Source organism: Erythrobacter sp. HKB08 (assembly GCF_004114695.1).
Lineage (GTDB): Bacteria > Pseudomonadota > Alphaproteobacteria > Sphingomonadales > Sphingomonadaceae > Parerythrobacter_A.
In genome coordinates, this window is record NZ_CP035310.1 from 1,483,779 (window position 1) to 1,538,638 (window position 54,860).

General features: G+C 64.6%; 57 protein-coding genes, 3 tRNA genes and 1 other RNA gene (2 of these 61 cut by a window edge). 37 read left to right on the forward strand and 24 right to left on the reverse strand.

The window, feature by feature from the left end:
- From EO245_RS07090 to EO245_RS07120, 7 genes are all read right to left on the reverse strand, one after another.
- Positions 1–37, reverse strand: partial view of an N-acetyltransferase gene (locus EO245_RS07090; protein WP_164931279.1) — the 5' end (the start) only. 548 nt of this gene lie to the left of the window's left edge; 37 of the gene's 585 nt are visible here — the first part of the coding sequence; it begins with the start codon at positions 35–37; its stop codon lies off the left edge, out of view.
- Positions 38–39: 2 nt separating this feature from the next.
- Positions 40–1,389, reverse strand: coding sequence for an acetyl-CoA carboxylase biotin carboxylase subunit (accC, locus tag EO245_RS07095; RefSeq protein WP_128892266.1), 1,350 nt, complete (start codon positions 1,387–1,389; stop codon positions 40–42).
- Positions 1,390–1,392: 3 nt separating this feature from the next.
- Positions 1,393–1,923, reverse strand: coding sequence for an acetyl-CoA carboxylase biotin carboxyl carrier protein (gene accB / locus EO245_RS07100; RefSeq protein WP_128892267.1), 531 nt, complete (start codon positions 1,921–1,923; stop codon positions 1,393–1,395).
- A 68-nt stretch (positions 1,924–1,991) separates the two neighbouring features.
- On the reverse strand, positions 1,992–2,444 hold the full coding sequence (gene aroQ / locus EO245_RS07105) for a type II 3-dehydroquinate dehydratase (RefSeq protein WP_370246024.1): 453 nt from the start codon (positions 2,442–2,444) through the stop codon (positions 1,992–1,994).
- A gap of 74 nt (positions 2,445–2,518) precedes the next feature.
- Positions 2,519–2,932 carry a holin family protein gene (locus EO245_RS07110; RefSeq protein WP_128892268.1) on the reverse strand — a complete coding sequence of 138 codons (414 nt, stop codon included), beginning with the start codon at positions 2,930–2,932 and terminating at the stop codon, positions 2,519–2,521.
- Between the two features lie 68 nt (positions 2,933–3,000).
- Complete coding sequence (locus EO245_RS07115; RefSeq protein WP_128892269.1) at positions 3,001–3,894, reverse strand: CoA ester lyase; 894 nt, start codon at positions 3,892–3,894, stop codon at positions 3,001–3,003.
- Between the two features lie 95 nt (positions 3,895–3,989).
- Positions 3,990–4,066 (reverse strand) — tRNA-Pro (locus tag EO245_RS07120).
- 229 nt (positions 4,067–4,295) lie between these two features.
- On the opposite strand from EO245_RS07120, the gene yajC reads away from it, so the two are divergent.
- The 3 genes from yajC to secF are packed head-to-tail and all read left to right on the forward strand — an operon-like array spanning position 4,296 to position 7,234.
- Complete coding sequence (yajC, locus tag EO245_RS07125) at positions 4,296–4,616, forward strand: preprotein translocase subunit YajC (RefSeq protein WP_128892270.1); 321 nt, start codon at positions 4,296–4,298, stop codon at positions 4,614–4,616.
- Between the two features lie 17 nt (positions 4,617–4,633).
- The gene (gene secD / locus EO245_RS07130) at positions 4,634–6,241 is read left to right on the forward strand and encodes a protein translocase subunit SecD (RefSeq protein WP_128892271.1); all 1,608 of its coding nucleotides are present in this window, start codon (positions 4,634–4,636) and stop codon (positions 6,239–6,241) included.
- Between the two features lie 15 nt (positions 6,242–6,256).
- Positions 6,257–7,234 carry a protein translocase subunit SecF gene (gene secF, locus EO245_RS07135; RefSeq protein ID WP_128892272.1) on the forward strand — a complete coding sequence of 326 codons (978 nt, stop codon included), beginning with the start codon at positions 6,257–6,259 and terminating at the stop codon, positions 7,232–7,234.
- A 6-nt stretch (positions 7,235–7,240) separates the two neighbouring features.
- Here the strand turns inward: secF and EO245_RS07140 are convergent, their stop codons facing one another.
- Together EO245_RS07140 and EO245_RS07145 are read right to left on the reverse strand one after the other, a co-directional pair.
- The gene (locus tag EO245_RS07140) at positions 7,241–8,425 is read right to left on the reverse strand and encodes a glycosyltransferase (RefSeq protein WP_128892273.1); all 1,185 of its coding nucleotides are present in this window, start codon (positions 8,423–8,425) and stop codon (positions 7,241–7,243) included.
- 10 nt (positions 8,426–8,435) lie between these two features.
- Positions 8,436–9,008 carry a helix-turn-helix domain-containing protein gene (locus EO245_RS07145; RefSeq protein WP_128892274.1) on the reverse strand — a complete coding sequence of 191 codons (573 nt, stop codon included), beginning with the start codon at positions 9,006–9,008 and terminating at the stop codon, positions 8,436–8,438.
- A gap of 98 nt (positions 9,009–9,106) precedes the next feature.
- Between EO245_RS07145 and EO245_RS07150 the strand changes: the two genes are divergently transcribed.
- Entirely contained in the window at positions 9,107–9,583 is a 477-nt protein-coding gene (locus EO245_RS07150; protein ID WP_128892275.1) for a DUF6456 domain-containing protein, read from the forward strand.
- On the opposite strand, the gene EO245_RS07155 is transcribed toward EO245_RS07150, so the two are convergent.
- Genes EO245_RS07155 through EO245_RS07165 form a run of 3 tightly spaced genes read right to left on the reverse strand, consistent with a single transcriptional unit; the run spans position 9,568 to position 13,573 of the window.
- Positions 9,568–10,137, reverse strand: coding sequence for a uracil-DNA glycosylase family protein (locus EO245_RS07155; protein WP_128892276.1), 570 nt, complete (start codon positions 10,135–10,137; stop codon positions 9,568–9,570). The two genes, EO245_RS07150 and EO245_RS07155, sit on opposite strands and share 16 nt — an antisense overlap.
- Entirely contained in the window at positions 10,134–11,945 is a 1,812-nt protein-coding gene (locus tag EO245_RS07160; RefSeq protein WP_128892277.1) for an ABC-F family ATP-binding cassette domain-containing protein, read from the reverse strand. The genes EO245_RS07155 and EO245_RS07160 overlap by 4 nt, the downstream gene beginning before the upstream one ends.
- 41 nt (positions 11,946–11,986) lie before the next feature.
- Entirely contained in the window at positions 11,987–13,573 is a 1,587-nt protein-coding gene (locus tag EO245_RS07165; protein ID WP_128892278.1) for an amidohydrolase family protein, read from the reverse strand.
- A 152-nt stretch (positions 13,574–13,725) separates the two neighbouring features.
- On the opposite strand from EO245_RS07165, the gene EO245_RS07170 reads away from it, so the two are divergent.
- The 5 genes from EO245_RS07170 (at position 13,726) to EO245_RS07190 (ending at position 17,944) form a co-directional block, all read left to right on the forward strand.
- Entirely contained in the window at positions 13,726–14,460 is a 735-nt protein-coding gene (locus EO245_RS07170) for an SIMPL domain-containing protein (RefSeq protein ID WP_128892279.1), read from the forward strand.
- A 70-nt stretch (positions 14,461–14,530) separates the two neighbouring features.
- Positions 14,531–14,842, forward strand: coding sequence for a PepSY domain-containing protein (locus tag EO245_RS07175; protein WP_128892280.1), 312 nt, complete (start codon positions 14,531–14,533; stop codon positions 14,840–14,842).
- 81 nt (positions 14,843–14,923) lie between these two features.
- The gene (locus tag EO245_RS07180; RefSeq protein WP_128892281.1) at positions 14,924–15,601 is read left to right on the forward strand and encodes a response regulator transcription factor; all 678 of its coding nucleotides are present in this window, start codon (positions 14,924–14,926) and stop codon (positions 15,599–15,601) included.
- Between the two features lie 16 nt (positions 15,602–15,617).
- Positions 15,618–17,078: a HAMP domain-containing sensor histidine kinase gene (locus tag EO245_RS07185; protein WP_128892282.1), complete on the forward strand. Its 1,461-nt coding sequence runs from the start codon at positions 15,618–15,620 to the stop codon at positions 17,076–17,078.
- Between the two features lie 77 nt (positions 17,079–17,155).
- On the forward strand, positions 17,156–17,944 hold the full coding sequence (locus EO245_RS07190) for a hypothetical protein (RefSeq protein ID WP_128892283.1): 789 nt from the start codon (positions 17,156–17,158) through the stop codon (positions 17,942–17,944).
- A 3-nt stretch (positions 17,945–17,947) separates the two neighbouring features.
- Here the strand turns inward: EO245_RS07190 and EO245_RS07195 are convergent, their stop codons facing one another.
- A complete protein-coding gene (locus tag EO245_RS07195) occupies positions 17,948–18,880 on the reverse strand; it encodes an alpha/beta hydrolase (protein WP_128892284.1) in 933 nt (310 codons plus the stop codon).
- A complete protein-coding gene (locus tag EO245_RS07200) occupies positions 18,858–19,154 on the reverse strand; it encodes a chorismate mutase (RefSeq protein WP_128892285.1) in 297 nt (98 codons plus the stop codon). Before EO245_RS07200 ends, EO245_RS07195 begins: the two co-directional genes overlap by 23 nt.
- A 77-nt stretch (positions 19,155–19,231) precedes the next feature.
- On the opposite strand from EO245_RS07200, the gene EO245_RS07205 reads away from it, so the two are divergent.
- Positions 19,232–20,242 (forward strand): polyprenyl synthetase family protein, encoded by a 1,011-nt coding sequence (locus tag EO245_RS07205; protein ID WP_128892286.1) that lies wholly within the window; start codon positions 19,232–19,234, stop codon positions 20,240–20,242.
- Positions 20,243–20,305: 63 nt separating this feature from the next.
- Here EO245_RS07205 and EO245_RS07210 read toward each other — a convergent pair whose 3' ends face one another.
- Positions 20,306–21,118: a hypothetical protein gene (locus EO245_RS07210; RefSeq protein ID WP_128892287.1), complete on the reverse strand. Its 813-nt coding sequence runs from the start codon at positions 21,116–21,118 to the stop codon at positions 20,306–20,308.
- A 205-nt stretch (positions 21,119–21,323) separates the two neighbouring features.
- On the opposite strand from EO245_RS07210, the gene hrpB reads away from it, so the two are divergent.
- Both hrpB and EO245_RS07220 read left to right on the forward strand, forming a co-directional pair.
- A complete protein-coding gene (gene hrpB / locus EO245_RS07215) occupies positions 21,324–23,750 on the forward strand; it encodes an ATP-dependent helicase HrpB (protein ID WP_128892288.1) in 2,427 nt (808 codons plus the stop codon).
- Positions 23,751–23,782: 32 nt separating this feature from the next.
- On the forward strand, positions 23,783–24,061 hold the full coding sequence (locus tag EO245_RS07220; protein ID WP_128892289.1) for an ETC complex I subunit: 279 nt from the start codon (positions 23,783–23,785) through the stop codon (positions 24,059–24,061).
- A 33-nt stretch (positions 24,062–24,094) separates the two neighbouring features.
- Here EO245_RS07220 and EO245_RS07225 read toward each other — a convergent pair whose 3' ends face one another.
- The gene (locus EO245_RS07225) at positions 24,095–24,550 is read right to left on the reverse strand and encodes a hypothetical protein (RefSeq protein ID WP_128892290.1); all 456 of its coding nucleotides are present in this window, start codon (positions 24,548–24,550) and stop codon (positions 24,095–24,097) included.
- 105 nt (positions 24,551–24,655) lie between these two features.
- Here EO245_RS07225 and ffs point away from each other — a divergent pair.
- The 4 genes from ffs (at position 24,656) to EO245_RS07245 (ending at position 27,804) form a co-directional block, all read left to right on the forward strand.
- Positions 24,656–24,750, forward strand: an RNA gene (gene ffs, locus EO245_RS07230) — signal recognition particle sRNA small type.
- Between the two features lie 67 nt (positions 24,751–24,817).
- The gene (locus EO245_RS07235; RefSeq protein WP_128892291.1) at positions 24,818–26,608 is read left to right on the forward strand and encodes a DNA polymerase III subunit gamma/tau; all 1,791 of its coding nucleotides are present in this window, start codon (positions 24,818–24,820) and stop codon (positions 26,606–26,608) included.
- 9 nt (positions 26,609–26,617) lie between these two features.
- On the forward strand, positions 26,618–26,959 hold the full coding sequence (locus tag EO245_RS07240) for a YbaB/EbfC family nucleoid-associated protein (protein ID WP_128892292.1): 342 nt from the start codon (positions 26,618–26,620) through the stop codon (positions 26,957–26,959).
- Positions 26,960–27,009: 50 nt separating this feature from the next.
- The gene (locus tag EO245_RS07245) at positions 27,010–27,804 is read left to right on the forward strand and encodes a class II aldolase/adducin family protein (RefSeq protein WP_128892293.1); all 795 of its coding nucleotides are present in this window, start codon (positions 27,010–27,012) and stop codon (positions 27,802–27,804) included.
- 3 nt (positions 27,805–27,807) lie between these two features.
- Here EO245_RS07245 and EO245_RS07250 read toward each other — a convergent pair whose 3' ends face one another.
- Positions 27,808–28,242 (reverse strand): hypothetical protein, encoded by a 435-nt coding sequence (locus tag EO245_RS07250; protein ID WP_128892294.1) that lies wholly within the window; start codon positions 28,240–28,242, stop codon positions 27,808–27,810.
- Positions 28,243–28,326: 84 nt separating this feature from the next.
- On the reverse strand, positions 28,327–28,905 hold the full coding sequence (locus tag EO245_RS07255) for a DnaJ domain-containing protein (RefSeq protein ID WP_164931280.1): 579 nt from the start codon (positions 28,903–28,905) through the stop codon (positions 28,327–28,329).
- A 212-nt stretch (positions 28,906–29,117) separates the two neighbouring features.
- Here EO245_RS07255 and lon point away from each other — a divergent pair, with 212 nt between their 5' ends.
- Both lon and EO245_RS07265 read left to right on the forward strand, forming a co-directional pair.
- Positions 29,118–31,505: an endopeptidase La gene (lon, locus tag EO245_RS07260; RefSeq protein ID WP_128892296.1), complete on the forward strand. Its 2,388-nt coding sequence runs from the start codon at positions 29,118–29,120 to the stop codon at positions 31,503–31,505.
- Positions 31,506–31,736: 231 nt separating this feature from the next.
- Positions 31,737–32,009, forward strand: a complete 273-nt coding sequence (locus tag EO245_RS07265) for an HU family DNA-binding protein (RefSeq protein WP_128892297.1) — start codon at positions 31,737–31,739, stop codon at positions 32,007–32,009.
- A gap of 123 nt (positions 32,010–32,132) precedes the next feature.
- On the opposite strand, the gene EO245_RS07270 is transcribed toward EO245_RS07265, so the two are convergent.
- Both EO245_RS07270 and rlmB read right to left on the reverse strand, forming a co-directional pair.
- Entirely contained in the window at positions 32,133–32,960 is an 828-nt protein-coding gene (locus EO245_RS07270) for a hypothetical protein (RefSeq protein WP_128892298.1), read from the reverse strand.
- 27 nt (positions 32,961–32,987) lie between these two features.
- On the reverse strand, positions 32,988–33,782 hold the full coding sequence (gene rlmB, locus EO245_RS07275) for a 23S rRNA (guanosine(2251)-2'-O)-methyltransferase RlmB (RefSeq protein ID WP_128892299.1): 795 nt from the start codon (positions 33,780–33,782) through the stop codon (positions 32,988–32,990).
- A gap of 153 nt (positions 33,783–33,935) precedes the next feature.
- On the opposite strand from rlmB, the gene EO245_RS07280 reads away from it, so the two are divergent.
- The 5 genes from EO245_RS07280 (at position 33,936) to EO245_RS07300 (ending at position 39,668) form a co-directional block, all read left to right on the forward strand.
- Positions 33,936–34,021: transfer RNA gene (locus EO245_RS07280), tRNA-Tyr, on the forward strand.
- Positions 34,022–34,235: 214 nt separating this feature from the next.
- The gene (locus EO245_RS07285; RefSeq protein WP_234026840.1) at positions 34,236–36,773 is read left to right on the forward strand and encodes a TonB-dependent receptor; all 2,538 of its coding nucleotides are present in this window, start codon (positions 34,236–34,238) and stop codon (positions 36,771–36,773) included.
- 94 nt (positions 36,774–36,867) lie between these two features.
- Entirely contained in the window at positions 36,868–38,001 is a 1,134-nt protein-coding gene (locus EO245_RS07290) for a beta-ketoacyl-ACP synthase III (protein ID WP_128892300.1), read from the forward strand.
- 93 nt (positions 38,002–38,094) lie between these two features.
- Positions 38,095–38,847, forward strand: a complete 753-nt coding sequence (locus tag EO245_RS07295) for a phosphatidylserine decarboxylase (protein WP_128892301.1) — start codon at positions 38,095–38,097, stop codon at positions 38,845–38,847.
- Positions 38,844–39,668, forward strand: a complete 825-nt coding sequence (locus EO245_RS07300; protein WP_128892302.1) for a phosphatidylcholine/phosphatidylserine synthase — start codon at positions 38,844–38,846, stop codon at positions 39,666–39,668. Before EO245_RS07295 ends, EO245_RS07300 begins: the two co-directional genes overlap by 4 nt.
- Here EO245_RS07300 and EO245_RS07305 read toward each other — a convergent pair.
- A complete protein-coding gene (locus tag EO245_RS07305; protein ID WP_128892303.1) occupies positions 39,625–39,873 on the reverse strand; it encodes a hypothetical protein in 249 nt (82 codons plus the stop codon). The two genes, EO245_RS07300 and EO245_RS07305, sit on opposite strands and share 44 nt — an antisense overlap.
- Before the next feature lie 324 nt (positions 39,874–40,197).
- Here EO245_RS07305 and rpsB point away from each other — a divergent pair, with 324 nt between their 5' ends.
- Together rpsB and tsf are read left to right on the forward strand one after the other, a co-directional pair.
- Complete coding sequence (gene rpsB / locus EO245_RS07310) at positions 40,198–40,941, forward strand: 30S ribosomal protein S2 (RefSeq protein ID WP_128892304.1); 744 nt, start codon at positions 40,198–40,200, stop codon at positions 40,939–40,941.
- A 99-nt stretch (positions 40,942–41,040) separates the two neighbouring features.
- On the forward strand, positions 41,041–41,967 hold the full coding sequence (gene tsf / locus EO245_RS07315) for a translation elongation factor Ts (protein ID WP_128892305.1): 927 nt from the start codon (positions 41,041–41,043) through the stop codon (positions 41,965–41,967).
- Between the two features lie 67 nt (positions 41,968–42,034).
- Here the strand turns inward: tsf and EO245_RS07320 are convergent, their stop codons facing one another.
- On the reverse strand, positions 42,035–43,102 hold the full coding sequence (locus EO245_RS07320; protein ID WP_128892306.1) for an MBL fold metallo-hydrolase: 1,068 nt from the start codon (positions 43,100–43,102) through the stop codon (positions 42,035–42,037).
- Between the two features lie 99 nt (positions 43,103–43,201).
- Between EO245_RS07320 and pyrH the strand changes: the two genes are divergently transcribed.
- The 10 genes from pyrH (at position 43,202) to rpmE (ending at position 52,541) form a co-directional block, all read left to right on the forward strand.
- Entirely contained in the window at positions 43,202–43,924 is a 723-nt protein-coding gene (gene pyrH / locus EO245_RS07325; protein WP_128892307.1) for a UMP kinase, read from the forward strand.
- 2 nt (positions 43,925–43,926) lie between these two features.
- On the forward strand, positions 43,927–44,484 hold the full coding sequence (gene frr, locus EO245_RS07330; RefSeq protein ID WP_128892308.1) for a ribosome recycling factor: 558 nt from the start codon (positions 43,927–43,929) through the stop codon (positions 44,482–44,484).
- A 25-nt stretch (positions 44,485–44,509) separates the two neighbouring features.
- Positions 44,510–45,193: a polyprenyl diphosphate synthase gene (gene uppS, locus EO245_RS07335; protein WP_128892309.1), complete on the forward strand. Its 684-nt coding sequence runs from the start codon at positions 44,510–44,512 to the stop codon at positions 45,191–45,193.
- Positions 45,180–45,917: a phosphatidate cytidylyltransferase gene (locus EO245_RS07340; protein WP_234026841.1), complete on the forward strand. Its 738-nt coding sequence runs from the start codon at positions 45,180–45,182 to the stop codon at positions 45,915–45,917. Before uppS ends, EO245_RS07340 begins: the two co-directional genes overlap by 14 nt.
- Positions 45,914–47,071: a 1-deoxy-D-xylulose-5-phosphate reductoisomerase gene (dxr, locus tag EO245_RS07345; protein ID WP_128892310.1), complete on the forward strand. Its 1,158-nt coding sequence runs from the start codon at positions 45,914–45,916 to the stop codon at positions 47,069–47,071. Before EO245_RS07340 ends, dxr begins: the two co-directional genes overlap by 4 nt.
- A 1-nt stretch (position 47,072) precedes the next feature.
- Entirely contained in the window at positions 47,073–48,191 is a 1,119-nt protein-coding gene (gene rseP / locus EO245_RS07350) for an RIP metalloprotease RseP (RefSeq protein WP_370246038.1), read from the forward strand.
- A gap of 155 nt (positions 48,192–48,346) precedes the next feature.
- Complete coding sequence (bamA, locus tag EO245_RS07355) at positions 48,347–51,034, forward strand: outer membrane protein assembly factor BamA (protein ID WP_128893503.1); 2,688 nt, start codon at positions 48,347–48,349, stop codon at positions 51,032–51,034.
- A complete protein-coding gene (locus EO245_RS07360; protein WP_128892311.1) occupies positions 51,034–51,720 on the forward strand; it encodes an OmpH family outer membrane protein in 687 nt (228 codons plus the stop codon). Before bamA ends, EO245_RS07360 begins: the two co-directional genes overlap by 1 nt.
- A 26-nt stretch (positions 51,721–51,746) precedes the next feature.
- The gene (gene fabZ, locus EO245_RS07365) at positions 51,747–52,214 is read left to right on the forward strand and encodes a 3-hydroxyacyl-ACP dehydratase FabZ (RefSeq protein WP_128892312.1); all 468 of its coding nucleotides are present in this window, start codon (positions 51,747–51,749) and stop codon (positions 52,212–52,214) included.
- 99 nt (positions 52,215–52,313) lie between these two features.
- The gene (rpmE, locus tag EO245_RS07370) at positions 52,314–52,541 is read left to right on the forward strand and encodes a 50S ribosomal protein L31 (RefSeq protein WP_128892313.1); all 228 of its coding nucleotides are present in this window, start codon (positions 52,314–52,316) and stop codon (positions 52,539–52,541) included.
- Positions 52,542–52,617: 76 nt separating this feature from the next.
- Here rpmE and EO245_RS07375 read toward each other — a convergent pair whose 3' ends face one another.
- Positions 52,618–52,935 (reverse strand): TraR/DksA family transcriptional regulator, encoded by a 318-nt coding sequence (locus EO245_RS07375; protein WP_128892314.1) that lies wholly within the window; start codon positions 52,933–52,935, stop codon positions 52,618–52,620.
- A gap of 2 nt (positions 52,936–52,937) precedes the next feature.
- A complete protein-coding gene (locus tag EO245_RS07380; RefSeq protein WP_128892315.1) occupies positions 52,938–53,570 on the reverse strand; it encodes a 2OG-Fe(II) oxygenase in 633 nt (210 codons plus the stop codon).
- Positions 53,571–53,776: 206 nt separating this feature from the next.
- Between EO245_RS07380 and EO245_RS07385 the strand changes: the two genes are divergently transcribed.
- A tRNA-His gene (locus EO245_RS07385) sits at positions 53,777–53,853 on the forward strand.
- Between the two features lie 45 nt (positions 53,854–53,898).
- Positions 53,899–54,860 carry the 5' portion of a Glu/Leu/Phe/Val dehydrogenase dimerization domain-containing protein gene (locus tag EO245_RS07390; RefSeq protein ID WP_128892316.1) on the forward strand. Its footprint extends 103 nt past the window's final position, so 962 of the gene's 1,065 nt are visible here — the first part of the coding sequence; the start codon lies at positions 53,899–53,901; its stop codon lies beyond the right edge, outside the window.

Here is a 54,860-nt window from a genome sequence, read left to right on the forward strand (position 1 = left end):
GGGATTCGTCGACAGCGATGATCCCGGTTTCGCTCATCGTCAGGCCTCGCGTTCCTTGAGCCACTCCTCGAGCCATTTGATCGAGTAGTCGCCGTTGAGCACGTCGTTCTGGCGGATCAGTTCCTGGTGGAGCGGGATCGACGTCTTGACGCCTTCGACCACCATTTCCTCGAGCGCGCGGCGCAGGCGCATGATGCAGCCTTCGCGGTTGCGTCCGTAGACGATCAGCTTGGCGATCATGCTGTCGTAATAGGGCGGGATCGAATAGCCGGCATAGAGCCCGCTATCGACGCGCACATGCATGCCGCCCGCCGCGTGATAGGCGGTGACCTTGCCGGGCGAAGGGGCGAAGGTGAACGGGTCTTCCGCATTGATGCGGCACTCGATCGCATGGCCGGTGAAGGCGATCGCTTCCTGCGACACCGACAGCGGCTTGCCGTCGGCAATGCGGATCTGTTCGCGCACGAGGTCGACGCCGGTGATCATCTCGGTCACCGGGTGCTCGACCTGCAGGCGGGTGTTCATTTCGATGAAGTAGAACTCGCCGTCTTCCCACAGGAATTCGATCGTACCCGCGCCGCGATAGCCCATCTTGCGCATCGCGTCGGCGCAGACCTCACCCATACGGTGACGTTCTTCAGCCGAAAGAACCGGGCTGGGCGCTTCTTCGAGAACCTTCTGGTGGCGACGCTGGAGCGAGCAATCGCGCTCGCCGAGGTGGATGGCGTTGCCGTTACCGTCACCGAAAACCTGGAATTCGATGTGGCGCGGGTTGCCGAGATACTTCTCGAGATAGACCGTCGCGTCGCCGAAAGCCGCCTTCGCCTCGCTGCCGGCCTGCTGCATCAGGCTGGCAAGCTTGTCGGGGCTGTCGCACACTTTCATGCCGCGACCGCCGCCGCCGCTGGCCGCCTTGATGATTACCGGATAGCCGATTTCCTCGGCGATCTTGGCCGCCTCTTCCGGATCGCTGATCGCCCCGTCGGAGCCAGGGACGAGCGGCAGGCCGAGTTCGCCCGCCGTCTTCTTGGCCATCACCTTGTCGCCCATCGTCACGATGTGCTCGGGCTTGGGGCCGATCCACTTGATGTCGTGCGCTTCCACGATTTCCGCGAACTTGGCGTTCTCGGAAAGGAAGCCGTAGCCCGGGTGGATCGCATCGCAATGCGCGATCTCGGCCGCCGAGATGATCGCGGCGTGGTTGAGATAGCTGTCGGTTGCAGGCGGCGGGCCGATGCAAACCGCGTGGTCGGCAAGGCGGACGTGCATCGCGTCGGCATCGGCGGTCGAATGGACCGCGACCGTCTCGATACCCATTTCGTGCGCCGCGCGGTGGATGCGCAGCGCGATTTCGCCGCGATTGGCGATCAATATGCGTGAAATACCCATCGCTTAACCGATGACGACGAGCGGCTGGTCGAATTCGACCGGCTGGGCGTTCTCGACGAGGATCGCCTTGATCGTGCCGGACTTGTCGGCGGTGATCGGGTTCATGACCTTCATCGCTTCGACGATCAGGAGGGTGTCGCCTTCCTTCACGCTGTCGCCGACCTTCACGAAGTCCGCCGCGCCCGGTTCCGGGGCGAGATAGACGGTGCCGACCATCGGCGACTTGATCGCATTGCCGTGATCCTCGGCTGCCGGGGCTTCCGGAGCGGCGGGTGCCGGAGCGGGCGCCGGGGCGGGAGCGGGTGCTGCGCCAGCCTGGAGAGCGCCGAAAGCGGCGATCTGTGCGGGCGTAATGCTGCCGCCCATTCCGCCGGCGCTGCCGAAGTCGCGCGAGACCTTGATCTTGCGATCGCCGTCTTCGACCTCGATCTCCGTCAGCCCGGTTTCACCGAGCATTTCCGCCAGTTCGCGGACCAGTTTGGTATCGACGTTCATGCCGGAATTGCGCGATCCGGCGGCTTTCTTTTCGGCCATAATGCCCCTCAAAATTTAGTTGCGGCTGTGACTATTCGCGCGAATTGTGGCTGGCAAGGGGCGATTGGTCAGATTTCGCCACTTGCGACCGCTTCGAGCGCAATCAGGTAGCTCTTTGCCCCGTGCCCCTCGACCGTCTTCGCTGCAGCCATGCCGATATAGGAGGTGTGGCGGAACGCCTCGCGCGTTTTGGGGTCCGACAGGTGGACTTCGATCACGGGCGTGCGGATCGCCTTGATAGCATCAAGCAGTGCGATGGAGGTGTGGGTATAGGCCGCGGCGTTGAGCAGCACGGCGCGCGCGCCCTCGGCCTGTGCCTCGTGCAGCCAGTCGACGAGGTGGCCTTCATGGTTCGACTGGCGGACTTCGACTTCCAGCCCGAGTTCGCGGGCGCGGTCTTCGAGCATACCGGCAATATCGTCGAGCGTCTCGGAGCCGTAGATCTCCGGCTCACGCGTGCCGAGGAGATTCAGGTTCGGTCCGTTGAGGACATAGACGGTATTGGTGATCGGAACGCTCATTCCAGCGGCTTAGCGGGCAGCGCGCCGCCCGCAAAGCCTGTTGGAAAGTTACACTTGTTACGCAGTCCGCGCCCCTAACGCTCGACGCCCTTGATCTTCCCCCACTGGCGCGCGGCCGTGTAGCCGAGATAGCCGGTGCCGAAGAGAGCATAGAGGGGTTCGGGCAGGCCGTTGAGATAGGCGTTCATGCCGGTCGCGATTGCGCTCGCGGTTGCGGGGTTGAACGCCGCCAGCACGCCCATGGGGAGGGCGAACAGCAACAGCGTATAGATGACGTAGAGAAACGAGGGGCGGGCGCGGCTGGTCCAGGGGGCGGCGGAATTGGCTTCCGCGACGATGGCCGAGAGCCGGGCTTCGATCTGTTCTAGCTCGTGCGTGCCTTCGAGGCGCAGCAATTCAAGCTTGGCCTTTGCGCGGGCTTCCTTGTCGGGAATAATCTTGTCGATGATCGAGGCGATCGGTCCGATGAGCGATTCGAGTAGTGCCATTGGGGACTCCTTCAAAAAGGGAGTGCGGCACTAACCAAATAGGTTCGTGTAGGAAAATATTCTCGCCACTAACTCCGAACGCTGGCGAGGAGCGCTTCGGCAAGCGCCAGATGGGGCCGGTCGAGCATCGCGCCGTCCAGCCCGACGGTCCCGGCACCCGGATTGGCCTCGAAGGCTGCGACGACCGCCCGCGCATGGGCGATTTCTTCCTCGCTCGGGGTGAAGGCTTCGTTGATCACCGGCACCTGAGCGGGGTGGATAGCGAGCATCCCGCCGAAGCCCTGGCTGCGCACCATCCTGGCGCGCTCCCGCAAACCGTCGAGGTCGCGGAAGTCGGCCTGGATCGTCTCGATCGCCATCACGCCCGCGGCATGCGCGCCAAGCAGGCACAGGCTGCGGGCGAGCTCGAACACCGGCATGTATTGGCCATTGGGGGCGAACTGCACGCGTGCGCCGATCGCGCTCGACAAATCCTCTGCGCCCCAGCTCATCCCGACGAGGCGCGGTGCATTCTCATATGTGCCCGCGGTAAAAACGGCCTTGGGCGTTTCGGTGACCAGCGCGGCCACCTTGGTCGCGCCATGCTCGATGCCGTGGGCGGCCTCCAGCTTGGTCAGCAGCTCGTCGAGCGTCTCGACATCCTCGCGCCCCTCGGCCTTGGGCAGGAAAAGCCCGCCGGGGCCTGCCGGCATGATCGCATCGAGATCGTCGCGGGTATATTCGCCCGATAGCGGGTTCACGCGCACCCAGATGCGGTGCTTGTCTTCTCGCGAGGCGATGAAGTCGCGCACCAGTTCGCGCGCGGAAGCCTTGTTTTCCGGGCTGACCGAATCCTCCAGGTCGAGCAGCACGATATCCGCCTCGCCATCGGCGGCCTTGGTCATCTTGCGCTCGCTGTCGCCCGGCGCGAAGAGCCAGGAACGGGCGGCGAAGGGCTGGCCTGAAGTCGGGGTGGCGGTCATGCGTTGTCTCTCCTTGGCGACGCCGGTTAGGACGCGCCGCAAGCCAGCGCAACCGCGCTCGGGCATTAGCCTATAGGAGGAGAGAAAACTTCCACTGGTCGGGACGACTGGATTCGAACCAGCGACCCCCACACCCCCAGTGTGATGCGCTACCAGACTGCGCTACGTCCCGGATCCAGTGGAGGGCGGCGCTATAGGGCCGGTGGTTTGGCAAGGCAAGCGGGCAATGGCCTGTTCAGCCACTGTGGCCGATTGCCCACAACCGCTCGGCTTCGATTGCAGCGCTCTTGCATTGCTGCTAGGCGCGCCCACCTGTGCCGAGGGTGAGGCGAAGGGGGTGCTGCGAGGCTTTCCCATACCTCCCGATGGCAGGACGAATTCTCAGGACTAGGCTTTAGAACATGCTCGACTTTCTTTCCGCCGCGGGCGCTGGTGAAGCGCCGCCTTTCTGGCTCCAGATCCTCCCGTGGGTCGCGATTTTCGCGGTTTTCTGGTTCCTCCTGATCCGCCCGCAGATGCGCCAGCAGAAGGAGCACCGGGAAAAAATCGCCTCGATCAAGAAGGGTGACCAGGTCGTCACCGCCGGCGGCCTCGTCGGCAAGGTGGTCAAGGTCGACGACGACTACGCCGATATCGAGATCGCCCAGGGCGTCCGGGTGAAGGCGGTCAAGGCGACCATCGGCGATATCGTGCCGCCGGGCGGCAAAGCCGCCAACGACTGAGCCGGAGCCTAGACACAATGCTCGAATTTCCGACCTGGAAGAAGGTCTGGCTGTGGGGCGTGACGCTGCTGGCGTGCCTTGCCGCGCTGCCCTCGATCTTCAACGCCGCCAATATCCGCTGGCCCGACCAGCTGCCCGACCCGACGGTCAACCTCGGCCTCGACCTTGCCGGCGGTAGCCACATCCTGCTCGAAGCCGATCCGGCGCAGGTGCGTGCCCAGCGTCTGGAAAACCTCGAAGGCGCGGTCGAAAGCGCGCTGCGTTCGGCCGATCCGCGCATCGAGATCGGCGATGTCTCCACCCGTGGGGGCCAGCTCAGCTTCCTCGTCGAGAGTGCAGCCGACGTCGACCGGGCGCGCGAGGAAATCCTCCCGCTGATTAACGGCACCGGGCTGACGCGCGAGTGGGACCTCCAGGTCATGGACGAAACGCGCTTCGTGCTTTCGCCGACCCAGGCCGGTCTCGACCTCGCGATCGACAATGCGATGGAAGCCGCGACCGACGTGGTTCGCAAGCGTATCGACGCGCTCGGCACGCGTGAGCCGACGATCATCCGCCAGGGCAGCGACCGCATCGTGGTGCAGGTCCCGGGCCTGAGCGATCCGGAACAGCTCAAGCAGCTGCTCGGCCAGACCGCGCGGCTCGAATTCAAGCTGGTCGACCCGCAGCTCCAGCAGGCTATCCCGAGCGAATCCGCTTCGACCGCCATCCGCGCCGGCACGCAGGTCGTGCCCTACGCAGAAGGCACCGGGCAGGAAGGCTTCTCCATGGCCGTTCGCCGCCTCGGCGGTATCCAGGGCGACTCGCTCGTCGATGCCCGCGCAGGTGTCGACCCGCAAACCAACGAGCCGGTGGTCAACATCCAGTTCGACGCGCAGGGCGGTGCCCGCTTTGCCCGCCTGAGCTCGGAAAACGTCGATCGCCGCTTCGCCATCATCCTCGACGGCGAAGTGATCTCGGCGCCGAGCTTCAACGAACCGATCTACGGCGGCCAGGCTCAGATCTCGGGCAACTTCACGACCGAAAGCGCCTATGCGCTGGCGATCTCGCTACAGTCGGGTGCACTCCCGGTCGACCTCGCCATCGTCGAGGAACGCACCGTCGGCCCCGACCTCGGCGCTGACTCGATCGAGAAGGGCATGATCGCGATCCTGATCGGCACGCTGCTGGTCATCGCGCTGATGATTGCGACCTATGGTCGCTTCGGCGTCTATGCGACTGCCGCGCTGGTCCTCAACGTCGGCATGATCCTCGGCATCATGGCGGTGGCGAACACCACGCTGACCCTGCCGGGCATCGCGGGCTTCGTCCTCACCATCGGTGCCGCGGTCGACGCGAACGTGCTGATCAACGAACGTATCGCGGAAGAGCGCAAGCGCGGACGCCGCGTCGTTGCCGCGGTCGAGAACGGCTACAAGGAAGCAAGCCGCGCGATCTACGACGCGAACGCGACCAACTTCATCGCCGGCGTGCTGCTGTTCCTGTTCGGCTCGGGCCCGATCCGCGGCTTCGCGGTCGTCCTGATCATCGGCCTGTTCACCAGCGTCTTCACCGCCGTCGTCCTGACCCGCATGTGGGTCGCCGACTGGCTGCGCAAGTCGCGGCCCACCGAGCTCAACATTTAAGGGAGGGGCTGGATCATGCGACTTCTCAAGCTTGTCCCCGACAACACGAACATCAAGTTCCTCAAGTGGCGCGCGCCGTTCTACATCGTCAGCATCCTGCTGATCCTGGCGAGCTGGGCGCTGGTCTTCAGCGAGGGGCTCAACTACGGCGTCGACTTCGCCGGCGGTCTCGAAATCCGCGCGACCTTCGAACAGAGCGAACAGGCGCCGATCCCCGAGCTGCGCGAGCAGGTCGGATCGCTCGGCTACGGTTCGCCGGTGGTCCAGCAATTCGGCGCCGACAACCAGGTCTCGATCCGCGTCCGCCTGCCGGCGGAAGCCGAAGGCGACAACGAGGCGGCGCAGCGCATCGCCAATGAAATCGTCGCGGAAATCGCAGCCAATCACGAGGACTTCCGCCTCGATGGCAACGATAACGTGTCGGGCAAGGTATCGAGCGAATTCCGCGATACAGCGCTATGGGCGCTGATCGCTGCGATGGCGGCAATCTCGCTCTACATCTGGATCAGGTTCGAGTGGCAATTTGGCGTGGGCGCGCTCTTCGCGTTGTTCCATGACGTCTCATTGACACTGGGGATGTTCGCGCTGTTCCAGCTCGAATTCAGCCTTCAGATCATCGCGGCGATCCTCGCGATCATCGGTTACTCGCTGAACGATACGATCGTCGTCTACGACCGCATCCGCGAGAACCTGAAGAAGTATCGCAAGATGCCGCTTCCCGAGCTGCTCGACTTGTCGGTCAACGAGACGCTGGCACGCACGGTGATGACCTCGCTGACCCTGCTCGTGGCACTGCTGCCGCTGCTGTTCTTCGGTCCGGAAAGCCTGTTCGGGCTGACCGCTGCGATCACGCTCGGCATCTTCGTGGGTACCTACAGCTCGGTCTACATGGCTGCACCGATCCTGATCTGGCTCGGCGTCAACTCGGACAGCTTCGTTCCGCAGGAAGGCGTCGCCGAAAAGCAGGAACGCATCGCCCGCGGCGAGCAGTAATCGCGCTCAGTTTCCGCCGACCAGCCGTTCGTAATGGGCGGCGAGGTCGGCGGCATTGCGCTCCCAGCTGAATGCATCGACATGGGCGGCAACGTCCGATGATGCGGGCGGGTCGGCAACGATCCGCCTGATGCCCTCGGTCACCGAATCCACGCTCCGTTCGACCAGCACGCCGGCAGTCTCGCTGGTGACGAGTTCGCGCGCGCCGCCGACATCGGTCGTCACGACCGGCGTGCCGCAGGCGAGCGCTTCGACCCATGCATTGGCCAGCCCCTCGCGCGCCGAGGGCAGCACCATCGCATCCGAAGCAGAGAGAATGACCGGCAGCAGGTCGTGGTCGACCGAGCCGAGGAAGTGCACCCTGTCGGCGACCCTCAGGTCACGTGCGAGATTACGCAGGTGCTTCTCGTCTTCGCCCTGGCCGACGAGCATCAGGTGCGCATCGGGCATGTTGCCTAGTGCGCCGATGACGAGGTCCTGTCCCTTGCGCTGGACCAGCGCCCCGACCGAACTCAGCAGCGGGCCGCCGGATGGCAATGCGATACCGAGCGACCGGCCGAGCGTATCGCGCAGGCCCGTATGGTCGAGCGGGCGGAAGCGGTCGCGGTCGAGCCCGGTGTAATTGATGGCGATCTTACCGCGCGGCATGCCGAGCGCAGTCATGTCCGTCGCAAGCGCTTCCGAGACTGCGACAAGTCCGGATGCGCGCTCCGCCGCGTCGATCATCTGGTCGCGCGCGAAGCCCTTGCCGCCCCAATAGGTGATGTCCGAGCCGCGCGCCTTGATCGACAGGGGCAGGCCGAGCTTGTGCGCGATCCATGCGGCAGCCGGACCGTCCGGGAAGAAGAACTGCGCATCGACCATGTCGAACGGTTGTTCCGCGTGGAGCCGCTCGACCAGCGGCAGCACCGCCTTGGCAATCGCCGCCGGATTGTTGCGCACGCCGATCTTGGGGAGGAGGGTGAAGCGCGGGCGATAGACCTCGACCCCGTTCTCCCGGCCGTCGACGGCAGCTTCGGCGAGAGCGCGATATTTGCCGAAGGCGATGGGCGGAATGCCGAGCGGATTGACCAGCGTGACATGCCAGTCGCCGCGCTCCGCCAACGCCTCGAGCGAGCGCGCGACGAAAGTGCCGAAACGGGGCGCCGACGCGTTGGGATAGAGCGTCGAGATGGAAAGGAGGCGGCGCATCGAAGCTCGCCTATAGCCGGCGCAGCAGCATTTCGGCGACTGCAATCCACGCGGGCTTGTCGACCACCTGCTGTTTCTGGCCGATCCCGGGCGGAAGTACGCCGACAAGCGTGCCCTGCCGGTCGATCAGCCTGCCGAATGCGAAGCGGCCGCCCGGGCGGGGGACGAGCACGTCGCGGTTGATCGCCTTCGGCGCATCTTCCGGCGCGATCTGGCGGAGCCACAGCTGGTCGCCTGCGCGGTATTCGCCCATGCTCGCCTCGATCGCGAGAACCATCAGCGGGGCATCCCCGCCGAGCTCGGTCGGCAGGACTGCATCGGTTTCGCGCGAGAGCGCCTCGGCACCGCTCTCGGTCAGCCGCGCGACGACTTTCGGATGCGGCGTCCCGTCGGCGCGGACGAGAGTGTCGGGCTCGACGCCGAGAGCACCCGCAATCCGCTCCATCCATTTGAGCGAGAGATTGCGCATGCCGGTCTCGAGGCGACCGATGGTCTGCGGAGTGGTCGGCGGCTCGCACGCTTCGGCAAGGTCGGCGAGAGTCCAGCCCTTCGCCTTGCGCAAGTCCCGGATGCGATTGATCAACTGCGCCTCCTGCTCGAATAACCAAATTGGTTTTCTTCTTTCCTACAGCTAGCCGATTTTGGCAAGGCCCTTGTCTCGCAGACAAAGGGGAGAGCCGGATGCGCCGCACGCTGATCGAACGCGAACTGACGGAAGAGGGACCGCGCCGCGCCGGCTCCGCCCGCGGAAAGAAGCGCACCGTCACGGTCAATATCGCCGAATCGCCGCTTAGCTGGCTCCATGCGCGCGGGCATCTCGACGACCGGCTGTTCGATGCAGGCGAGCGGCTGCGTGCCGACTACGAGCGTGCGCAGGTCGGACCGAACCTCACCATGCGCTGGGACCCGGTCAAGATCAGGGGGCAGGGCGGCGATGCAGGCCTGACCCCGACCGAACGGCAGCTTGCCGCGAAGGAGCGGTTCGACGGCGCACTGCGCGAAGCGGGCAGGGGGCTGCAAGATATCCTGTGGCACGTCGTCTGCGCCTGCGAGAGCCTGCCCGATGCGGAAAAGGCACTCCAATGGCCTGCGCGCAGCGGCAAGCTGGTTCTGAAGCTCGCGCTCGACCGGGTGGCGGATTTCTACCGGATCCGCTGAGCGACCTTGGCGCGCAGGACGGCCAGCACGTCTTCCTCGAACCACGGGTTCTGCCGCATCCACAGCGTGCTGCGCCAGGCCGGGTGGGGCAGGGGAAGGAAGCGTGGCAGGTAATCGCGGAAGTGCCGCACCCGCTCGGTCATCGGCAGCTTCTTCGCATCCGGCAGGTAATGTGCCTGCGCATAGGTGCCGACCAGCAGTGTGAGGCGGTCGTCGGGCAATTCGCCGAGTACGCGGTCATGCCAGGCCGGGGCGCATTCCTTGCGCGGAGGCTTGTCGCCGCCGCTCGCCTTGCCGGGATAGCAGAACCCCATCGGCACGAGAGCGACCTGCGCCGGATCGTACATTTGCTCTTTCGTCAGCCCGGTCCAGTCGCGCAGCCGGTCACCGCTCGCATCGTCCCACGGAATGCCGCTTTCATGGACTTTCGAGCCGGGCGCCTGCCCGATGATGAGCAGCCTCGCCGTTGCGGAGAAGCTGACCACCGGCCTGACCCCGTGCGGCAAATGGTCGCGGCAGAGGGTGCAGGCGGCAATTTCGCCTGCGAGGCTCATGCCTCGACCAGTTCCGCCAGTTCGAGCCAGCGTTCCTCGGCCGCGTCCTTTTCGGCGCGGGCATTTTCGAGGCCCTTGCTGATCGTCGCGAAACGCTGCGGGTCGCTGGTGTAGAGATCGGGGTCGGCGAGGATCGCCTCGCCCTTCGCGATCGCCGCTTCCAGTTCCTCGATCCGCTTGGGCAGCAGCTCGTAGTCGCGCTGGTCCTTGTAGGAGAGCTTGGACGACTTCGGCGGCGGGGGAGGCGGCGGCACTGCGGGCGTATCTGCCTTCGCCGCCTTGGCTTTCGACGGCGCCTTGTTGCGCTCGCGCCGCTTGGCTTCCCAGTCCTCGTAGCCGCCCGCGACGATATCGACATAGCCGCTGCCATCGAGGCCCAGCGTGACCGTCACCGTCTTGTCGAGGAAGTCGCGATCGTGGCTGACGATCAGCACCGTGCCTTCGTAATCCGCGATCACTTCCTGCAACAGGTCGAGCGTTTCGAGGTCGAGGTCGTTGGTCGGCTCGTCGAGCACGAGGAGGTTCGACTTGCGAGCAAACTCGCGCGCCAGCAGCAGGCGGGAACGCTCGCCGCCGGACATGATGCCGACCTTGGTATCGACCACCTTGGGATCGAACAGGAAGTCCTTGAGATAGCCCTGCACGTGCTTGCGATTGCCGCGCACGTCGATCCAGTCGCCGCCTTCGGCCAGCACCTGCCGCACCGTCTTGTCGCCTTCGAGCAGCGTGCGCTGCTGGTCGATCATTACGCCGGTGAGCTTCTTGGAAATCTCGATCTTGCCCTCGTCGGGCTGCAGCTCGCCGGTGAGCAGCTTGAGCAGCGTCGTCTTGCCCGCACCGTTCGCGCCAACCACGCCGATGCGGTCGCCGCGCTGGATGCGCAGGGTGAAGTCGCGGATGATCTTGCGATCGCCATAGGACTTGGAGACGTTCTCGGCGACGATGACCGACTTGGACTTGAACTCCTCCTCGGTCGCGAGGCCCAGTTTTGCATTGCCCTTGGGCGAGATCATCGCGGCGCGCTGTTCGCGCATCTGCCACAGTTTCTCGAGCCGCCCCTGGTTGCGCTTGCGCCGCGCGGTGACGCCGCGTTCGAGCCAGTGGGCTTCGATCTTCAGCTTCGCGTCGAGCTTTTCCGCCGCGCGCGCTTCCTCGGCATAAACCTGTTCTTCCCAGGCCTCGTAGCCGCCGAAGCCCACTTCCTTGCGGCGCAGCGTCCCGCGGTCGAGCCAGATGGTCGCGCGGGTCAGGCGCTTGAGGAAGGTCCGGTCGTGGCTGATGACCACGAACGCACCCTTGTAGCGGTCGAGCCAGCTTTCGAGCCAGTCGATCGCCGCAAGGTCGAGGTGGTTGGTCGGCTCGTCCATCAGCAAGAGGTCGGGATCCTGCGCAAGCGCGCGGGCGATGGCGGCGCGGCGTTTCTCGCCGCCGCTCGCACCCTTCGCGGGCGTCGTCATGTCGATGCCGAGCTGGCCTGCGATGGCTTCGACCTCGTGTTCTGCCGGGGCGTGATCGCCGTCGAGAGCGAAGTCCATCAGCGTCTCGTAGCCGGAGAAATCGGGTTCCTGTTCCAGCACGACGATGCGCAGGTTCGGCTTGACCTTGCGCTCGCCCCGGTCGGCTTCGATCTGGTCGTTGATCAGGCGGAACAGCGTCGTCTTGCCCGCGCCATTGCGGCCGATCAGCGCGAGCCGGTCGCGCGGGGCGATATGCAGGTTCAGGTCTTCGCGGTCGGGGCCGCCGAACAGCCACTTGCCGCCCTGTTGCAGGGCGATGCCTTCGAGGCCGAGGATGGGGGGCTGTGCCATAGGTGGCGCGAGGTAGTCGCGCCGCCCGGAAGCTGCAAGCTCTACTGCTGCGCGGCGCGCTGTGCTTTCACCATTGCGGCGACATCCTCGAGCAGGGCGGGCGCGTCGTAAACCACGCCGTCCTTGATCGTCCAGCGCACGCCGCCGACCCGCTCGAGCTGGTTCGTCTCGCGATTGAGCCGCAGGTGGCCGGTACCGTAGAGCACCTTGAGGTTCGCCAGCGGGTTCGCCGGAACGATCACCAGATCGGCCAGCTTGCCCGGCGCGATGCGGCCCATCGGCGGCTCGGTGCCTTTCGGTTCATATAGCTCGCGCGCGCCATTGATGGTCGCTGCCTGGATCACTTCGAGCGGAGTGAAACCCGCCTCCTGCAGCATCTCCATCTCGCCGACATAGGCGAAGCCCCAGGTCTGGTAGATGTAGCCCGGGTCCGATCCGACGGTGACGCGGCCACCCTTGTTCTTGAACTCGTTGGTGAGCTGCATCCACGGCTGGTAGAAAGCGCGCCAGGCGACTTCGTCCTCGGTCGACCAGTCGTGATAGTAGCTGCCGTGATTGGTCAGGCTCGGGGCGTAGAAATCCATCAGCGTGGGGATGGTGTAGCGTTCGTGCCATTCGAGCGTGCGGGCGCGCATCACGTCGCGGCTGGCGGAATAGATATTGAACGTCGGGCTGAGCGTGACTTCGCTCTCGACGAGGAAATCGACGTAATCGTCCCATTCCTCGCTGCCCGGCTCGACGATCTGGTCGGCCAGCCGCGCGACCTCGGAAAAGCGCGATTGCTCGTCGAGGTAATTGTAACCGGCCGGGTATTTCGGCAGCGCGCCGTCGGCGAGCAGCGATTCCATGTGGCCGTAGAAATGCGTCACGCCGTCCATGCCCAGTTCGATCGCCTTGCGTGCAGTGACTTCCGCGACGCCGCGCTGGCCGAGGTGCGCGACAGTGCCGAGGCCCTGCTTTTCCGCCTCGTCGAGCGCGGCTTCGAGTACGGCAGGGCCCTCGTTGTTGAAGAACTTGATGCCGTCATAGCCCGCGGCCTTGGTCCAGCGGACCCACTCGCGCGCAGCTTGCGGCGTCGTCGGGGCAGGGCGGCCCCACTTGTCGCCGAACACCGCGTAAGGGAACAGGCGCGGGGCGACGATGGTGTTCGCCGCGCTGCGCGATGCATCGTCGAGATCGGGCGCGCCGGCCCCGAAATAGAACGAGACGCCGCGCACGCTGGTCACGCCATGTGCCAACCACAGCTTGTATCCGTAGGACGGGTTCGCCGCCTTGCGCGGATCGCCGTTGTGGCCGTGCGTGTCGATGAAACCGGGCATGACATACATGCCGCCCGCGTCGATCACCCGGCTGGCCGAGGCGATGACATCCTGCGACGCGCCGCCACGTGCCAGCGCCTCGATCCGGTTGCCCTCGACGACGATATCGACCGGACCTTCGGGCGGGGCGCCGCTGCCATCGATCATCATCGCGCCGCGAATGACGAGCCGCTCGTACGGTCCTTCGCCTTCGCCGGGCTGGCGATCGGGCACGCGCTCCATGGCGGATTGCGCGATGGCCGGTTCGGCTGCGACGGATACCGAAAGGCTCGCTGCAAGGGCGAGTGCGGTCAGGCGAAGGCGTGTCATCTGTGTCCCCTTTGGATTGCGTGAGTAGGGGAAGCGGCGCTGCCTGTGAAGATGACCGCGAAGATGACTGGAAGGGAACAAGCAGGTTCAGCCGTGCGTAACCCGTGAAAGGCGACCTATCGATCCAGATCGCTTTTCCAAGGAGCATTCCCATGACCCGTAACGCCCTGAAAACCCTCGCTGCCGTCTCAGCCCTGTCGCTCGCGACCCCCGCGCTTGCCAATGTCGAGGTGACCTCGAACGGACCGATCGTGCAGCTTTCCGTGACCGAAACGGTGAAGGCGGAGCCGGACATGGTGACCATCGGCGCTGGCGTTTCGAGCCGCGCCAAGACCGCGGTCGAAGCGATGCGCACCAATGCGCGCGAAATGACCGCCGTGATTGACCGGCTGAAAGCCCTCGGGGTGGAAGAGCGCGATATCCAGACCAGCGGCATCTCGCTCTATCCGCAATACGACTACAATCGCGCGACCCAGCAGCAGGTCTTCACCGGCTACCAGGCATCGAACCGCGTAAGCGTGATCCTGCGCGAAATCGACGAGACCGGCGAATTGCTCGACGCGCTGGTCGCGGCAGGGGCGACGGATATAAGCGGCCCGTCTTTCTCGATGGAGGACGATACGGCGGCCAAGGCGCAGGCGCGGCAGGCGGCGATGAAGCGCGCCGAGGCGATGGCGCGCGACTATGCCAACTGGTCGGGCTTTTCTAACATCCGCCTGCTCGAGGTCAGCGAGAGCGTGAACTCGAACTACCCGCAGCCGATGCTGCGCACCGTGGCCGTGCAGGAAGCCGCCCCGCCTCCGCCGCCGATCAGCGCGCCGGTCGAGCCGGGCCTGATCGGCACCAGCGTCACGGTCAGCGTCGTCTACGAGATGGAAGGGCGCTGATTGCCTGAACCGGTGGCAACGTTCCCATTCAGAACTTGTTCAATGCGTTCCGGTTAGGCACATAACCACTATGCGCAATCTTACCGCCTCCATCCTAGCTGCCGCGATGCTTGCCGGCGGGCTTTCCGTGCCCGCGGCGCAGGCACAGGCGCAGTCGCGCAACGACCAGGGCGAGGCGCGCAAGGAAATGCGTGCGGGCAACGTCCTTCCCCTGCGCGAGATCGAGCGACGCGTGCTGCCGACCATGCGCGGGGCGGAATATCTCGGCCCGGCATACGACAGCGCGGCGATGGCCTATCGCCTCAAGTTCATCCGCGACGGGCGGGTGATGTATGTCGATGTCGACGCGCGCACCGGCCGCATCCTGCGCCGCAGCCGCTAACAGCCAGAAACGCCGTGCGAGTTGACGCGTTTGCAACAAAAGACCACTTAGCGAACGCGTAGCAAAGGGGACCACACGACTATGCGCATACTGATCGTCGAGGACGAACCGACACTCGGCAAGCAGCTCAAGTCGACGCTCGAACAGAACGGCTATGCGGTGGACCTGTCCACCGATGGCGAAGACGGCCATTTCCTCGGCGCAACCGAGGATTACGATGCCGTCATCCTCGATCTCGGCCTGCCGGAAATCGACGGTCTCACCGTGCTCGGCATGTGGCGCAAGGAAGGGCGCGATTTCCCCGTGCTGGTCCTGACCGCGCGCGACAGCTGGTCGGACAAGGTCGCCGGGCTCGACGCGGGCGCGGACGATTATCTCGCCAAGCCGTTCCAGACCGAAGAACTCATCGCCCGCCTGCGCGCGCTCATCCGCCGTGCCTCGGGCAACACCTCGAGCGAGCTGACCGCTGGCGACGTGCGTCTCGACACGCGCTCGGGCCGCGTCACGCTCAAGGGCGAGCCGGTCAAGCTGACCGCGCAGGAATACAAGCTGCTGAGCTACCTCATGCACCACAAGGGCAAGGTGGTCAGCCGTACCGAACTGATCGAGCATATCTACGACCAGGATTTCGACCGCGATTCCAACACGATCGAAGTCTTCGTCACGCGTATTCGCAAGAAGCTCGGTGCCGAAGTGATCACGACCATCCGTGGACTTGGATACAGCCTCGACGACCCCGCAGACGCGCCCCGAGCCTGAGGACGCACCTGCCGCGATGTCCGCGTCGACAGCGCCCTCGCGCCCGGTCGATGACGCGGTGACCGACGCGACGGTTGCCGCGGAAATCGCGGGCGGGGCGGCGCCTCCGCACACCGGCAGCATCTCGCGCCGCATGATGGCGATCGCGAGCGCGTGGATCCTCGTCCTGCTGCTAGCGGGCGGGTTCGCGCTCGACCGCACGCTCACCGGCCTCGTCCAGCGCAATTTCGACGAGCAGCTGAATTACCTGCTCAACGCGATGATCGTGACGGCGGAAGTCGGCCCCGATGGCGAGGTCTATTTCAACCGCATCCTCGGCGAACCGCGCTTCCTCGAGCCGAACAGCGGCATCTATTTCCAGATCAGCGCCGACGGGCGCGAAGGCTATCCCTCGCGCTCGCTGTGGGACAACACGCTGACGCTGCAGCGCGATCACGAGGATACCGACCCGCATTTCTACGACAGCAACCAGTGGCCCGACGAGCCGCTGCGCATCGTCGAGCGCACCGTCATCCTGCCCGACAGCGATTCCCGCTGGACCTTCGCGGTCGCATCCGCGCGTGAAGAGCTCGACGCGCAGATCGCGCGCATCCGCTCGATCCTGGTCTGGAGTTTCGCCGTCCTTGCGCTTGGCCTCATCATCATGGCGGCCCTGCAAAGCTGGTATGGCCTCAGGCCGCTGAGGCGTATCCGTGCGGCGATCCAGCGCATCCGGACGACCGGTTCGAACCGCGTAACCGATCCGCTCCCGCTCGAAGTGCAGCCGCTGGTCGAGGAGCTCAACATGCTGCTCGCCCATTCGGAGAAGCAGGCGGAGGAAGCGCGCACCCATGCGGGCAACCTCGCGCATGCGCTCAAGACGCCGCTGACCGTTCTCACCAATGCCGCCACCGCGCAGGACCCGAAACTTGCCGGGCACGTCTTCCGCGAGACGAAAGTCATGCAGCGCCATGTCGACCACCACCTCGCGCGGGCGAGAGCGGTCGGGCGGCGCGCAACGGGCCTGTCCCGCGCACCGGTCTGGGCGAGCGCGGAATCGGTGCTGCGCGCGGTCACCCGCATTTACGAGCGCACGCGCTTCGACCTCGACGGCAACCGCGATGCGCAGGTTGCGATCGAACGGCAGGACCTCGACGAGATCCTCGGCAACCTGATCGAGAATGCCGCCAAATACGGCGGTGGCAGCGTGTTCGTGACGGTCGATGCGAAGCCCGAGGACGAGAAGCGCTGCGAAATCTGGATCGAGGATGACGGCATGGGCATCCCGGAAGACAAGCGCGAAGAGATATTCGATCGCGGCGCTAGGCTCGACACCGGCAAGCCCGGGACCGGCCTCGGCCTCGCCATCGTGCGCGACGTGGCGGAGATTTACGGCGGCACGGTCGACCTCGACGAGAGCGAGGATCTGGGCGGGCTGCTGGTGCGCCTGATCCTGCCGCGAGCGGGCCTTGGCAAGAGCGACGAAGCGAGCCTCTGACGGGTTCACCTGCCATTCAATCTCGTTCAGCAAAAAGCGTGAATATCTTAACGCTTTTCCGAATCGGGAGACGGGGCATGGCTCATTCGAAACTCAAAATCGCGCTGGTCGCGGCAGCGGCAATTCCGCTCGGCGGTTGTGCCGCCTTCCTCGATTATGGCGCGGTCGGCGTCGGTTACGACGATCCCTATTACTACGACAGCTACTACGACGCGTCGTGGTACGGCTGGTACGACGACTATTACTACCCCGGCGTCGGCATCTACGTCTACGACCAGTGGGGCAGTCGCCATCGCTGGCGCGACCATCACCGCCACTACTGGGAAGGCCGCCGCGGCCGCCATGGCGGGCATGCGAACTGGTCGGGTTATACGCGCGGCAATGACGGCGTTTATCGCGACCAGCGTCGCCGCCATCGTGACGGCGATCGCCATCGCGGCGAGCGGCGCGAGCAGCGCAAGGGCTTCGGCCTGAATCCCGATCGCGATGTCCGTTCGGGCGATGCCTACCGCGACCAGCGGGGCGAGCGCCGGGATCGCGGCGAGCGCAGGGGCGACCGCCGCGGAAACCGCAGCGGCTATACCGGCAGCCAGAACTCGGGAGCGCCCGCAGTCTCTGCACCTCCGGCCCGCCAGCCGGTCCCGCCGATCCAGCGCAGCAGGCCGCCGCGTACATCGGCTCCGGTCGTCCAGCAGCAGCGCCCGGCGCCGCGCCCGGCCGTGGCTCCGGTCCAGCAGCGCACCCGCACCGCGCCCGCCCCGGTCGCCCGTCCGGCACCTGCAGCACGTCCCGAACCGACGGCCGAGAACCGCCCGCAGCGGAGCAACCCGCGCAGCACCACGCGGGCGCGCAAGCAGGACGACTAAGGCTTAGGCCTTCGCCTTGAGGAATTCGGCCACACGCGCGTAGCAATTCTTTGCTTCGCGCGTGAAGGTCGCAATCATGAAGTCGTGGAACGCGCCTTCATATTCGGCATAGCGAACGTCGTGTCCCTCGGCGCCTGCACGCTCGGCAAAGCTGCGCGCATCGACGCACAGCAGGTCGTGCGTTCCCTGGAAAATCGCCATCGGCGGCAGGCCTGCAAGCTCCGCATGTAGCGGGCTGAGGTCGACGCGCGACGGATCATCCTCGCCCGCCCACATTTCCCCGCAAATGCGCAAGCGGTCGACGCCGAGCATGATGTCGTGCTCCTCGACCGCGCGGGCCCGCTCGTCGGCGAGGGTCAGGTCCATCCAGGGCGAGAACAGCACCAGCGCATCGGCTTGCTGCTTGCCTGCCTCGCGCAGCCGGATCGCCGTGCCAAGCGCGAAATTGCCGCCCGCACTGTCGCCCGCCAGCGCGATCTTCGCCTGCGGGTTCTCCGAACGGATCTGGTCGTAAATGCCGAGCACGAGGTCGCGCCCCGGCTTGTAGTCGTGTTCCGGCGCGAGCGGATAGAGCGGCAGGGTGATCGTCGCCCCGGTCGCTTCGCCCAGCGCGCGCAGCACGCCCCAGTGCACTGCATGCATCGGGTTCACGTAGCCGCCGCCGTGCAGGTAGACGATGTGCCAGTCGCTCGCTCCCGAACGCGGGGTCAGCCGGTAGACCGGAATCCCGCCGTGATCCTTCTTCTCGACAACGAACTGCTTTTCGACCGCCTTGGGCATGGGCGCGGCCTGCGGAGGCTCGCGCTCTGCCAGCTTCTGGCGAATCTCGTCGGCCGGCGGGAAGGGCTCGGGCAGCAGCTTGAACAGCGTCTTCGCGATGCGCAGGCGCAGGCTCGGCTTGTCGAATGCGCGCTCAATCACGGCGGGCCTGCTCATGGTGGCGGATCACCTCGTCGATGATGAAGCGGAGGAACTTCTCGGAGAATTCGGGGTCGAGCTGGCTTTCCTCCGCCAGCTTGCGGAGCCGCGCGATCTGCTTCTGCTCGCGTCCCGGATCGGCTGGCGGCAGCTGGGTCTTCGCCTTGTATTCGCCGACCGCCTGCGTGATGCGGAAGCGTTCGGCGAGGATGTGGATCAGCGCTGCATCGATGTTGTCGATGCTCTGGCGATAGGCGGCAAGCTGCGGATCGGGCGCGGTATCGTTGCTCATGACGCAACGCCTATCATGCGTTTTGCCACACTTCCAAGCTTGCCTTGCAGGCAAATGGGTTTCATGGCGGAAACGCTATGACAGCCGAGGTCGTCCCCCTACCGCGCAAGAAGCCGACGCTTGATCCCATGCTGGCGCTGACCGCGCAGGGCATGAACTCGGTCAACGCCGTCATTCTCGAGCGCATGCAGAGCGAAATTCCGCTCATCCCGGCACTTGCCGGCCACCTGATTTCGGGCGGCGGCAAGCGGCTGCGCCCGATGCTGACGCTCGCAGGGGCGGAGCTGGTCGGCTACAACGGCACGCGGCATTACAAGCTCGCCGCGGCAGTCGAATTCATCCACACTGCGACCCTCCTGCACGACGACGTTGTCGACGGCAGCGAGATGCGGCGCGGCAAGGCGGCGGCCAATATCATCTTCGGCAATCCGGCAACCGTGCTGGTCGGCGACTTCCTGTTCAGCCGCAGCTTCGAACTGATGACCGAGGACGGCAGCCTCAAGGTTCTCAAGATCCTCTCGAGCGCGAGCGCGATTATCGCCGAGGGCGAGGTCGACCAGCTGACCGCGCAGCGCAAGATCGAGACGAGCGAGGAACGCTACCTCCACATCATCGGCGCCAAGACCGCTGCGCTGTTCGCAGCGGCAAGCCGGATCGCCGCCGTCGTTGCCGAATGCGACGAACGGCAGGAGCAGGCGCTCGACGACTACGGCCGCAACCTCGGCGTCGCCTTCCAGCTTGTCGACGATGCGATCGATTACGATTCAGATGCTGCCGAAATGGGCAAGGATCGCGGCGACGATTTCCGCGAAGGCAAGATGACGCTTCCGGTGATCCTCGCCTATGCGCGCGGGACCGAGGAAGAGCGCAAGTTCTGGAAGGCCGCGATTTCCGGCCACCGGACCTCGGACGCCGACCTCGAGGAAGCGATTGCGCTCATCTCGAAATACGACGCGGTCGAAGCGACCCGCGAACGTGCGCGGCACTTTGCCGAGCGGGCGATCGATGCGATCTCGATCTTCCCCGACAACAAGGCGCGCGCCGCCATGGCCGAAGCGGCCCATTTCGCGGTCGCGCGCGGATACTAGTCCGAATTCCGGGTAAGCCGAAAACCCCGGTCGCGCCGAAGCGGACCGGGGCTCCCGGGGTCGTCACCTGCGACTTGCAGTCCAGGTGACTTTACTGTCGTCGCGCGGATCGCTCGCCACGACGGTGACGGTGTCGCCATCGATCGTCCACTCGTTGACGCCGGTCGTCTCGCCGTCACGGGTGAATGTTTCGCGATAGGTGTTCGCGCCGGTCTTCTCGATCGCGACCATCGTGCCGCTGTTGTCGCCCTCGATCGCGACGGGATCGCCGCCGAGCGTCGCGGTGTAGCCGCCACCCGTGCTGGCAAAGGTGATCGTGTCGCCTTCCTCGGTGATGGTCACGGTGCGGCCTTCCTCCGACATTTCGGAGACGTTCTGCGGAGCCCATTCGCCCGAAGCGGCATGCGAGCCGTCCGGCCCTGCCGAAACGCGGGTCATGTTGGACTTGCCGGTGACGGTGGTCCCGCCGTCCTCGTAATTGGTCCAGTCGATCGTCATGGACTGGCCGTCTTCGGACACGGTCCAGGTCGACTTGCCCTGGTCCTCGCCCTCGAAGCGGGAGGCGAAGGCGAGCGTGTTGTCGTCGACCACGCTGACCATGATCTCGTCTGCACCCGGCCGGTCGACCTTATGCCATGCGCCGTCGGCGGGCATGGAGTAGGGCGGAATGCAGCTGTTGCAGGTGTATTCGCCGTCGGCCACCACGTAGTTGCTGTTGGCATTTTCCCACTGCGCGGAATCGAGATTGATCGTCCACGTACCGGCAATGCCGGCGGCAGCGGCAGTCGCCGTCTCGTCACCGTCGGCCGCGCCGTTGCAGGCGGTTACGCTCATGGCGAGCGCAATTGCAGCCAGAGATGCTGTGATCGTTTTCATGAATGTTTCCCCATCAGTTACAGTCGGACCCCGCGACCTCTCCGGGTCGTTTGCAGGCCTGTTGTCGAACTGCTCCCCACGCGGAAACTACCAGCGAATCGGCAATTCCGCCAATTTCTGCGGCTGAGTGGTCGATTTGGGCGGAAATCCAGCGGGTTGCCCGCGCGGGGCTGTGCATGGCGGCGCTTTGTGCGAAGAGCGCTGCGTGTCCGATGCCCTTCCGATTCACCAGGTTCTCCCGACTCTGCTCGACGCGCTTTCGAGTGCGGGCGCTGCCGTGCTCGTCGCACCGCCGGGGGCGGGCAAGACGACGGCGGTCGCACCTGCGCTGATCGGCGAGGACTGGTGCAGCGGGCAGGTCATCCTGCTGAGCCCGCGCCGCGTCGCCGCCCGCGCCGCTGCCGAGCGCATGGCGGAGATGCTCGGCGAGAAGGCGGGCGAAACGGTCGGCTACCTCACCCGCCTCGACAGCAGGCAATCGGCGCGCACCTGCATCCTCGTGATCACCGAGGCGATCTTCGTGAACCGCATCGTCGAGGACCCGGAGCTGCAGGGCGTGTCGGCAGTGCTGTTCGACGAGGCTCACGAGCGGCATCTCGACAGCGACCTGGGGCTCGCGCTGGCGCTCGAAAGCAGGGCGGTCCTGCGCGAAGACCTGCGCATCTGCGTCATGTCCGCCACGATTGACGGTGCACGCTTCGCCCGGTTGCTGGGAGTCGATGCGGCGGTCGTCGAGAGCGAGGGCAAAGCCTATCCGCTCGATATCCGCTGGCTCGGCGCTTCACCCGATGCGCGGATCGAGGATGCCGTGAGCGCGGCGGTCCTCACTGCATGGCGCGAGACTTCGGGCGATATCCTCGCTTTCCTCCCGGGCGTCGGCGAAATCGAGCGAACGCGCGAACGGCTGGCAGAGCGCCTGCCCGAAGTGCCGGTCCTGCCTCTGCACGGGCAGGTCGAACCGGCTGCCCAGCGTGCGGCGATCAAGCGCGATCCGCAGGGCCGTCGCCGCATCGTCCTGGCGACTGCCATTGCCGAGACGTCACTCACGCTCGACGGCGTGTCGGTGGTGGTCGACAGCGGCCTCGCGCGGCGGGCGGAGTTCGACAAGGCGGCGGGCACGACGCATCTCGTAACCGTCAATGCAAGCCAGGCCGCCGCGGCGCAGCGGGCAGGCCGCGCCGCCCGGCAGGAACCGGGTATCGCCTACCGCCTGTGGAACGAGGCCGGACACGCGGGCCGCCCGGCATTCGATCCGCCCGAAATCACGACTGCCGACCTGACGCCGCTGGTCCTCAAGCTCGCGAAATGGGGCACGGGCGATCCGGCAGCATTGCCGTGGCTCGACGTGCCGCCCGCCGCAGCGATCGCCTCGGCGCGTGGCGCGCTCGAAAAATTGGGCGCGCTGGACGGAGATGGGCGGATCACGCCGTTCGGGGAGAAGGTCGCGAGCTTGCCGGTCGATCCAGTTTCGGCTGCCGCGATCCTCTTTGCGGCCGAACAGGGTCAGGCGCTCGAAGCTGCGAAGCTGGTGCTGCTGACGCAGGAGCGCGGTTTGGGCGGCAGGGGTGACGACCTGCTCAACCGCCTGTCACGCTGGGATGGCGAGCGGGGAAGGCGCGCCGAAAGCTCGCGCAAGCTCGCCGAGCGATGGGCGCGCGCGGCGGAGAAGCTCGTCACATCGAAGAAGGAGGGCGACCTCAATCCGGCGCTCTATCTCGCGATGGCGCGGCCCGAGTTCGTGGCGAAGCGCCGAGAAGCTTCGGGCGAGCAGTGGCTTGCCGCCGGGGGCAGGGGCTTCCAGCTCGATCCCGCCTCCTCGCTCGCGAGGGCAGAGTGGCTGGTGATCTCCGATGCGCAGGGCCGCGCGAGCGGTGCGCGGATCACCTCGGCAGCGCAGCTCACCGCGCAGGAGGTCGAGACGCATCTTGGCAAACTGATTGAGAAACGGTCCGTAATCAATTGGAATAGTGATGATAAACGCGTCGAAGCACGGCTGGAGCGCCGCATCGGCGCGATCACGCTGGCGAGCGGACCCGATCCCGATCCCGACCCCGAGGCTCTTGTGGACAGGCTTGTGGAAAAGGCTGTCGAGGAGCTGGGGGCAATCCTGCCGGCAGAGCTGCTCGCGCGCGCTCGCTATGCCGGCATCGAGGCTCTCGATGAGGCTGCTTTGCGCGACGCAGCCGACCTCTGGCTCAGGCCGTTGCTGGAGGGACGCCGCGACCTTTCCGTGAGCAAGGGCAAGCTTGTCGACGCGCTTCTTGCGCAGCTTGACTGGGACGCGCGGCAGAAACTCGACAATGACGCCCCGCGCGAATTCGTCTCGCCCGCCGGTACGCATCACGCGATCGACTATACCGGCGATGATGCGCCGTCGGTCGAGGTGCGGGTGCAGGCGCTGTTCGGACTAGAACGTCACCCGATGATCGGGCGCACGCCGCTCCTGCTCAAGCTCACCAGCCCGGCAGGCCGTCCGATCCAGTCGACCCGCGACCTGCCCGGTTTCTGGCGCGGTAGCTGGGCCGATGTGCGCAAGGACATGAAGGGCCGCTATCCCAAGCACCGCTGGCCCGACGAACCCTGGCTCGAAAAGCCGAGCCTCAAGACGAAGAACGCGTTCAATCGCTCTTGATTTTCCGCCGCGCTTTCGCCAATCCGCGCGCCATGGCAGCGCGTATCTATCAGCGACCGAAAAGTGCAATGCAGTCCGGCAAGGCCCGGATGGACGAGTGGGTGCTCGAATTCGAGCAGTCCGAGGCACGCAAGCCCGATCCGCTGATGGGCTGGACCGGTAGCGGCGACACGCAGACGCAGGTCACGCTGACCTTCCCGACCAAGGAAGCGGCCAAGGAATATGCCGCGAAATACGGCATCGCCGCGCGCGTTCACGCAACGCCGCCGCGCACGCTCAAGCTGCAGGCCTACGCCGACAATTTCCGCTGATTTGCTGCTGATGCCGGTCGCGCCAGGCGCCGGTCAGTAACCCTTCAGATCGAGACGACCCTGCTCGTAGGCGAGGCGGCAGTCTGTCGCATCGTGCTTCACGTCTTCTTCGAGCAGCGGCGTGCTGGTCATGCCCGGACCTTCGAAGCGCATGTCGTCGCACTCGCCGTCGTTTGCCCACTGGCCGTTGTCGTCGCCCCAGATGATCATGCTCGAATCGCGGACCGAGGAAGGACCGTCTCCGCGATAGGTCAGGCGGCCTTGTTCGTAGGCCACGCGGCAATCGGTCGCATCGTGCCCGATATCGCTTTCGAGCAGCGGGGTATCGGTCATGCCTGCGCCTTCGAAGCGCATATCGTCGCATTCGCCGTCGCGCGCGAAGATGCTCTCGTCATCGCCGAAGTCGAAATCCTGCGCGCTAACCGGAACCGGTGCGCACAGCGCAATGGCGATAAAGCAAGAGCCCAGTCTGCGGATCGGCAATTTCACGAAAATCTCCTCCCTGTCTGAAGCGGTCTAACGCGCGGGGAATGAATGGGCAATTGACCGGATCTTGGCGGTTGATTTTGCCGCGAAGCGTCGCCATATGGCGCGCCGGGTGTCAGGTGGACGTTTGCGTCCGCTCACCGGGTCAGGTCCGGAAGGAAGCAGCCCAGGTGGATTGCGGCGGGTCGCCTGGCACCTTTTCATTTCTCTGCCCAATTTTCCGTCCGCCTCCGCGATGACAAACGCTGCGCCAGCGCCTAGCTAGGTTGCATGGGTGATTCACCGGACACTGCAGACGACCTTCCCTGGAAGACCGAGGAAGAGGACAACGCTCCGAGCGCTGCCGAACTCGAGGCTGCCGGCCAGTCCGCCATGTTCGGCGCTCCCGATGATACTCCGGCTCCCGCACCCGCTCCCGCTCCAGCGGCAGATGCACCGAAGGCAGAGGGCAACCAGCCTTACCGCGTGCTTGCGCGCAAATACCGCCCGCAGACGTTCAGCGAGCTTGTCGGCCAGGAGCCGATGGTTCGCACGCTCGCCAATGCGATCGAGCGCGATCGGCTGGCGCATGCCTTCCTGATGACCGGCGTGCGCGGGGTCGGGAAGACCTCGACCGCGCGCCTCATTGCAAAAGCGCTCAACTGCATCGGGCCCGACGGGCAGGGCGGTCCGACGATCGATCCCTGCGGCGTGTGCGAGCCGTGCACCGCGATCGCGGAAGGCCGCCATATCGACGTGATCGAGATGGACGCCGCGAGCCATACCGGTGTCGACGACGTGCGCGAGATCATCGAGGCGGTACGCTATGCGGCGGTCTCGGCGCGCTACAAGATCTACATCATCGACGAGGTCCACATGCTCAGCCGCAACGCCTTCAACGCGTTGCTCAAGACGCTGGAAGAGCCGCCGGCGCATGTGAAGTTCCTCTTCGCCACCACCGAGGTCGACAAACTGCCGGTCACGGTGCTCAGCCGCACCCAGCGCTTCGACCTGCGCCGCATCCCGATGGACCTGCTGCACAAGCATTTCGCCTGGGTGTGCGAGCAGGAGCAGGTCGAGGCCGAGGACGAGGCGCTGCATATCATCGCCGCTGCGGCCGAAGGCTCGGCCCGCGATGGCCTCTCGATTCTCGACCAGGCGATTGCCCATGCCGACCTCGATGCGGAAGGCAAGGTAACCGCGGCGCGGGTACGCGACATGCTCGGCCTAGCCGACAAGAGCGCGCAGCGTCGTCTTCTGGGTTTCATACTCGACGGCGATGCGAAAAGCCTGCTCGGCGCGATTGCCGACCAGTACGCGCTCGGCGTCGAGCCGCTTGCGCTGATGCGCTCGCAGATGGACCTCGTGCATCGCATTACCGTTGCCCAGATCGGCGGCGGCGAAGTCGATGCTCCGAGCGAGGAAGAGCGCGCGGCGCTCGGCGAATGGGCGCAGCGCCTGACGGCCGGACAGCTCCACCGCCTGTGGCAGCTGCTGCTCAAGGGCTATGACGAGGTTCGCCAGGCGCCCGACCCGCTCGCAAGCGCGCAAATGGCGCTGCTGCGCGTGCTGCATGCAGCCGACATGCCCGATCCGGGCAAGCTGGCGAAGAAGCTCGAACATCTTGCCGAAACGGGCGTTGCTCCCGCCTCGGCAGGCGGCGGCACGGCCGCATCCTCCGGCCCGACGGCCAAGATCGACTGGAAGGAACTGGTCGACCAGCTCGACCATGCCGGTTACATGCGCGTCGCCCAGATCATGCGCGACTGGCTGCGGGTCGAAACGCTCGAAGACGGAAAGCTCGCTTTCGCGCTGGTCGACGGCTTCGTCGAAGACCCGACCTCCGATATCCGCGATGCGCTGCTGCGCCTCACCGGCAACCGCTGGGATGTCGAGAAGCTCGCAAGCGGCGGCTCGCCTTCGCTGCGCGAGCTCGAGGAGGTCGCGAAAGCCGATGCGCAGGCCAGGATGCGCGCGCACCCGATGGTCGAGGCAGCCTTTGCCGCCTTCCCGGGTGCCGAACTGGTAGAAGACGACAATTCCCCCGCTTCGGGCGACCGCGCCTGGAGCAAAAGAGCCTAAGGTGATGCAATGAAATCGATGGAAGAAATGATCCAGGCTGCCCAGAAGGCCGCCGAGTCGATCCAGACCCAGATGAACGACATGCAGGCGAAGCTCGACGCGCTCGAGGTCGAAGGCCAGTCGGGCGGCGGCCTCGTGAAGGTACGCGCGACCGCGAAGGGCCGCATCCTCGGCGTAACGATCGACGACAGCCTGATGAAGCCGGAAGAAAAGCAGATGGTCGAAGACCTTGTGACTGCCGCGTTCAACGACGCGCGCGACAAGGCCGACCGCCTCTCGAACGAGGAAATGAAGAAGATCCAGGGCGGCATGGGCCTGCCGCCGGGCTTCAATCTTCCGGGTATGGGTTGATCGCGATCGGCGTGCTAAAGCGCGGCTGAGGACATTTTGAGGAGAGTGCCATGGCTACCGTGTTGAACGACAATCCCGCCGGTTCGGATGCCGATATCCGCGCGCAGGTGTCGGATGAGGAATGGGCGGTCCGCGTCGACCTTGCCGCCGCATACCGGCTGGTTGCGCTGTATGGCTGGGACGACCTGATCTTCACGCACCTTTCCGCGCGCGTGCCGGGGCCGGAGCACCACTTCCTCATCAACCCCTACGACATGATGTTCGAGGAGATCACCGCCTCGAGCCTCGTGAAGATCGACGTCGAAGGACAGCCGGTTATTCCGAGCCCGCACCCGGTCAATCCGGCGGGCTTCACGATCCACTCCGCGCTGCACATGAACTGCGAGGATGCGCATTCGGTCATGCACCTGCACACTCCGGCAGGGCAGGCGGTCAGCGCCATGTCCGAAGGCCTGATGGAGCACACGCAGACCGGCATGATCGCGCGTCACGACATCGCCTATCACGAGTATGAAGGCATCGCGACGGACCTCGAAGAGCGCGAGCGGCTGGTCGAGGACATGGGCGACCACCACGTCATGATCCTGCGCAACCACGGTACGCTGGCGATCGGCAAGACCGTGGGCGAGTGCTTCCTGCGGCTCTATTTCCTCGAGCGGGCCTGCGATGCGCAGGTCAAGATGCTGAGCGCGGGGCGCGAGAACCTGCATAATCCGCCGCAGGGCACGCCCGAAAAGGTCCGCTCGCAGACGCCGGCGGACGGCATGGCGATGGTTGCAAACGGGCTCGCCTGGCCGGCCCTGCTGCGCAAGCTCGACCGGATCGACCCGAGCTTCCGCGACTGATCGTCAGACGGCTTTGCGCCCGAAGACCGGGCGCTGCGGCTGCGGCTCGGCGGGCTTTGGCTCGACCGGCTGCACCGCGCCGCTGTCGCGCTTTGCCATGTAATTGCGCAGTGCCGCGTCGGGATCGAATCCGCCCGGCGCCTGCGGTGCATTGGCGACGACCGGGTCCTTGCGGCTTGCAGGACGAGCGGCGCGCGTGGCAGCGCGCATTTCTTCGCGAACGTCGTCCGGCTTGTTCCCGAATTGCGCCTCGACCGCGCGCCAGGCACCGCGTCCTCCCTTGAAGAAGCTGAACAGCGCAAAGAGCAGCAGCGCGAGAGCAGTGAGGTAAAACGGCAGCCGCTCTGCAGGCGAGCTGCCGAAGTCCCCGATCCCTTCGATCAGGTTCGATACGACAAGTGCGACGAAGCCGAGAAATATCCAGCCGAAATAATGCATTGCGTCCCCCAAAATCCCGGCAGGTGATAGTAAACCGGGTTTAAGGAATAGTTGCGACGCTTTTCTTCGCCGTGACTTGCGGGATCAGTCTTCGGCCTCGTCGCGCCGTGCGGACAGCAGCTTCTGTTCTTCGGCATGGCGGCTCATCGAAATGACGTGATCGACGCCCTCGACCGTGATGGCGATCGTGCCTTCCTCGGTCGTCTCGATGTAGCCCTTCGACTTCAGGTACCAGCTGTGGAACTCGAACTCCTCGTATGAGCAGTCGGCGATTTCCTGCACCGCGAAGGGGCCGACGCCGGGGTTGCCCGCGTGCTCGCGCCGACGCTTGTAGAGCACGTTGAGGATCTTTTCGTGGACGTCGGCATCCGCCAGCGCCTCGCGATCGTCGAGCGGCGGGGTTTCGATGCCGTGATACGGGTTGGGCTGGGCGATCTCGTCGTAGCCATGCAGCTTGTCGTAGGCCGCGCGCTTCTCCGGATTGCGCAGCACGCTGTAGGCCTGCGTTATCTCGGTGAATTTCTCGACATCAGCCGTGGCACTGTGGTCGGGATGGAAACGCTGGGCGAGATGGCGGTAGGCCTTCTCCAGCACTTCTGCATCGCAGCCCGGGGCCACTTGGAGAATGGCGTAATAATCCTCGGTCGGTCGGCTCGCGTCCACCTTCACGTCCTCATCGGTGCCGGGAATTTTCTGTTATTTTTGAGCGGCGGTTTGAAAGATTACCGCGACCGTTGACTGAATCATCTAAGAAAACGCCTGCCTTGTCGACCCATTTTCGCCGCTGTCGCACCTGAATACCGGGCGCTCCCGCGTCCACAGCTACGCAGGTGCTGCATATTGCAGTGCGGCGGGGCGCTACCCATATTCGCCCCATGAGTCATTTTCCCCTTCTTCCCCTGCGCGATATCGTCGTGTTCCCCGGTATGGTCGTCCCGCTGTTCGTCGGTCGGGACAAGTCGGTCGCTGCCCTCGAAGCGGCGATGGAATCGTCGAAAGACATCTTCCTTCTCGCCCAGCTCGACCCGGGCTGCGACGACCCGGCGCGCGACGATCTCTACGATGTTGGCGTGGTTGCGCAGGTGCTGCAGATGCTCAAGCTGCCCGACGGCACCGTCCGCGTGTTGGTCGAAGGCCAGTCGCGCGCGCAGCTCGAACAGCTCAAGCCCGATGGCGAACTCGTCGTCGCGGAAGTCTCGCTGATCGAGGAGCAGACCGCTTCTGGCAGCGAAGTGACCGCGATGATGCGCTCGGTGGTCGACCACTTCAAGGACTACGCCAAGCTCAACAAGAAGCTGGGCGACGATGCCGCCGAAGACCTCGGCGAGCTCGACGATGCCGGTTCGCTGGCCGACGCCGTGGCCGCTGCGATCAATGCCAAGGTTTCCGACAAGCAGGCGCTGCTGACCGAACCGAACCCGCTCAAGCGGCTCGAGATGGTCATGTCCTTCATGGAAGGCGAGCTTTCCGTCCTGCAGGTCGAAAAGAAGATCCGCGGCCGCGTGAAGCGTCAGATGGAAAAGACGCAGCGCGAGTATTACCTCAACGAACAGCTCAAGGCGATCCAGTCGGAGCTGGGCGGCGGCGACGACGACAACGAAATCGCCGAGCTGCAGCAGAAGATCGAGAGCCTCAAGCTGTCGAAGGAAGCGAAGGCCAAGGCCGAGACGGAACTGAAGAAGCTCAAGGGCATGCAACCGATGAGCGCCGAGGCGACCGTCGTGCGCAATTACCTCGACGTCCTGCTCGGACTGCCGTGGGGCAAGAAATCGAAGCTCAAGAAGGATATCGCGAAGGCGCAGGAAGTGCTCGACGCGGATCACTACGGGCTGGAAAAGGTCAAGGACCGGATCATCGAATATCTCGCCGTGCAGGCGCGGACCAACAAGCTAAAGGGGCCGATCCTGTGCCTCGTCGGCCCGCCCGGCGTCGGCAAGACCTCGCTCGGTAAGTCGATCGCGAAGGCGACGGGGCGCGAGTTCATCCGCCAGAGCCTCGGCGGCGTGCGTGACGAAGCGGAAATCCGCGGTCACCGCCGGACCTATATCGGCTCGCTTCCGGGCAAGATCGTCACCAACCTCAAGAAGGCCGGCAAGAGCAATCCGCTCTTCCTCCTCGACGAGATCGACAAGCTCGGCCAGGATTTCCGCGGCGATCCCGCTTCGGCCCTGCTGGAGGTGCTCGACCCGGAACAGAACAGCAAGTTCCAGGACCACTATCTCGAACTCGATATCGACCTTTCCGACATCATGTTCGTGACCACCGCGAACAGCCTCAACCTGCCGCAGCCGCTGCTCGACCGGATGGAGATCATCCGCCTCGAAGGCTATACGGAGGACGAGAAGGTCGAGATCGCCAAGCGTCACCTGATTGCCAAGCAGGTCGAGGCGCATGGCCTCAAGGACGGCGAGTTCACGCTGACCGAAGAGGGCCTGCGCGACCTCATCCGCTACTACACCCGCGAGGCGGGCGTGCGCACGCTCGAGCGCGAGATCGCCAAGCTGTGCCGCAAGTCGCTGCGCAAGATTCTCGAGAAGGAAACTGACAGCGTGACCATCACGCCGGAGAACCTCTCGGACTTCGCCGGCGTGCGGAAATTCAAGCACGGCATGTCCGACGACGAGGCGCAGGTCGGGGCGGTTACCGGCCTTGCCTGGACCGAAGTCGGCGGCGAACTGCTGACGATCGAAAGCGTCACCACGCCGGGCAAGGGCGAGGTCAAGACGACCGGCAAGCTCGGCGACGTGATGAACGAAAGCGTCGCGGCCGCCTTCAGCTTCGTGAAGGCGCGGGCCCCTGCCTATGGCATCAAGCCCAGCATCTTCCAGCGCAAGAACATCCATATCCACCTGCCCGAAGGCGCGGTGCCGAAGGATGGTCCGAGCGCGGGCGTCGGCATGGTCACCTCGATCGTCTCGGCGCTGACCGGTATCGCGGTGCAGCCCGATGTTGCCATGACCGGCGAGGTCACGCTGCGTGGCCGCGTGCTGGCGATCGGAGGGCTGAAGGAAAAGCTGCTCGCGGCGCTGCGCGGCGGGATCAAGACGGTCCTCATTCCGGAAGAGAATGTGAAGGACCTCGCCGAAATCCCCGCGAATGTGACCGAGGGTCTCGAGATCGTTCCGGTGAGCCACGTCGACCAGGTGCTCGAACGCGCGCTGACCGCGATCCCTGCGCCGATCGAATGGACCGAGGCCGACGACCTGGCGAGCCAGCCCTCCGGTCCCGGTTCGGCCGGAAGCATTCCGCCGACCGCGCACTGATCCGCTGTGATCCTCTGACCAGGCGGCGCAAGCGATTGCGTCGGGAAACTTTACGATTGTTAGGTTGCGCGTCTCGGTTCGTCGCAAAACCGCTCACCTTGTCGGAAATGGCAGCTTTCCGCTGCGGAATGGCTTTGACAGCGGGTGCAAACTCCCCTTGTATCGGCGGCCTTGCCGGAGCCGATTCACAAGGCTCCGAAGCCACAACAATTCTCAAGGGGGTTTTGCAGAATGAACAAGAACGACCTGATCGGCGCTGTCGCGGAAGCCAGCGGCCTTTCCAAGAGCGACGCGGCGAGCGCAGTCGAAGGCGTTTTCGACTCGATCACCACCGCTCTGTCGAAGGGCGACGAAGTGCGACTGGTCGGGTTCGGCACGTTCTCGGTTGCCAAGCGCAAGGCTTCGACCGGTCGCAATCCGCGTACCGGCGAGCCGATGACGATCAAGGCTTCCAATCAGCCGAAGTTCAAGGCCGGCAAGGGCCTGAAGGACGCCGTGAACTAAGCCAGATCTGGCTTTCCGGCCGGGTGGAGCCGGAAATGGAAACGCCGCGCTGACCAATAGGTCGCGCGGCGTTTTCCTTTTGGGGCATAGCGCCCCTACCGGTCAGAAAGCACCCCTTCCTCGTCAGAAGCGGATCAGCGCCTGCGGAGCTTCCGTCTGCGCCGGGGTGACGCGCCATGCGAGCACGCGCATGCCGCCGTCGATCGCCGGGCCTTCTTCGGTATTGTTGGTCAGGATCTCGCCATCGGTCCGGATGCGGAACGTCCCGTCGAGCGTGACGACGGGCGGGGCAGGGGGCGCATCGCCTTCGGCCTGATCGCCCTCGGCCTCACCCATGGATGCCATCGCACCCATCATGCCGAGGTTGCTCGAATTGCCGTCGTTGCGGAAACCGGGAGCCGACACGCGGACGGTCGAATCCTTGCGCACCACCATGGTGACGAAGGCGACCGGCATCGGCATGTCCTCGACCAGCGGGAACAGGAAGTCGCGGTCCGCGCGCCCGTCGATGCGGTAGTCGATCTCGAACACGCCGTTGCCCTTGTGCACGACCGAGTTCCAGCCCTTCTGCTTGGAGAGCTTTTCGACAAAGCGCGCTATGCTTTCCTCATCGCCTGCATTCATGCCCGGTGCCATGGCGGAGAACATCGCCATCATCTGCTGGTTCTCGGCCCTGTTCGCCGCGCGCTGCTGCTCGGTTTCCTCGGGCGTGCAGTCCCTCGGTTCGCCCGCATCGTCGGTGCACTGGCCGGTGAAGTCCTGATCCTCCGCCTCCATCGCACCTTCCATCAGGTTGCTCATCCCGATGGCCTGGATCTCGCCCTGGTAGGTGTAGGAGAAGCGGCCGTCCTTGAGCACGGTCAGCTCGGAATCGAACTTGCCGGGCACGAGGAAGCAGCTGGTGAGCAACAGGCTCGCGCAGGCTGCCGCGATGATCTTGAATGGCTTCATGTCGTTTGTCCCCCCAGTCGAATTCGTTCAGCCGTCGCGGGTAGCCATAGCATAGAGTGCGATCGCTGCGGCATTGGAAACGTTGAGGCTTTCCATCGCATCGCTGATCGGCAGGCGGGCGAGGGCATCGCAGTGGCTTGCAACATTCTGCCGCATGCCTTCGCCTTCCGCGCCGAGCACCAGCGCGACCGGGCCTGCAGGCAGCGCCTCGGACAGGGTCGCCTCGGCCTCTCCGGCAAGCCCGATACGCCAGTATCCGGCCTCGGCGGCTTCTTCCATCGCGCGGGCGAGATTAACCACGCGGACCCATGGCACGATTTCCAAGGCGCCCGACGCGCTCTTGGCAACCGTCCCGGATTCGGGCGGCGCGTGCCGGTCCTGCGTCACGATCGCCGCTGCCTCGAAGGCTGCTGCCGAGCGCAGGATCGCGCCGACATTGTGCGGGTCGGTCACCTGGTCGAGGAACAGCAGCGGCTTGCCTGGCGAGCGCTGCATCGCTTCTTCGAGAAAGATTTCCTCCAGCGGCGCGCATTCGAGAACCAGCCCCTGATGCGGCGCATCGCGCGGAACGAGGCGCCCGAGATCCTGCACATCGGCATATTCGACCGGGAAGTCGGCCGGCAGTTCGCCGTCGAGCGTGGCAATGCCTTCGCGCGTCGCCCACAGCTTGCGATGGCTGCGCTCCGGGTTCTTGAGCGCGGCCTCGACCGCATGGCGGCCCCAGAAGCGCACCTGCCCGGTGCTCGCACGGCCGCTGCCGCGTCCGCCTTTCATTCGTCCGGCCCTGCCGCGCAGCGCGCGTTTGCGTTCGCCTTTCGCCATTTTCACGTCCTATCGAAGAAATGTTGCGGCGCCATGCCAGCACGCCTGTTGACAGGCAAGCGCGGCTTCGCCAAAGGGGCGCCTCTCGGCCGGACGGGGTTGTATCGCAACCCTACCAGACAGCGGAATTTCCGCCTATCCGGCAAGCCCAGTGGACAGGTGGCCGAGTGGTTAAAGGCAGCAGACTGTAAATCTGCCCGCGCAAGCGTACGCTGGTTCGAATCCAGCCCTGTCCACCACCTTCCCAGGCATCCGAAGAACAGCCGCGACGTCGCGTATGAATGCGACAGGTTTGTGGTGCATCAATGCAACACAGGCATAAAGTTGCGTGCAAGCCCCCTATGCATACGATTGCGTTACGCAAAACGGGCATGCAGAACGCTCCAGAACACCGGGGACGATAACGATCGCCGGGTTACATTGCGTTCCGACGCCTTTCGGAGAGGAAATTTCATGACCCTACGGACAGTACTTCTGCGTTCCACTGCGCTTGCCATCGGTGCGGGCTTTGCCGCCATGGCCGGCACCGCCCATGCCCAGGTTTCGGCCGATGCGGCGAGCGAAAATGAAGAATCGACGCTCAATCGCGATCCGATCATCGTGACGGCGACGCGCCGTGCGGAGAACGTGCAGGAAGTTCCGCTCGCAGTGACCGCGGTCAGCCCGGTTCAGCTCGATCGCCAGGGCGTCGTCAACGTGCAGGAAGTGACGCAGGTCTCGCCGAGCTTCTCGACCTCGAACGCGCAGCTCGCTTCGGGTTCGGTCGTGCTGCGCATCCGCGGTATCGGCACCACCTCGAACAACATCGGCTTCGAAAGCGCGGTCGGCATCTTCGTCGACGGTGCATACCAGTCGCGCCCGGGCGTCGCCCTGTCCGAGTTCGTCGATATCGAGCGGGTCGAAGTCCTGCGCGGTCCGCAGGGCACGCTGTTCGGCCGCAACACCTCGGCCGGTGCGCTCAACATCACCACGCGTCGTCCCGATCTGAACGAGTTCGGAGGCTTCGCCAATGCGACCTATGGCAACCGCGACCTGATCAGCGTGCAGGCGGCGGTCAACGCGCCACTCATCCAGGATACGCTCGCGCTGCGCCTGACCGGCGCATATCGCGAGCGTGACGGCTATTACACCGTCGTCGATGGAAGCGGCACGCCGGTCGGCGAATCCAACGGTGCCGACCAGTTCCTCGTCCGCGGCCAGCTCGGCTACGAGAGCGAGGGCGGCATCCAGGTGCGCCTCATCGGCGACTATTCGGAAAGCAATGCTCCCTTCGGTGCGGCGCTCGAAGTGCTGCAGTCGCCCATCGAGAGCGCCGGCCTCTTCGCTGCCGTCGGTCTCGGCGCGCGCGGCGGGATGGCCGGTCCGGTCGTCGCAACCAATCGCTTCGACCAGGGCGCTGCGGAAGCGGCTGCCGACAGCCGCATCGCGTCGGCCAATTTCGCGCCGATTACCGAAGTCGAACAATGGGGCATCACCGGTGAGATCCAGGTGCCGATCGGCGACGCGGCGGACCTCATCTACATCGGCTCCTACCGCGAGTTCGATTCCTTCGAGGCCTACGACTCCGACTTCTCGGGCATCGATGTGTTCAACGTGACCGGCAACGTGACCGCGATCGAGACCATGACGCACGAGCTTCGCATCCAGGGCGAGGCGTTCGACGACAAGTTCGAATGGCTCATCGGTGGCTACTACTCGGAAGAGGATATCGCGCAGGCGGCCAGCTTCGAGCTGGGCGAGGACTATGGCGAGCTGATCGGCGCGCTGTTCTTCGGACCGACCGGCGGCGTTCTGGGCGCAAATCCGCTTACGATCTTCTCCGGCGGGGTTGATCCGGCAGGAACGACCAACACCAACCTCTATTCGCAGAACAGCAAGAGCTGGTCGATCTTTACGCACAACACGCTGAACGTCACCGACAAGCTCGCTCTTACGCTCGGCCTTCGCTGGTCGGACGAAAGCAAGGACGGTGCGTTCGCGCAGGGCAACAACAACAACCAGCTGTGCCCGGCGATCCTGACCGCGATCGGTGCGGGCGCAGTTCCGGCACCGCTGATCACCAATGTCTTCGGCACGGGCTGCTTCGCCTTCACCGCGCCGGCCGACCTGCCGGCAGCAGCGGTATTCCCGCTGCCGCGCACGTTCGATTCGACCTTCAAGGACGACGAACTGATCTACACCGGCAAGATCAGCTACAAGTTCGACGCTCCGGTGAACGTCTATGCAAGCTTCACCCACGGCTACAAGTCGGGCGGCTTCAACCTCGACTCGACCGCTGCCGCAGGTGGCGCGGACCCGCGCTTCCTGTCGGAAGAGGTCGATGCCTATGAAGTCGGCATGAAGGCGCAGCTGCTCGACGATGCGGTGACGCTGAACATCGCGGGCTTCCACCAGGAATTCACGAACTTCCAGGTTCTCGAATTCACCGGCGCGCAGTTCACGACCTTCAACGTGCCCTCGGCCGAGACCACTGGTGTCGAAATCGAGACCGTGATCCGCCCGACCTACGAGCTGACGATCAACGGCGGCCTGACCGTGATGGACGCGCGCTATCCCTCGGATTGCGCGGGCACGCAGACCTCGCCGAACGTGGTTGCGCTGTGCGGCAACTCGCTGACCAACGCGCCCGACATCGTGGCGATCCTCGGTGCGACCTACGAGAAGGAGCTGGGCAATTACCTCGACTTCTTCCTCAACGGCCAGGTCCGCATGGAAGACGACCGCCGCACATCGACGCAGGCAGTCGATCCGTCGAACCTCGCAGCGAACGTGCTGGTGCCGTTCGACGTCCAGGACAGCAATGTTAAGATCAACCTTCGCGCCGGTATCGGTGCGCAGGACGACAGCTGGACGCTCGAGGCCTTCGTGACCAACCTCACGAACGAAATCACCCGCGGCGTCACCTTCAACACCGTCCTGCGTTCGGGCTCGCGCTCGGCCTTCATCCAGGAGCCGCGCAGCTACGGCCTGACGGTGCGTACCAAGTTCTGATCGCGTAAAGCGACAGGGAGAGGAGGGCCGCTCGCCGCATCAGGTGAGCGGCCTTTTTCTTGCCCGCCACAAAAGTCGCGACTAGGCACGCGCCATGGAACTCACGCACAAACCCGTCATCTCCTCGACCGGCCTGTTCACGCCGGAGGAGAGCATCACCAACGAAGAACTCGTCGCAAGCTTCAACGCCTATGTGGAGCGGTTCAACGCCGCAAATGCGGATGCGATCGCCGCCGGCGAGGTGGAGCCGCTGCAGCCGAGCTCGGTCGAATTTATCGAGAAGGCGAGCGGCATCAAGGCGCGTCATGTGATGACGAAAGAGCCGATCCTCGATCCCGACATCATGTCCCCGCGCTGGGAAGAACGCCCGAACGAGGAAATCTCGATCCTCGCCGAAATCGGCGTGAAGGCTGCCAGGCAGGCGCTCGAGCGGGCAGGGCGCAAGCCGGAGGACGTCGATGCCGTGCTGTGCGCCGCGTCGAACATGCAGCGCCCCTATCCGGCGATGGCAATCGAAATCCAGGAAGCGCTCGGTATCGACGGCTTCGGTTTCGACATGAACGTCGCATGCTCCTCAGCTACTTTCGGCATCCAGACCGCGGCGGATTACATCCGGGCGGGCAATGCGAAGAGCGTGCTGGTCGTCAGTCCCGAGATCACCAGCGGCCACCTCAACTGGCGCGACCGCGACAGCCACTTCATCTTCGGCGATGTCGCTACCGCGGTTCTCGTCGAGGACGAGGCGATTGCTCCGGCCGAGCACTGGGACATCCTCGGCACCAAGCTGAAGACGGTGTTCTCGAACAACATCCGCAACAACTTCGGCTTCCTCAACCGCGCACATCCCGACACGGCGGACACGCCCGACAAGCTGTTCGTCCAGGAAGGGCGCAAGGTGTTCAAGGAAGTCGTCCCGATGGTCGCGCAGATGATCATCGACGAGGCCGAGCGGCTCGATATCGATCCGACCAGCCTGCGCCGCCTGTGGCTGCACCAGGCGAACTCGGGCATGAACCGCCTGATTTCGCACCGCGTGCTTGGACATGAGGCGTCGGAGGATGAAAGCCCGACCGTGCTCGACACCTACGGCAACACCTCGAGCGCCGGGTCGATCATCGCGTTCCACAAGCACAGCGACGACCTGGCGGCGAACGATGTCGGCCTCATCTGCAGCTTCGGCGCGGGCTATTCCGCAGGCACGGTTTTCGTCCGCAAGGTCGCCGGCTGAACCTTCCTCGGCACAATTCGATGCGTGGCTTGTTGACCATGCAACCATCGCGCTTGCTTGCTGCAATCGCGCGCAACACCTAAGTGGGACCTTATGGCAGGTGAAATCCTAGACAATCGCGGGCGCGGAGACGCCGGCTGGAACTGGCCGTCGATCCATCCCGAAGGCCGCAAATTCGGCGTTATTTCGGGCGCGATCGCGCTTTCGGTGCTTCTGATCCTCGATTGGGAAATCCTCGGCTGGCCGCTGGTCGGCCTGACGATCTTCATCCTCGCGTTCTTCCGCGATCCCGAAAGGGTCGTGCCGCAGGGCGACGACGTGATCGTTTCGCCGGCAGACGGCCTCGTGTCGCTGATCCAGGAAGTCGACCCGCCGGCGGAACTCGTCGGCGATGATGGTTCGGGCACTGCCGGGCTGCCGCAGGGCAAGGTCACGCGGATCTCGATTTTCATGAGCGTCTTCGACGTGCACATCAATCGCGCGCCGATCGGCGGCACCGTGCGCCGCCTGATCTACATGCCGGGCAAGTTCATGAATGCCGACCTCGACAAGGCGAGCGAGGAGAACGAGCGCCAGCACATCCTGATCGAGCGGGCCGACGGCCTGTCGATTGGTTTCACCCAGATCGCCGGTCTTATCGCGCGCCGCATCGTGCCTTTCGTGAAGCCGGGCGACACGCTCGCAGTCGGCCAGCGCGTCGGCCTGATCCGCTTCGGCAGCCGCGTCGACGTCTACCTTCCGGCAGGCACCGATTCGGCAGTCCTGCTCGGGCAGAAGGTCATCGCGGGCGAGACGGTGCTTGCGCATCTCGGCCAGCAGAAGCTGCTCGAGGGCGTTTCGCAGTGAGCGAAGACAGGTCGCGCATCGGGCCGAAGTCGGCTGAGGACGAGCTTCCGCAGACAAGTGGCGGTACCAAGGGGCTGTCGCTTCGCGCCGTTATTCCCAACGCCATTACCGCTGCTGCGCTGTGTTCGGGGCTGACGGGTATTCGCTTTGCCATCGGGGGCGACTGGGATGCGGCGATCTTCGCCGTCATCCTCGCTGGCCTGCTCGACGGGATCGACGGCCGGATCGCACGGTTGCTCAAGGCGCAGTCGCGCTTCGGGGCGGAGCTCGACAGCCTGGCGGATTCGCTCAGCTTCGGCATGGCGCCCGCGATTATCTTCTACCTGTGGACCTTGCAGGACTTGCCGCGCCTCGGCTGGCTCGCAGCGCTCGCCTTCGCGATCTGCTGTGCGCTGCGCCTCGCACGCTTCAATGCGCAGATCGACATGGACGAACAGCCGCACAAGTCCGCCGGTTTCCTGACCGGCGTTCCTGCCCCGCTCGGGGCGGGCCTCGCCTTCCTGCCGTTCTACCTGTGGATGGCGACCGGCGAACCGATCTTCCGCGAGCCTGCAGTCAACGCGCTGTGGATGGTGGCGATCGCGTTCCTGATGATCTCGAACATCGCGACGTTCAGCTGGACGTCGCTGCGTCCGCGGCGGAACGTGCGGCTCGAACTCATCGCTTTCGTCGGATTGCTGTTCGCCGCGCTCCTGCTGGAGCCGTGGTGGACGCTGACCGTGATCGGCGTCGGTTACCTGCTGCTGATGCCCTATGCGCTATTCCGCTACGGGAAGATCAAGCAGCAGCGCGCAGCGGCTCGAGGCGAGGGCGTACAGTAGCGGCGCGGCTGCGCGGGAAGGGCGCGACCACCGCGCTGCGGCGCGGTTCATCACAGAACACGAACGAGGCGGCGCATGCAGCGGCAGCGCGGCGTCCCTTGATTGCGCGATAGGCATTGCGCCCGCGCACCATGCTATCGGCCAGCACGCCGAAGCATGCGACGGCGGCGGTGAGGAACAGCGCGATCAGGGTCATTTCGAGCATCGTCTTGTCTTTCTCTGCCTGCCCACAAACCTCTTGACAGGCTGTGGGCTACCTGTGGAAAACACCTATCTCGCGGTTTTTGTTCCGCCCGAGCATTTGTTCTCTATTTGTTCCGCATTGTCAAGCGGCATTTGGCGCTTTGTGCGTCGAAGAGGCTTTTGGGCTGGATTTCCCCGGCAAAGCTGGGTAGAGGCGCGCCTGCCTGAAGGACCGATTCCCTCGGACCCAGGGCAAATCCACATGGAGAGCACACATACCGGTGCCGCAGCGGGATAGCCGCACGGTTCCAGTTCTCCAGAGGCTTAACCGGAAAGGAATTTACCTATGGCGGCTCCTACCGTCACCATGCAGCAATTGATCGAGGCCGGTGCACACTTCGGCCACCAGACCCACCGCTGGAACCCGCGGATGAAGCCGTACATCTTCGGCGCCCGCAACGGTGTTCACATCATCGACCTGTCGCAGACCGTTCCGCTGATGGCGCGCGCGCTCGACTTCATCGACCAGACCGCGCGTTCGGGCGGCAAGGTCCTGTTCGTCGGCACCAAGCGCCAGGCGCAGGAACCGATCGCCGAAGCAGCGAAGCGTTCGGGCCAGCACTTCGTCAACCATCGTTGGCTGGGCGGCATGCTGACCAACTGGAAGACCATCTCCCAGTCGATCAAGCGCCTCAAGACCCTCGAAGAGCAGCTCTCGGGCGACACCTCGGGCTTCACCAAGAAGGAAGTCCTCCAGCTCACCCGCGAGCGTGACAAGCTCGAGCTTTCGCTCGGCGGCATCCGCGACATGGGCGGCATTCCGGACGTGATGTTCGTGATCGACGCCAACAAGGAAGAGCTGGCGATCAAGGAAGCCAACGTTCTCGGCATTCCGGTCGTGGCGATCCTCGACACCAACGTCGATCCGGAAGGCATCGCGTTCCCGATCCCGGGTAACGACGACGCTGCCCGCGCCGTCCGCCTCTACTGCGACGCGGTCGCCGAAGCTGCCAGCAAGAATGGCGCTGCCGATTCCGTCGACGTTGGCGAAATGGCCGAGCCGCCGGCAGAAGCCGCAGCAGAAGCCTGAGGCGCAAAGCCTCCGTCACAAAACCCCTCTAGCGCGCCGGCCGACCTCTCCCCCCGAGCAGGGCCGGCGCGCAACTGAAAATCCGAAAGGACACGAACCATGGCGAATTTCACCACCGCCGACATCAAGGCCCTGCGCGAGAAGACCGGCGCGGGCATGATGGACGCCAAGAAGGCGCTCACTGAAACCGATGGCGACATCGAAGCAGCTGTCGACGCTCTGCGTGCGAAGGGCCTCGCCACCGCACAGAAGAAGTCGAGCCGTACCGCGGCCGAAGGCCTCGTCGGCGTTGCCGTCGAAGGCACCAAGGGCGTTGCCGTCGAAGTCAACTCGGAAACCGACTTCGTCGCCAAGAACGACAAGTTCCAAGACTTCGTCCGCAAGGTCACCGAGACCGCTCTCGGCGCCGACAGCGACGATGTCGAAGCTCTCAAGGGCATGGACTACCCCGATGGCGGCAATGTTGCCGACAAGCTGACCGACAACGTCGCGACCATCGGTGAGAACCAGCAGATCCGCCGCATGAAGACCGTTTCGGTCTCGAACGGCGTGGTCGTTCCCTACATGCACAACGCGGTTGCTGCCGGCCTCGGCAAGATCGGCGTTCTCGTCGCTCTGGAATCGGAAGCTGGCGCAGACGTTCTCGAGCCGCTCGGCAAGCAGCTGGCGATGCACATCGCTGCCGCTTTCCCGCAGGCTCTCAACGCCGAAGGCCTCGACCCGGCCCTGATCGAGCGTGAGCGCGCGATCGCTGCCGAGAAGGCTGCCGAAAGCGGCAAGCCGGAAAACGTGCAGGAAAAGATGGTCGACGGCGCGATTGCCAAGTTCGCCAAGGAGAACGCTCTCCTCAGCCAGATTTTCGTGATGGACAACAAGACGCCGATCTCGGACGTCGTTGCCAAGGCCGGCAAGGACGCCGGTCACGAAATCGTCCTCAAGGACTACGTCCGCTTCCAGCTCGGTGAAGGCATCGAGAAGGAAGAGAGCGATTTCGCTGCAGAGGTTGCCGCTGCCGTCGCCGGCTAAGGCCCTCCAACCGAACAAGACAAGCGGCCGCTGGACGACAAGTCCGGCGGCCGTTTTCTTTTCGCAGCTAGAGCAGCTTGTCGGTCCGGATTTCCTCGCTCCCCGGCGGCAGCGAAAACAGCATCCCGTCCTCGCCGACGGTTATCTCCCCATCGAACACGCTCTCCGCATCGCCGAGGAAGGCAGGGTAGATGAAGCTCGATGGGATCGGCGGGACGAGGTGCGAGAGGACCAGATGGCGCACGCCGGCAGCCTGCGCACTGGCGGCGGCATCCTCCGGCGTGGCGTGATAGTCGAGGATATCGCGCGTGATCTGGGCCGTGTTGCCGTTCCCCGCATCTTCGAGCGCGCCGGTCATGTGTGCGACCAGCTTCGATTGCAGAGCATCGTGGACGAGAATGTCCGCACCCTTCGCGGCGCGCTCCAGCATGGGGGAGCGCGACGTATCGCCGCTGATGACGATCGAGCGGCCCTTGTAGTCGAAGCGGTAGCCGACACTCGGGCGGACCGGATCGTGGTCGACCGGAAACGCAGTGATGGTCAGCCCGCCGCGCTCGAGCATGATGACCGGTTCTGCGCCGATTTCGAACGGCATGGCCTTCACCCCGAAACCAGCGGGCGGGACGATCGCTTCGCCGTGGTGCGCGATGCGGTAGGTCTTGTCGAGCGCGTAGAAGGCGTTGAACCCCTCTGCCAGTTCGTCGACCCCTTGCGGGCCGTAGAGCGGCAAGGGCGCGTCGGCATTGGCCTGCGTCCAATAGAGCAGGGCGAGCGGGCCCATGCCGTCGATATGGTCTGAATGGAAATGGGTCAGCAGCAGGCCGTCGAGCCCTGCGATGTCGATGCCCATCAGGTTGAGATTGCGCGCCCCGCCTTCGCCGATATCGACGATGAACGCCTGCTCGCCCGCAATCACGATGTTGCAGGGGCCTGCGCGATCGGGGTTGGGGAGGGGCGATCCGGTGCCGCACAGGCCGAGGTGCAGGCCGTCTTCCAGCTCGAGCCCGCCTTGGGTCAGGCGCTGCGTGACAGCGCGCTCGAACATGCTCTCGCCCAGGGGGCGCTGGAACATCAGGCCTGCAACCAGTGCGACCATCAGCAGCCCGATTGCGGCAAAGACAAGTTTCCTCGCCATTGGCTCTTCCCCCTCTCGCGCGCCCTTTCCCTTTGCGCCTTTCTACCTTGCTCGCTAAGGGGTTGGCCAGTTTCATCGTCACACGGAATCCGACCGCCCATGCCCCTCAAGACCGCGAAGCGCATCCTCCTGAAACTTTCGGGCGAGGTGCTGATGGGGAACCAGGAGTACGGCATCGATCCGGAATATGTCGTCCGCCTCGCGGAAGAGGTGAAGGCGGCGAAGGAAACCGGCCTCGAGGTTTGCCTCGTCATCGGTGGCGGCAATATCTTCCGCGGCGTTGCCGGTGCAGCCCGCGGGCTCGACCGTACGACCGGCGATTACATGGGCATGCTCGCCACGGTGATGAACGCGCTGGCGATGCAGAATGCGCTCGAACAGCTCGGCGTGCAGACGCGGGTGCAGTCGGCCATTCCGATGTCCTCCGTGTGCGAACCCTACATCCGCCGCCGCGCGGAACGTCACCTGCAGAAGGGCCGGATCGTGATTTTCGCGGCCGGTACCGGCAACCCGTTCTTCACGACCGATACGGGTGCTGCGCTGCGGGCTGCGGAGATGAATTGCGACGCGCTGCTCAAGGGGACGAGCGTCGACGGGGTCTACGACAGCGATCCCAAGACCAACCCGGATGCAACCCGTTTCGAAACAATCACCTATGACAAGGTGTTGTCCGACAATCTGAAGGTCATGGACGCGACTGCCGTTGCGCTCTGCCGCGAGAACGACATCCCGATCGTCGTCTTCTCGATCCGCGAACGCGGCAATGTGGCGCGCGTGCTCGGCGGCACCGGTGTCCAGACCATCGTGGAGAAGGAAGGCTGACAATGGCCAAATACGACAAGAACGATATCGACCGCCGCATGCAGGGTGCGATCGAAAGCCTGAAGGGCGACCTTTCGGGCCTGCGCACCGGCCGTGCGAACACCAGCCTGCTCGATCCGGTGCAGGTCGAGGTTTACGGCTCGATGATGCCCTTGAACCAGGTGGCGACCGTTTCCGCGCCGGAACCGCGCATGCTGAGCGTGCAGGTGTGGGACAAGTCGAACGTCATCGCAGTGGAGAAGGGGATCGCTCACGCGAACCTTGGCCTCAACCCGATGATCGACGGCCAGACGCTGCGCCTGCCGATGCCCGACCTCACCGAAGAGCGTCGCCGCGAACTCGCCAAGCTTGCCGGCCAGTATGCGGAGAAAGCGAAGATCGCGATCCGCAACGTGCGCCGCGACGGCATGGAAGCGCTCAAGGAAGACGAGAAGAAAAAGGAAATCTCCGAAGACGACCGCAAGCGGTCCGAGGACGAGGTCCAGAAGCTGACCGACAAATATGTCGCCGAGGCCGATGCTGCCGCCGAGCAGAAGGAAAAGGAAATCCTGACCCAGTAAGGGCCAGGCGCTTCCGGGAATCGGCATGGCAGGAGAGGAACAGCGCGCACGGCACGTTGCCATCATCATGGATGGCAACGGACGCTGGGCGAAGCGCAAGGGGCTGCCCCGCGCAATGGGGCACCGCCGCGGGGTCGAAGCCGTGCGCGAGCTGGTGCGCAATGTCGAACCGCTCGGGCTCGAATGCCTCACGCTCTATGCCTTCTCCTCGGAAAACTGGAAACGGCCCGAGGAAGAAGTCGACGACCTGATGAATCTGATGCGCAAGTTCATCAAGTCGGACTTGCCCGAATTCGTCGCCAACAATGTGAAGCTCAAGATCATCGGCGACTGGCAATCGCTCGCGCCCGATATCGTCGCCATGCTGGAAGATGCGCTCGACCAGACGAAGGACGGCAAGCACACGCTGGCAGTCGCGCTCAACTACGGGTCGCAGCAGGAAATCGCCCGCGCTGCGGCGAAGGCGGCTGCCATCGGCGAGGTGAACGAGAAAACCATCGCCGCGCATCTCGATACCGTCGATTTGCCGCCGCTCGACCTGCTGATCCGCACCAGCGGCGAGGTTCGCCTGTCGAATTTCCTGCTGTGGCAATGTGCCTATGCCGAGATGGCCTTTGTCGATACGCTGTGGCCGGACTTCACCATCGAACATCTGAAGGCGGCCATGAACGATTTTGCCGAACGGGAACGACGCTTTGGCGGACGCTAACGCACCGGCGAAAAAGTCCGACCTCGGGGTCAGGACGATTTCCGCGGTGGTCATGCTGGCCATCGCGATTTCTGCGGTCGTCGCGGGCGGGATCTGGTTCCAGGGCTTCATCGCCGCTGTCGCGCTGATCACGCTTGTCGAGTTCGTGATGCTCGTCATCAAGGCGACCGACAACGTTCCCTACCGCATCGCCGCCATCATCGCAGGCATCGTCTATATCGGCCTTGCGGCAGTGCTCCTTGCGCAGATGACGCCGTTCCTGATCGTCATGACCATCGGCGCGGTCGTGGCCGTGGACGTGGGCGCCTATTTCGCCGGCCGCAGCATTGGCGGGCCGAAGATCGCGCCGAGCATCAGCCCGTCCAAGACATGGGCCGGCCTGTTCGGCGGCATCCTAGGCGCGAGCCTTTGGCTGGCGCTCCAGATCGTGATTGCCGACCCGCTGACCAAGCTGCTCGGAACCGCGACCCAGCAGGCGCAGACCTACGATTCCACCATGCTGGCGATCGAGGGCACGAACCTCCTCGCCTTCATACTTGCGGGCGGCGCGATTATCGCGGTCCTCGCGCAGAGCGGCGACTTCCTCGAAAGCTGGCTCAAGCGGAAGGCTGGAGTGAAAGATTCCTCCAAGCTCATTCCGGGGCACGGCGGGTTCTTCGACCGGATCGACGGGCTGATCCCGGTCTCGATCCTGTTCGGCTCGGTCGTGGCGGCGAGCCTGTGACACGCTCGATCACCATTCTCGGGGCGACGGGTTCGGTCGGCGCATCGACGCTCGACCTCATCCGCCGCAATTGCGACGAATGGCGCGTTGTCGCGCTGACGGCGAATTGCTCGGCGATTGAGCTGGCCAAGCTCGCGCGTGAATTCGGCGCAGAGATCGCGGTCGTCGGCGACGAGAGTTGCCTCGGCGAACTGCGCGAGGCGCTGGCCGGTTCCGGTATCGAGGCGGCCGGCGGCGCGAAGGCGCTGTGCGAGGCTGCATCGCGCCCGGTCGATATCACGGTCGGCGCAATCGTCGGTTGCGCGGGCCTCGGCCCGGTGATGGCGGCGATCGAGCAGGGCGGCACGATCGCGCTCGCCAACAAGGAAGCGCTGGTCTCCGCGGGCGAGGTCATGACGGCAGCGGTCGAGAAGCACGGCGCGACGCTGCTGCCGGTCGACAGCGAGCACAACGCGATCTTCCAGTGCCTGCAGGGCGGCAAGATCGAGGACGTGCGCTGGATCACGCTGACCGCGAGCGGCGGGCCGCTGCGCACCTGGTCGCAGGAGCAGCTCGAGAATACCACTCCGGCGCAGGCGGTGGCGCACCCCAACTGGGACATGGGCGCCAAGATCAGCGTCGATTCCGCGACGATGATGAACAAGGGCCTCGAATTCATCGAAGCCCACCACCTGTTCCCCGTCGGGCTCGACCGGCTGCGGATCGTGGTACACCCGCAGAGCGTCATTCACTCGATGGTCGAATATCGCGACGGCTCCACGCTGGCGCAGCTCGGCCCCTCCGACATGCGCGTGCCGATCGCATCGTGCCTCGCATGGCCGGAGCGGATGGATACGCCGTGCGAACCGCTCGACCTGCCGAAAATCGGCGAACTGACCTTTTTCGAGCCGGATGAAGAGCGTTTCCCGGCAACGAGGCTCGCTCGCGAGGCCGTCCAGCACGGCGGCGCGGCGCCTGCGATCCTCAATGCGGCGAACGAAGTGGCCGTCGCTGCCTTCCTTGCCGGTCACCTTCCGTTCACTCGTATTGCGTTAACTGTCGAGGCCATACTGCAAGAAAGCAATATGCCGCCCCCGCCGGTGAGCCTTGACGACGTGCTCGATGTCGATCAGGCCGCACGGGCAAGGGCGCGCGCGATGTTGGAGGTCGCCTGATTTGTTCGAAAGCGTATCCTGGTGGATGTGGATCGTCGGTTTCCTGCTCGTGCTGGGGCCGCTGGTCACCGTGCACGAGCTCGGCCACTATCTCGTCGGCCGCTGGTTCGGCGTAAAGGCCGAGAAATTCTCGATCGGCTTCGGCAAGGAGCTGTTCGGCTGGACCGACAAGCGCGGCACCCGTTGGCGCGTCTCCGCCCTGCCGCTGGGCGGCTATGTCCAGTTCAAGGGCGACATGGACCCGGCGAGCATCCCGCACCCTGACGAGCTGGCCAAGATCCCGCCGTCCGAACGCGGCGACAGCTTCCACCACAAACCGCTGTGGCAGCGAGCACTGATCGTCTTTGCCGGTCCGGCGACCAATATCCTCGTCGCGGTCGCGATCTTCGCGGCTTTCGCCATGTCCTTCGGCAAGCCGGTCACGCCGCCCGTCATCGGCGATTTCTCGGAAGATTCGGCTGCGCAGGAAGCCGGGCTGCTGGTCGGCGATCGCATCCTCGCGGTAAACGGCGAGAAGATTTCCGACTTCCGTGAAGTGGTCGAGGAAGTCGCGCCATTCCCGGGCCGCGAAGTCACCTTCATGATCGAGCGCGACGGCGCCACCCAGGCGGTCGAGGTTACGGCGAAGAGCTTCGTCCAGACCGACCGTTTCGGCAATGAAAGCCGTATCGGCCTGATCGGCGTCTATTCGGTCGACCGCACGCTCGAGCCGATCGGACTGGTCGGCTCGATCGGCTTCGCTTTTTCCGAATGCGCACGCGTGGTCGACATGATGATCACCGGCATCGGGCAGATCGTCATGGGCGAGCGTTCGGTCAAGGAATTGGGCGGTCCGGTGAAGATCGCAAAATATTCCGGCGAGCAGATGAGCCTCGGGCCATTGCCCTTCATCAACTTCATCGCGCTCATCTCGCTTAATTTGGCATTCATCAACCTCTTGCCAATCCCGGCGCTCGACGGCGGGCACCTGGCTTTCTACGCGGCTGAAGCAGTCCGCCGGAAGCCGGTCGGCCCCCGTGGTACCGAGCTGGCGTATCGCACCGGAGTGGCAATCGTGCTCATGCTGATGGTGTTCGTCACGATAAACGACGTCGTGTCGCTCCCTATTTTCGGCGGGTAGCAGCGCGAGGCAAGAAACGCGGGGGTTTGGACCTCACTTCGCTTGATTGGGGGGACGGCATCGGGCAGAGGGCAGCATTGCCCGTCCGGCGCCTGTCATGTCAGGCAAGGACGGGTTCAAAGGTTTAGGGTTTGGACGGGATTACCGTGTCGATGATGGAACGCGAAATGGTCGATAACGCTGGCAACACGATCGGCCGAAAGCTGGCACTTGCACTTCTGGGAACGACGATGCTGGCCGGGGTGCCTGCCGTCGCCCATGCGCAGGAGACGGAAGCGGAGGCTGCAACCGCGCAGCCCGAAGCCGCGCCTGCCCCGCGCCAGGACATCGTCCGCAGCCTCTCGGTCCAGGGCGCCCAGCGTCTCGAGCCGGAAACCATCGTCAGCTACATCCGCCTGCGTTCGGGCGACGTCTACACCCAGGCCGCAGCCGACCAGGCGATCAAGGACCTCTACGCGACCGAGCTGTTCTCCAATGCAAGCGTGCGTAACGAGAACGGCAACGTCATCATCGAGGTGACCGAGAACCCGGTCGTCAACCGCATCATCCTGGAAGGCAACAAGCGCCTGAAGGCAGACAAGATCCTGCCCGAAATCAAGCTCGCGCCGCGCCAGATCTTCACCCGCTCGAAAGTTCGCGCCGACACCCAGCGCATCATCGAGCTCTACAAGCGCCAGGGCCGCTTCGCCGCTTCGGTCGAACCGAAGACCGTGCAGCTCAGCCAGAACCGCGTCGACATCGTCTACGAGATCACCGAAGGTCCCAAGTCGAAGGTCCGCCAGATCAACATCATCGGCAACGATGTGTTCTCCGACGGCAAGCTGCGCGGTGAAATGGTCACCAAGCAGGCCCGCTGGACGAGCTTCTTCAGCTCGAACACCAGCTACGACCCCGACCGTCTCGCATTCGACCAGCAGAAGCTGCGCCAGTTCTACCTGACGCAGGGCTATGCCGACTTCCGCGTCGTCTCCGCCGTGGCCGAGCTTACGCCGGACAAGAAGGACTTCATCATCACCTACGTGGTGGAGGAAGGCGAGCGCTACAAATTCGGCGACGTTTCGGTCGACAGCCAGATTCGCGACTTCGACAGCGAAACAATGACCGCCCGCCTGCCGATGCAGAAGGGCGACTGGTACGACGCCAAGGCCATCGAGGACACGGTCGAGCAGCTTACCGAGCTCGCCGGTACCTTCGGCTATGCATTCGCCGATGTTCAGCCCCAGTTCCGTCGCAACAAGGACGAGCTGGAAATGAACGTGACCTACCTGATCCAGGAAGCGCCGCGCGTTTATGTCGAGCGGGTCGACGTCAACGGCAACACGCTGACGCAGGACAAGGTCGTGCGCCGCGAATTCCGCCTGTCGGAAGGCGATGCGTTCAACTCGATCGGCGTGAAGCGTTCGTCCAACCGCATCAAGTCGCTCGGCTTCTTCCAAGAAAACTTCGAGATCGAGCAGAAGCCCGGCAGCCGTCCGGATCGCATCGTGCTTGAAGCGAACGTCGAAGAACAGCCGACCGGCGAACTCCAGCTTTCGGCCGGTTTCTCTTCGCTCGAGAGCTTCATCCTCGCCGGCTCGATCCGCCAGCGCAACTTCCGCGGTCGTGGCCAGACGATCGGCGCGAGCGTGAACTATTCGCGCTACTCGCGTTCGGCTCGCATCAGCTTCACCGAACCCTATGTGTTCGACCGCAACATCTCGGCCGGCATCGATATCTACCGCCAGGATTTCAACGCGCCGAACTTCCGCAACCGCAACCGCTCGACCTACGAGCAGGCGCAGACCGGTGCCTCGCTGCGCGTCGGCGTGCCGCTGAGCGAGTACATGTCGCTGCTCGGCAGCTACACCTTCAACCACGACGACGTCTCGCTCGACGAATCGCAGTATTTCGGCGATTTCGACGGCGACGGCATCCGGACCTGCGAACCGCTGCTCGCCGGCCGCTTCCTGTGCGAAGCGATCGGTACCCGCACCAGCTCGATCCTGGGTGCGACGCTGGCGTTCGACAACACCGACAGCCGGTTCCGTCCGACGCGCGGCATGTCCGTCTCGCTCACCACGGAATTCTCCGGCCTCGGCGGTTCGGTGAAATACGTCCGCAACCGTGCCCGTCTGGCGCGCTACTGGAACGTGATGGACAACTTCATCTTCTCGGTGAAGGCCGAGGGCGGGGTGATCAACGGCCTGTCCGATCGCGGACCGGGTCTCGACGACGTCCAGCTGACCGACCGTTTCTTCCTCGGCGAGCCGCAGATCCGCGGCTTCGACATCCGCGGCGTCGGTCCGCGCGTCCTGCGCCAGCCGATCATCGCCGATCCGGACAGTGCCGATCCGAACAATCCCGATCCGCTGATCCTCACCGCGCGTGACCAGATCTCCGACGACGCGATTGGCGGCAACGCCTATTACCTCGGCCGTGCGGAGCTCGAAATCCCGCTCGGATCGGGCGCTTCGGAACTCGGCCTTCGCCCGTCGGTCTTCCTCGACGTAGGCGCACTGTGGAACGTCAAGACGCCGACGCTGCAGCAGAGCCCGTTCCCCAACGGTCTTTCGTACCAGCTTCGCGACCTCGACGGCAATCCGCTCTTCGTCGGTGAAGACGGTGCACCGACGACCGATACGGTCGACTCGAACAATCAGCCGCTTTCGCCGCTCAACCAGACCATCGCACCTTTCCGGGAAATCTTTCTCGGCGACACCCCTTCGCCGCGCATTTCGGTCGGCATCGGGGTCAACTGGAACTCGCCATTCGGGCCGTTCCGTATCGACTTCGCCCAGATCCTGAAGAAGGTCGAGGGCGACGATACCAAGACCTTCTCCTTCAACGTAGGTACCCAATTCTGATGATTACCAACTTCAAGCCGGCCCTTGCCGGTATCGCCCTTGCCATGTCGGCAGCCACCGTCGCGGCACCTGCTGCAGCGCAGGTCAACGGCATCGCCACTGCCAGCCCGGAAGCCGTCCTCGTGCAGGCCGACGCGCTGCGCACCGGCTACCAGGCGATCAGCACCGCCTACGCCACCCAGCGCCAGCAGATCGCCACGCTTCGCCAGGAGATCAACAATCTCCAGGCCAGCCTCGACACCAATGGCGACCGCGAAGTGAACCAGGCCGAGTGGGACGCGAACCCGACCGTGACCGCGCAGCTCGAAGCCAAGCAGCAGCAGGCTGCGCAGCTTCTCGCTCCGATCGCCCTTGCCGAATACTACGTCGTTGAGCAGCTGCTCGCGAACCTCGGCCCGGCGCAGAACCAGGTGGTCACTGCCAACAACATCCAGATCATGCTCGATCCCTCGGCATTCCAGTACGCTGCCGAAGGTGTCGACGTGACCGGCAAGATCCTCGCCGCGCTGAACGCCAGCACCCCGGCCGTCGCTTCGACGCCGCCGCAGGACTACCAGCCGCGCCGCGAAACCGTTGCCATGCACGGCGCGATCCAGCAGATCATGGTCGGTGCCGCCCAGCGCGCTGCCATCCAGCAGGCTCAGCAGCAGCAGCAGGCACAGACCGCGCAGGAACCGGGTCGCTAATCAACCGGAAATAACGGGGGCAGGGCATGAGCGACGAAAAACCCGCAACCGCCTACGACATCCACAGGATCCTCAAGGCTCTTCCGCATCGCTACCCGCTTCTGCTGGTCGATCGCGTGAAGAGCCTCGAGCTCGGCGAACGCATCCACGCGGTAAAAGCCGTGACGATGAACGAGGAGTTCTTCCAGGGGCACTTCCCCGGGGCTCCGATCATGCCGGGCGTCCTGCAGATCGAGGCGATGGCGCAGGCTGCAGCGATTCTCGGGATCGAGACGCTGGAGCTGGCCGGGACCGGCAAGCTGGTTTTCTTCATGGGGATCGAGAACGCCAAGTTCCGTTCGCCCGTGACGCCGGGCTGCCTGCTCGATCTCGAAGTCGAGTTCGTGCAGAAGCGCAGCCGGGTGTACAAGTTCAAGGGCAAGGCGAGCGTCGAGGGCAAGACGACCTGCGAGGTCGAATTCACCGCGATGATCGCCGATCCGCCCAAGGACTAGACAGGGCTTGCCATTTCGGGCGCGCGCGACTAAACGCGCGCCTTTCCCACAGACAGCTGGAACGGTCGGAACCGCTCCGAAGCTAGAAGGACGAATATCATGAAGGCCGAAGGTCATCCCGATTACCACACCATCACGGTCAAGATGACCGATGGTACCGAATTCCAGACGCGCTCCACCTGGGGCAGCGAAGGCGACACGCTGACGCTCGAAATCGACCCGACCAGCCACCCAGCATGGACCGGCGGTAAGCAGCAGCTTCAGGAAGGTGGCCGTGTGGCTGCGTTCAACAAGCGCTTCGGCGGCCTGTCGCTCAAGAAGGGCTAAGCCCCTCTACCAGACGGTTTTGCAAAGGGCGGTCCCGCGGGGCTGCCCTTTCTCTTTGTGCGGTTTTGCTACGGTCTTAGTCGGCGTGCTTGATGCAGCGCGTCGCGATCGGGCGGGCCTGCAGGCGCGCCATGGCGATATCCTCGCCGCATACCGAGCAGGTGCCGTAGGTGCCGTTCTTGATCCGGTAGAGCGCTTCGCGGATTTGGCGGATTTCCTGCCGCAGCACGGCATCGACGCCTTCGAGCGCCTCGTCGTCGGCGAGGTCGATCGCCTGGTCGCTGAAGTCTGCCTCGAGCGGTCCGCGCAAATCGTCCTCGATCTCCTCCGCCCGTTCGACCAGTTCGGCCAGCCGCTTGCGCAGCTGGTCTTCGAGTTCACTGTAATCGGCCATCCTCACCCCCACGGTTTCTCGCGATACCACTTGGTTATCACATATTTGACGCCTTTGCGCACCTTCATGCCATGGTGCAGCGTGCTGACGTTACCACTGCCGTCCGGCTTGCGATTGTTCCAGCACAAGAGCTTGCCGATTTCCGGCTGGAAGCTCTTCTTGACGACCTTGAAACGGGTGGCGCCTCCGGCCTCCACCTCGTTGAGATATATCATGAAAGTCCAGGTCCGCTGGCCCGAGACGGAGCAGTATTTCTCCCAGTCCTGGCCATTGGGATTGAACCAGTCGTGATGCGCCTTGAATTCCTGTCCCACGTCGTAGCGCTGGCCTTGCACCTGCTCGCCATAGGCGGGGTCGATGCCGCTCAGTTCCTCGAGCTTGGCTTCGAGCAGCCGGACGGCCGGTTCGCCTGCATCGAGGTCGCAGGTTTCGCTCGTGCGGAAATAGGCATCGCCGTTGAAGTCCGCGAGCGTGGAGGGGCGGCGGTTCGCCTCGATCAGCGCGACAAGGTCGGCACAGTGCTCGGGATCGAGGAATTCGCGCCGCTGGAAAAGCTCGAGCTTTCCGAATGGCAGGCGCTGTACGCCGCCGTAGCGGGCAAGCGTTTCGGCAGAAGATTCGCCGGGTGATGCCATGTCCCAAGTGGTACGCATCCGGCGCCCTTGTGCAAGCCGGGAAAGATTATTGCGCACGATGGCTTGCGGCGAAGTTTTCGCTTCCCAAATGGCAATCGTTGTGCAACAGGCTCGCGCCGCTGCGATTGGCGGGTTGACCCCAGTTCTGCAGCGCGTATCAGCCCCGCTTCACGGCAGCCCGCTTGGCGCGGGTTCAAGGGCTTGTGGCGATCGTAGCTCAGTTGGTTAGAGCGCCGGTTTGTGGTACCGGAGGTCGGGGGTTCGAGACCCCTCGATCGCCCCATTCCTCCCTTGTTGTCGCAGCAGGCGCGCAAAGCGGGGCACTCAAATGACGGCATTCTGGACCGAAGCTGATTTCGACGATCACGAGCTCGTGCAACTGGTGCGCGATGCGAAATCGGGCCTTACCGCCATTATCGCGATCCATTCCAGCCACCTCGGCCCGGGCGCCGGTGGCACGCGTTTCTGGCACTATGCGGAGCCGAAAGACGCGATGCGCGATGCGCTGCGCCTCAGCCGCGGCATGAGCTACAAGAACGCGATGGCAGGCCTGCCGATGGGCGGCGGCAAGGCCGTCATCCTCGCCGACGAAAAGCGCACCAAGACGCAGGAAATGCTCGCCGCCTTCGGTGACGCGGTCCAGGCGCTGGGCGGGAAATACGTCACCGCAGAAGACGTCGGCATCAGCGAAGCGGACATGGTTGCCGTCTCGCAGCATACCGAATTCGTATCCGGCCTGCCGGTCGAGGGCGAGGACGCCGCCGGCGGCGATCCTGGCCCGTTCACCGCAATGGGCATCTATCACGGTATCAAGGCCGCCGTGCGCCACAAGCTCGGCAAGGACAGCGTGAAGGGCGTCCATGTCGCGATCCAGGGCACGGGCAGTGTCGGCGGCGGTGTCGCCCGCCTGCTCGCCAAGGACGGCGCGAAGCTGACGCTGGCCGACATGCACCACGACCGCGCCAGCGCGCTGGCCGACGAACTGGGCGGCGAAGCGGTCGCGGCCGATGCGATCATGAGCGTCGCCTGCGACGTGTTCAGCCCCAATGCGCTCGGCGCGATCCTCGACGATGAAGGTATCGCCCGGCTCGAGGCACCGATTGTTGCGGGCGGTGCGAACAACCAGCTCGCCCGCGCGCATCACGGTGCGCAGCTGGCAGAGCGCGGCATCCTCTACGCGCCCGATTACGTCATCAATGCAGGCGGCATCATCAGCGTGACGATGGAATATCTGTGCCGCCGCCATGGCGATCCGTGCGATATCAACGAAGTGCGCAAGCGCCTCGCCCA

Coding starts and splice junctions, on each gene's coding strand:
- EO245_RS07270 (WP_128892298.1), bottom strand. CDS start 32,960: ATGAAGCCATTCAAGATCATCGCGGCAGCCTGCGCGAGCCTGTTGCTC.
- fabZ (WP_128892312.1), top strand. CDS start 51,747: ATGAGCGACGAAAAACCCGCAACCGCCTACGACATCCACAGGATCCTC.
- secF (WP_128892272.1), top strand. CDS start 6,257: ATGCGACTTCTCAAGCTTGTCCCCGACAACACGAACATCAAGTTCCTC.
- EO245_RS07190 (WP_128892283.1), top strand. CDS start 17,156: ATGGCTCATTCGAAACTCAAAATCGCGCTGGTCGCGGCAGCGGCAATT.
- frr (WP_128892308.1), top strand. CDS start 43,927: ATGGCCAAATACGACAAGAACGATATCGACCGCCGCATGCAGGGTGCG.
- rpsB (WP_128892304.1), top strand. CDS start 40,198: ATGGCGGCTCCTACCGTCACCATGCAGCAATTGATCGAGGCCGGTGCA.
- EO245_RS07305 (WP_128892303.1), bottom strand. CDS start 39,873: ATGCTCGAAATGACCCTGATCGCGCTGTTCCTCACCGCCGCCGTCGCA.
- secD (WP_128892271.1), top strand. CDS start 4,634: ATGCTCGAATTTCCGACCTGGAAGAAGGTCTGGCTGTGGGGCGTGACG.
- EO245_RS07180 (WP_128892281.1), top strand. CDS start 14,924: ATGCGCATACTGATCGTCGAGGACGAACCGACACTCGGCAAGCAGCTC.
- EO245_RS07210 (WP_128892287.1), bottom strand. CDS start 21,118: ATGAAAACGATCACAGCATCTCTGGCTGCAATTGCGCTCGCCATGAGC.
- EO245_RS07250 (WP_128892294.1), bottom strand. CDS start 28,242: ATGCATTATTTCGGCTGGATATTTCTCGGCTTCGTCGCACTTGTCGTA.
- EO245_RS07265 (WP_128892297.1), top strand. CDS start 31,737: ATGAACAAGAACGACCTGATCGGCGCTGTCGCGGAAGCCAGCGGCCTT.
- EO245_RS07175 (WP_128892280.1), top strand. CDS start 14,531: ATGCGCAATCTTACCGCCTCCATCCTAGCTGCCGCGATGCTTGCCGGC.
- bamA (WP_128893503.1), top strand. CDS start 48,347: ATGGAACGCGAAATGGTCGATAACGCTGGCAACACGATCGGCCGAAAG.
- EO245_RS07170 (WP_128892279.1), top strand. CDS start 13,726: ATGACCCGTAACGCCCTGAAAACCCTCGCTGCCGTCTCAGCCCTGTCG.
- EO245_RS07240 (WP_128892292.1), top strand. CDS start 26,618: ATGAAATCGATGGAAGAAATGATCCAGGCTGCCCAGAAGGCCGCCGAG.
- EO245_RS07290 (WP_128892300.1), top strand. CDS start 36,868: ATGGAACTCACGCACAAACCCGTCATCTCCTCGACCGGCCTGTTCACG.
- accC (WP_128892266.1), bottom strand. CDS start 1,389: ATGGGTATTTCACGCATATTGATCGCCAATCGCGGCGAAATCGCGCTG.
- EO245_RS07205 (WP_128892286.1), top strand. CDS start 19,232: ATGACAGCCGAGGTCGTCCCCCTACCGCGCAAGAAGCCGACGCTTGAT.
- uppS (WP_128892309.1), top strand. CDS start 44,510: ATGGCAGGAGAGGAACAGCGCGCACGGCACGTTGCCATCATCATGGAT.
- EO245_RS07360 (WP_128892311.1), top strand. CDS start 51,034: ATGATTACCAACTTCAAGCCGGCCCTTGCCGGTATCGCCCTTGCCATG.
- EO245_RS07160 (WP_128892277.1), bottom strand. CDS start 11,945: ATGGCACAGCCCCCCATCCTCGGCCTCGAAGGCATCGCCCTGCAACAG.
- EO245_RS07285 (WP_234026840.1), top strand. CDS start 34,236: ATGACCCTACGGACAGTACTTCTGCGTTCCACTGCGCTTGCCATCGGT.
- rlmB (WP_128892299.1), bottom strand. CDS start 33,782: ATGGCGAAAGGCGAACGCAAACGCGCGCTGCGCGGCAGGGCCGGACGA.
- EO245_RS07200 (WP_128892285.1), bottom strand. CDS start 19,154: ATGAGCAACGATACCGCGCCCGATCCGCAGCTTGCCGCCTATCGCCAG.
- aroQ (WP_370246024.1), bottom strand. CDS start 2,444: ATGAGCGTTCCGATCACCAATACCGTCTATGTCCTCAACGGACCGAAC.
- rpmE (WP_128892313.1), top strand. CDS start 52,314: ATGAAGGCCGAAGGTCATCCCGATTACCACACCATCACGGTCAAGATG.
- EO245_RS07375 (WP_128892314.1), bottom strand. CDS start 52,935: ATGGCCGATTACAGTGAACTCGAAGACCAGCTGCGCAAGCGGCTGGCC.
- EO245_RS07155 (WP_128892276.1), bottom strand. CDS start 10,137: ATGAGCCTCGCAGGCGAAATTGCCGCCTGCACCCTCTGCCGCGACCAT.
- EO245_RS07320 (WP_128892306.1), bottom strand. CDS start 43,102: ATGGCGAGGAAACTTGTCTTTGCCGCAATCGGGCTGCTGATGGTCGCA.
- EO245_RS07235 (WP_128892291.1), top strand. CDS start 24,818: ATGGGTGATTCACCGGACACTGCAGACGACCTTCCCTGGAAGACCGAG.
- tsf (WP_128892305.1), top strand. CDS start 41,041: ATGGCGAATTTCACCACCGCCGACATCAAGGCCCTGCGCGAGAAGACC.
- EO245_RS07110 (WP_128892268.1), bottom strand. CDS start 2,932: ATGGCACTACTCGAATCGCTCATCGGACCGATCGCCTCGATCATCGAC.
- EO245_RS07220 (WP_128892289.1), top strand. CDS start 23,783: ATGGCAGCGCGTATCTATCAGCGACCGAAAAGTGCAATGCAGTCCGGC.
- EO245_RS07380 (WP_128892315.1), bottom strand. CDS start 53,570: ATGGCATCACCCGGCGAATCTTCTGCCGAAACGCTTGCCCGCTACGGC.
- accB (WP_128892267.1), bottom strand. CDS start 1,923: ATGGCCGAAAAGAAAGCCGCCGGATCGCGCAATTCCGGCATGAACGTC.
- EO245_RS07150 (WP_128892275.1), top strand. CDS start 9,107: ATGCGCCGCACGCTGATCGAACGCGAACTGACGGAAGAGGGACCGCGC.
- EO245_RS07245 (WP_128892293.1), top strand. CDS start 27,010: ATGGCTACCGTGTTGAACGACAATCCCGCCGGTTCGGATGCCGATATC.
- EO245_RS07165 (WP_128892278.1), bottom strand. CDS start 13,573: ATGACACGCCTTCGCCTGACCGCACTCGCCCTTGCAGCGAGCCTTTCG.
- yajC (WP_128892270.1), top strand. CDS start 4,296: ATGCTCGACTTTCTTTCCGCCGCGGGCGCTGGTGAAGCGCCGCCTTTC.
- lon (WP_128892296.1), top strand. CDS start 29,118: ATGAGTCATTTTCCCCTTCTTCCCCTGCGCGATATCGTCGTGTTCCCC.
- EO245_RS07185 (WP_128892282.1), top strand. CDS start 15,618: ATGTCCGCGTCGACAGCGCCCTCGCGCCCGGTCGATGACGCGGTGACC.
- pyrH (WP_128892307.1), top strand. CDS start 43,202: ATGCCCCTCAAGACCGCGAAGCGCATCCTCCTGAAACTTTCGGGCGAG.
- EO245_RS07115 (WP_128892269.1), bottom strand. CDS start 3,894: ATGACCGCCACCCCGACTTCAGGCCAGCCCTTCGCCGCCCGTTCCTGG.
- EO245_RS07140 (WP_128892273.1), bottom strand. CDS start 8,425: ATGCGCCGCCTCCTTTCCATCTCGACGCTCTATCCCAACGCGTCGGCG.
- EO245_RS07295 (WP_128892301.1), top strand. CDS start 38,095: ATGGCAGGTGAAATCCTAGACAATCGCGGGCGCGGAGACGCCGGCTGG.
- EO245_RS07195 (WP_128892284.1), bottom strand. CDS start 18,880: ATGAGCAGGCCCGCCGTGATTGAGCGCGCATTCGACAAGCCGAGCCTG.